A 56,865-nucleotide genomic window follows, 5' to 3' on the forward strand; every position below is an offset into this window, starting at 1 on the left:
GATTTCACTGGTGGCGCGACCATAGCAGGCATTCCTGCGACCGCTGCCGGCCGGGTGAAGATCGCCGAGGGCACCACCAGCGTCGAGATCGCCTCGGGCGACGCCACCGTTCGCGGCATCAAGACGGCGATTGCCGAACCGTCGGCTCTGACCATCGCCGACGGTACGGCCAAGATCGAGAAGCTGGTGCTCGATATTGGCGGCGGCAAGGTGGCGCTGTCGGGCAGCGCTGGCGAGACGCTCGATCTGGCGGCGCAGGTCTCCGCCTTGCCGGCAGCGCTTGCCAATGCGTTTTCGCCTGGCCTGGATGCCACGGGAACGCTTGACGGTATCGCTGAAGTGAGCGGAGCGCCGGCAACTCCCGATATCCGGTTCAACGCGAAACTGGCCGGTGCCGAGACCAGCCAGACCCGCCAGGCAGGGCTCGGACCGCTCGCCGTCGATGCGGCCGGCAGCTACACGATCGCCGGCGGCGTCGCCCTCGACCATGCAACCCTGTCCGGCGACAAGGTCTCTGGGCAGGCCACAGGCACCATCAATCCGAACGGGGCGAGCGATTTTGCGATCGATCTGACCTCGTCGGGTCCCAGCCTGCCGCTGACGGTCGGCAGCGCCGAGAGCCCCGTCAAGATCGAGGTCCGATCAGTATCGGCTAAAATCGCGGGCGAAAGCACGCATGCCCGACTGGACCTTTCCGTGATCCTGCCCTCGGTCGTTACCAGCCCGGCGAAGGTGGACGGACTGACCTTGGCACTGCACTCGGACGCATTCGATCTCCGGAATCGCGCCGGGCCGGTTTCCGGAACGGTATCGGTGGACAAGGTTGGGCTCGACAATCCAACGATCGCGCCGCTTATCGCCGGCAAGGTCACGGCCGCGCTCAGCGCCCGGCTGAGCGCCGACACTGTGGCTATCGACAGCGGCTCGCTGAAAAGCGATGCGCTGAGCAGCCAGGTGGCCGGTCACGTATCGCTGCGTGACGGTGCCATCGATCTCAACCTGAAGGCGGATGCGCCATCGTCGGCCTTGCCGGCGGCGGCGCGCGGCATGCTTGGCGACCGCGCCCAGATAAGCGCCATGCTGAAGCGCGAACCCAACGGCAATCTCCACATCGGTGGATTGAAGCTGACTTCCGGCGCGCTGAGCGCCGACGGACAGGCAAGCCTTGCCGACAACAAAGTGACCGCCGACATCAGGGGGGCGCTGAGCGACATCTCGCCATTGTCGAAGGATGCCACGGGCGCCATCGCCTTCGCGCTGAGCGCGCAAGGGCCGGCCATGGCGCCCGACCTGTCGCTTACCGTCAACAGCGACAGACTGTCGGTGGCATCGCGCGAGATCACCGGATTGAAGCTCACGGCTACCGGCAAGGCCGATGCCGCCAATCCGGCGGCCAATGTCCAACTCACCGGCAATGTCGCCGGGCAGGCGCTGCAGGGGAGTGCCGTGCTGGCAACGGCGAACGGCAAGAGCGCCGTCAACGGCCTGCTGCTGTCGCTGGGCAAGAACCGGATCTCGGGCGATCTGGCGCTGGACGACAAGTTCGTGCCTGAAGGCATCATTTCGCTCGACCTCCCCGACATCGGGCCGCTTGCCGCACTGGCACTGGAAAAGGCCGAAGGCGACGTTCGCGGCACGATCGCCTTCTCCAGGAATGGCGCGGCGCCGCAGGTCGCCATCAAGGCGACGAACGGCTCGATCATACGCGGCGACCTGCAGGCGAAGGCCGTCTCGGTCGATGCGCTGATCGCCAATTATCTCGCCGCTCCCGTGATTTCAGGCAAGATCCGCGCCGACACCGTCACCTCGGGCGGTACGGTGATCAGCGGCATCAATGTCGATTTGAAGCGCGATGGCGACTGGACCGGCTTTTCCGGTGGAGCGACGGTCAAGGGCATTCCGGCGCAGGCGGCAGGCCGGGTGAAGGTAGCCAACGGGACGACCACCATCGAGCTTGCTTCAGGCCAGGCGACCGTCCAGGGCATCAAGGCGGCCATCGCCCAGGCCTCGACCGTCAGCATCGCCAATGGCACGACGACGTTGGACAGGCTGGTGCTCAACCTTGGCGGCGGCACCGCGACGGTGACCGGCAAGGTCGGGCAGGCGCTCGACATCAATGCGGTGCTGGCACGCGTGCCGATGTCGCTCGCCAACAGTTTTTCGCCCGGGCTCGATGCCGCGGGTTCCATTTCCGGCACGGTGAAGGTGACGGGCGCACCGGCGAGCCCCGCGGTTGCCTTCAACATAGACGCGGCCGGCGTGCAGACATCGCAGACCCGTGGCGCGGGCGTCGGCGCGGTGAGCGTTTCTTCGTCCGGCACCTTTGCCGGCAACAAGCTGGCCTTCAACGCCAATATCAGCGACGGGGCCGGCCTTGGGCTCAAGGGCGGCGGCACGGTGACGACGGTGGGCACTCCGGCGCTGGCGCTCGACTTCAACGGTGCGGTGCCATTCGGCCTTCTCAGCGAGAAACTTGCCGCGCAGGGCTTGTCGCTGACCGGCAACGCCAACGTCAATGTCCAGGTGCGTGGTCCGGCGACATCTCCGGTGATCGGCGGCAGCGTCAAAACCTCCGGCGCGCGGCTGGTCGATGCACGCTCGGGCCTTGCCATCAACGATATCGCGGCCGATGTCTCGATCGGCAATGGCGTTGCCAGGGTCAATCGGTTGACCGGAACCCTGTCGACGCGCGGCAGCCTGTCGGCCAGTGGCACGGTCGGCATCAATCCGGCGCAAGGATTCCCGGCCGACCTGTCGATCAAGCTCACGGACGGTCGTTATACGGACGGTCGCGTGGTGACCGCCAACCTTGGCGGCGACCTGACGATCAAGGGGCCGCTGACTTCGGCACCGGCGATTGCCGGCACCGTCAACCTGGCCAAGACCGTCATCACGGTCCCGGACAAATTGCCGGGCTCACTCTCGGCGCTCGACGTCAAGCACAAGAATGCGCCGGGTCCGGTCAGGGCGCAGGACAAGGCGCTGCGCCCGGCCACGACCAGCGGCAAGAGCGGTGGCAGCGGCCTTGCACTCGACGTCACGGTCAACGCGCCGAACCAGATCTTCATCCAGGGCCGGGGTGTCGACGCCGAATTCGGTGGCTCGCTCAAGCTAACCGGCCCGGCCTCGTCGCCGCAAGCCGTCGGCACCTTCACCTTGCAGCGCGGCCGGCTGTCGATCCTTGGCAAGCGGCTGACCTTCACCGAAGGCACGGTCGGGTTCTCGGGTTCGCTGGTGCCTTACCTCAATCTGACGGCGACGACGACGACGACCGGCGCGACCGTCACCATCGTGGTGTCGGGCGAGGCGACCAATCCCAAATTCACCTTCAGTTCGGTGCCTGCGCTGCCGGAGGACGAGGTGCTGGCGCAGTTGATCTTCGGGCGGTCGATGTCGAACCTGTCGCCGCTGCAGATCGCGCAGCTGGCCGAGGCCGCCGGACAATTGGCCGGCGTCGGCGGTTCGACGTCGCTTCTGGAAAACCTGCGCAGCGCCATCGGCGTCGACGACCTCGACGTGACCACCGATGATAAGGGCGGCACGGCGGTCTCGGCCGGCAAGTACCTGAACGACCGCACCTATGTGACCATCCAGAAGGGCGACAAGCCGGGTTCCGGCAAGGCGACCATCGATCTCAATGTCGGGCGCGGCGTCAAATTGCGCGGCGAGGCGACGGACGCCGGCGAAGCCAAGGGCGGCATCTTCTACGAGAAGGAATATTGAGGGCCTGGCCTTCATCCTGGCCGCAACTGGCGCTGTCGTAACCAGTGCGAATGTGTCAATTTAATTGCCCGAAGAGATTTTGGCGAAATCTGGGCGCACTAGCAATTTTGCGCCAAGACTGTCGCTATCACGCGAACTGCCCCCCTTCCAAAGTTGCACATTCGCTAACATGTTCCCAATCCATGCCGTCTTTGACATCATGGCCCGGATGCGGAATGTTAATCGGCGGAAAGCCAACAATGGGAGTTAGTCATGACAATCTATAAGAGCAACGGCGACAGCGTTCCGGATCACATCCTGGCGATGGCCGAAGAAGCCAAGTCGGGCAAAGTCGATCGCCGCGAATTCCTCGCGCTCGCCAGCGTCTTCGGTGCCTCGACCGCTATGGCCTACGGCCTGCTCGGCCTTGCCGCTCCGACTCCGGCCAAGGCCGAGGACGTCCAGGGCAAGAAGGGCGGCGTGCTGAAAGTGGCGATGTCGGTCAAGGATCCCAAGGATCCGCGTACCGCCGACTGGTCTGAGATTTCCAACGCCGAGCGCCAGGCGCTCGAGCCGCTGGTGAAATACACCAAGGAGTACACATTCGCTCCATATCTGCTGGCAAGCTGGGACATCAACGACGACGCCACCGAGTACACGCTGCATGTGCGGCCTGGCGTCGAATGGAACAATGGCGACAAGTTCACCGCCGATGACGTGATCTACAATTTCACCCGCTGGGCCGACAAATCAGCCGAAGGCAACTCGATGCCTGGACGTCTCGGCAGCCTCGTCGACGAAAAGACCAAGAAGTTGCGCGAAGGGTCGATCGTTAAGGTCGACGACATGACCGTCAAACTGAAGCTGTCGAAGCCCGACATCGCCATCATCCCGAACCTGTGCGACTATCCCGGCCTCGTCGTCCACAAGAGCTTCGACGAGAAGGGCGCCAACTTCAAGAACTGCCCGATCGGCACTGGTCCGTTCGAGCTCGTCTCCTATGATGTCGGCCAGAAGGTGGTCTACAAGCGCCGCACGACCGGCAAGTGGTGGCAGGGCGAAGCCTTCCTCGACGGCGTCGAGTTCATCGACTACGGCACCGATCCGGCCGCGACCGTTTCGGCCTTCGAATCGGGCGAAGTGCAGACCAACCACGAAACGACCGCCGACTACGTCAAGATCATCGCGGACGTCGGCGCGCCGCCCTCGGAAGTGGTGACCGCGGCTACCGTGGTTTCGCGCTTCAACGTCAACGCCAAGCCTTATGGCGACCAGAAAGTGCGTCAGGCGATGTGCCTGGCCGTCGACAATTCGGTGGTCCTGCAGCTCGGCTACGGCAATGCCGGCACGCCGGCCGAAAACCACCATGTCGCGCCGATCCATCCGGAATATGTCGAACTGCCGAAGATCAAGCGCGACGTCGCCAAGGCCAAGCAGATGCTGACGGAAGCCGGCGTGATCGATTTCGAACACGAGCTGATCAGCAACGACGAGGACTACCACAAGAACACCACGGACGCGATCGCGGCCCAGCTGCGCGAGGCCGGCATCAAGGTGAAGCGCACCGTGCTGCCGAGCTCGACCTTCTGGAACGACTGGACGAAGTATCCATTCTCGGAGACCAACTGGAACATGCGTCCGCTTGGCATCCAGGTCATCGCCATCGCCTACCGCTCGGGCGAAGCCTGGAACGAGACGGCCTATGCCAATCCGGACTTCGACAAGAAGGTCAACGAGGCGCTCGGCATCGCCGATGCGGAGAAGCGCAAGGTGGTGATGAAGGACATCGAGCAGATGCTGCAGGATTCCGGCATCATCATCCAGCCTTACTGGCGCAAGCTCTACATCAACATCAAGCCCGAGGTGAAGAACCACTCGATGCACCCCACCTACGAGCACGATTTCGGCAAGGTCTGGCTCGATCAGGCGTGACCGCTGCTTGATGAATATGAGGGGCGCCTGCCCCTCATATTCGCAGGATCGTCGCCGTTGCATTGGATGCAGCGGCGGCGGGACGCTACAAGGTTTTCGTCACAGGGTTGACCATATCTGACCCCAACCCGGCCGGCAGGGGGGCACAATGTTCTCATTCATCATCAGACGCATCGGCACGATACTGCTCACGATGCTGTGCCTGACGCTGGTCGTCTTCTTCCTCGTCAATCTCGAACCCAATCTGAAAAAGCTGGCGATCAGCCAGACCGAAATGCACACATCGGCGGAGCAACTCGAAAGCTGGCTGGTCAATCACGGCTATCGCCAGAATTTCTTCGTTCGCTATGGCCAGTGGCTCGGCGTCGTGCCCAAGCAGCCGATCACGGATCCGGCGACCGGAAAGACCGCGCAGCGCTTCTCCTTCTGCAATGACCCGGCCGTGCCGACATTCTCCGGCGTGATCGAGGGTGATTTCGGCTGCTCGACCAAGTTCAAGACCACGGTCGCGGCCAAGCTGTTCCCTGCGCTGGGCGCTACCGGCATTCTGATGCTCTGCGTGCTGGGCGTAATGGTGCCGGTGTCGCTGCTGGTTGGCATCCTTGCCGGCATGCGGGAGGGGTCGCGCACCGATCGCGTGCTGTCGATCGCCTCGATCGCCTCGACGGCGACGCCTGAATATGTGTCGGGTGTCATCTTCACCGTCATCTTCGCTTCGTGGCTCGGCTGGCTGAACGGGTCGGCCGCGTCCGCGAGCCAGGGCATCACCTTTTACAATTTCACCCTGCCGGTGATCACGCTGGCGATCTACGGCATCGGCTATATCGCACGCATGACGCGCGCCTCGATGGTCGAGGTGATGACGCAGCAATATATCCGCACGGCACGCCTGAAGGGGCTTTCCTTCAAAAGCGTCGTGGTCAAGCACGCGCTGCGCAACGCCTTGATCGCACCGTTCACCGTCATCATGCTGCAGTTCCCCTGGCTGCTCACCGGCGTCGTCATCGTCGAGGTGATGTTCCGCTACCAGGGCTTCGGCTACACGCTGGTCGAGGCCGCCGGCAACAACGACATCGATCTTCTGCTCGGCTGTTCGCTGGTCTCGGTGTTCATCGTGCTGATCACCCAGCTCATTTCCGACGTCGGCTACGCATTCCTCAATCCGCGCATCCGCGTTCAGTAGGGAGAAGGCGCATGCAAGCTCAATATATCGGCGCCTCCACCATCATCCTCGAAGTGCTCTGGCGCTTCTGGCCGGTCTGGGCCGCGCTCGCCATCGTCATGGGTGCGAGCTTTCTCTACAAGAAGAAGCTGGCGCTCTACGGCCAGTTGTTCGACAGCGGCGTCGGCATAGCGGGCGTGTTCATCTGCCTGTTCTGGCTGTTCACGGCGATTTTCGCCTCGACCATCTCGCCTTTCGATCCGCTCGGCCAGATCCCGATCATGAAGGACACGCTGCCGGGCGCCATCGAACCGCAATCGGGGCTCGTCTACCTCTTCGGCGGCGACAAGCTCGCCCGCGACGTGTTCTCGCGCATGGTCTATGGCAGCCAGATCGTGTTGATCATCGCACCCGCCGCGACCGGTTTCGCGCTGATGGTCGGCATCACGCTTGGCCTGCCGGCCGGCTACTACGGCGGCAAGATCGATTCCATCCTGTCGTTCCTGGCCAACCTCGTGCTGGCCTTCCCGGTGATCCTCCTGTTCTACCTGCTGGTGACGCCGGGCATCATGGACACGCCGATCCCCTATGCGCTGGCCGGCGTCTTCTTCCTGTTTCCGATCATTTTCTTCAGCGTGCTGTTCTGGACACGCTACAAGAACCGGCCCGACCGGATTTATATCCTGCTCGGCCTGACACTGATCATCGGCGGCTGGATCTACCTCGGCCTTGTCTTCGACAGGGATCCGCTGCACATCGTCCACATCGATCCCAACCAGCTCAATATCTTCGTGGCGGTGGTGTTCGCCTCCAGCCCGGGCGTGTTCCGCATCGTGCGCGGCCTGGTGATGGACATCAAGACGCGCGACTATGTGGCGGCAGCGCAGACGCGCGGTGAATCGCCTTGGTACATCATGCTGTGGGAGATCCTGCCCAATGCGCGCGGGCCGCTGATTGTCGATGCCTGCCTGCGCATCGGCTACACCACCATACTGCTCGGCACGCTGGGTTACTTCGGCCTGGGCCTCGCGCCCGAGAGCCCGGACTGGGGTACGGCGATCAAGGATGCCAGCCGATTGCTGCGGTCCTTTATTCACCCGGCGCTGCCGCCGACGATCGCGTTGATGTCGTTCGTGCTGGGTCTCAACCTGCTCGCCGACTCACTGCGTGAGCAATCGATGAAGGATTGACGGCGGGGTCTCAGATCCCGCTTGGCCAAGAATAAGGATTGGAGCGACCCATGAACGAGGCAGTTCGAAATCCGGCACAGCCGATCATCGAGATCGAGAACCTTTCGATCTCCTTCTTCACCCGCAAGGGCGAGATACCGGCCGTCATGGACTTTTCCTGCACGGTCATGCCGGGCGAGGCGATGGGCATCGTCGGCGAATCCGGTTGCGGCAAGTCGACCGTGTCGCTCGGCATCATGCGCGACCTCTCCAACATCGGAAAGATCGTCGGCGGCAAGATCAAGTTCCAGGGCAAGGACATGGGCGAGCTCTCCGACGAGGAGCTGCGCGCCATCCGCGGCAATAAGATCGCCATGATCTACCAGGAGCCGATGGCCAGCCTCAATCCGGCGATGAAGATCGGCCAGCAGCTGATGGAAGTGCCGTTGATCCACGACAAGGTGTCGACGAAAGAGGCCTACTCCAGGGCGCTCGAAATGGTGCGCTCGGTCAAGCTTCCCGATCCCGAGCGCATGATGCGCTCCTATCCGCACCAGCTTTCCGGCGGCCAGCAGCAGCGCATCGTTATCGCCATGGCGCTGCTGTCGAAGCCGGCGCTGCTTCTGCTCGACGAGCCGACGACGGCGCTCGACGTAACCGTGGAAGCGGGCATTGTCGATCTGGTCAAGGGGTTGGGCGAGAAGTTCGGCACCTCGATGATCTTCGTGTCGCACAATCTCGGCCTCATCCTGGAAACCTGCGACCGCATCACGGTGATGTATTCGGGCGAGGCAGTCGAGACCGGCAAGATCAAGGACGTCTTCGACCGGATGCGCCACCCCTATACGCAGGGGCTGTTCCGTTCGATCCCGCTGCCTGGCGCCGACAAGAACTCGCGGCCGCTGATCTCGATCCCGGGGCAATTGCCACTGCCGCACGAACGGCCCAAAGGCTGCAATTTCGGCCCGCGCTGCCACCATTTCGTCGAGGGCGTCTGCAACGCCGCCGAAATCCCGATGATCGAAGTCGCCGGACACGAGGGCCATTTCTCGCGCTGCGTGCGCTTCAACGAGATCGATTGGGAGGCATTGCCGCCCGGCGCCAAGAAGGTGAATGAGCGCGTCGTGCCCGGTGCGCCAGTACTCAAGATCGAGGACCTGCGGAAATACTACAAGGTCGGCGGCAGCGAGGTGTTCGGCTCGAGCGAAGGCCGCGTCGTCAAGGCCAACGAGACGATCTCGTTCATGGCACGCGAATCCGAGACCGTGGCCATCGTCGGCGAATCCGGCTGCGGAAAGTCGACGCTTGCCAAGGTATTGCTCGGGCTGGAAACCGCCAGCTCCGGCAGCGTCACGCTCGGCAACAAGGAAATCCAGTCGACCGGCATCGAGAAGCGCAGCGTCGACACCGTGTCGTCGATCCAGATGGTGTTCCAGAACCCGTTCGACACGCTCAACCCCAGTCATTCGGTCGGGTCGCAGATCATCCGGACGCTGGAAAAATTCAATGTCGGCAAGACCGTTGCCGACCGGCGCAAGCGCATGCTGGAACTGCTCGACCTGGTGAAACTGCCGCGGGCGTTCGAAACCCGCAAGCCGCGCCAGCTTTCCGGCGGCCAGAAGCAGCGTATCGGCGTGGCGCGAGCCTTCGCCGGCGACGCCAAGGTGGTGGTGGCCGACGAGCCGGTTTCGGCGCTCGATGTCTCGGTGCAGGCGGCGGTGACGGAACTGCTGATGGATATCCAGCGCAAGAACAAGACGACGATGCTGTTCATCAGCCACGATCTCTCGGTCGTGCGCTACATCGCCGACCGCGTCGTCGTCATGTATCTCGGCTATATCGTCGAGCAAGGCACGACAGACCAGATCTTCGCGCCGCCCTATCATCCCTATACCGAGGCGCTGCTCTCGGCGATCCCGATTGCAGACACCAGCGTGGTCAAGAAGCACATCGTGCTGGAAGGTGACATCCCCTCGGCGATGAACCCGCCGTCCGGCTGTCCGTTCCAGACACGTTGTGGCTACAAGAAGCTGGTGCCTGACAATCTGTGCGAGACCAAGGTGCCGCCGGTCAAGAATCTCGGCGATGGCCATATGAGCCTGTGCTGGCTCTCCGACGACGTGCTCAAGACCATGGAGCCGGTGATCAAGTTCGACAGGGGACATGCTGCCCATGAAGGCGTGCCTGACGACGCGCCGCATGGCGAAGGTCCGGGCTTTGCCGGCGAACCGCCGAAGCGGCCACATGGCAAGGTAGCGGGTGCTGAGGCCGACGCGATCGGGGAGGCCGCCGAGGAGGCGGACGCCGTTTCGCGGGCCCGTCGCCACGAAGTCCGCGACGAGGTGTCGGAAACCGGTGATTCAAAACCGAAGGACACGACAAAGCCGCACTAGCGCGGACAGGACATCAGCTCCCGCATTGCTGCAGCTGAACAGCATAGTCGCGGGCCATCTTGTCGGTGGCCCGTGCGTAGCCCTGGACGCCCGCATCGCCACGATTGCCGCGGCCATAGGCGGTCCAGCCCAGGTAATAGGCGAGGTAGAGGTTGTAGGTGTCGTTGCGCGCGACGCCGTATGTGTCGGCTGTCTTGGAATGATACCAGCCGACGAAGTCGACGGCGTCGGCGAATCTCGTGCGCCGCGCCGCCCAGTTGCCGGTTTCGCGCTGATATTGCGACCAGGTGCCGTCCAGCGCCTGCGAGAAGCCGGTGGCCGAGGAGACATGTTTCCACGGAATGAAGCCGAGCAGTTTGGTGCGCGGCGGCCGGGCGTTGCTCTTGAAGCCGGATTCCTTGCGCACCGTTGCCATCAGCACCGGCACCGGCACGCCGTATTTCTGTGAAGCGCGCTCGGCACCCGACTGCCAATTGTCGAACCAGCCATCGTTCTGGTCGAAGACGGCGCAGACATTGTTGATGTGACTGGGTGCCGTCGCGCAGGCCGAAAGTGCCAGCAGCACGCCAACCGCTACAATTTTACTAAAACTCGACCTACGCATTGGATGAGCAATAGGCCGAAATCATAAAGGGAATCTTGCTGCCGCTGTTAACGCCTCGTCGGCACGGTCAGGTGAGAAAATGCCATAGCTGTATTCCGACGCCAATTGTCGCCTTTTATAAAGTCGTGCTGAGCATATGCCGCCTTGGCTAAAATCACGCCCGTAAACGGCGCATTTCTGACAGCTTGCGCGGTTTACCGAAGCTTTGATGCCGGCATGACCGAACCAAGACGCAAGCGCGGCGCCGAGCGTACCAGCAACCGGGGGCCAGCGCCCATCGCACAGCTGCGGCCCAGGCGGGTGATCAATCCCTATCCGCCGATGGCCTTGCTGTCACCAGACCAGATCGAGGCGATCCATCAGGCGTCGATGCACATATTGGAGAATTTCGGCATCGAGGTGATGAGCCCGCGTGCGCTGTCGCTGTTCGAGAAGGCCGGCGCCAAGGTCGATCACGCTTCGGCCAATGTGCGCGTCGATCGCGGCATGATCGACGAGGCGCTGAAGACGACGCGGTCCGGCTATACGCTGACCCCACGCAATCCGGCCAACACAATCCATCTCGGCGGCAACACCATCAATTTCACGCTGGTTGCGGGTCCTCCCAATGTGCATGACATGGAGCGGGGCCGCCGTGCCGGCAATCTGCGCGACTATGCTGATCTGACCAGGCTGGCGCAGCATTTCAACTGCGTCCACATGCTTGGCAACCAGGTCTGCGCACCGGTCGAACTGCCGGCCAACTCACGCCATCTCGATACGTACTTCACCAATCTGACGCTGACCGACAAGAGTTTTCATGTCTCGGCGATCGGCCGGGGCAGGGCGCTGGACGGCATCGAGATGATGGCGATCGCGCGTGGGATGACGCTGGATCAGATGGCTGATGATCCCGGCATTGCCACCATCATCTCTGTCAACTCGCCGCGTCGCTTCGACGAGATGATGGCCGAGGGGCTGATGACCATGGCCGAGTACGGGCAGTCGGTGGCGGTGACACCGTTCACGCTGATGGGGGCGATGAGCCCAGTGACGCTGGCCGGGGCGCTGGCGCAGCAGAATGCCGAGGCGCTGTTCGGCGTGGTGCTGACGCAGCTGGTGCGGCCAGGCGCGCCCGTGATGTACGGCGCCTTCACCTCCAATGTCGACATGAAGTCGGGCGCGCCGGCCTTCGGCACGCCTGAAAACACCAAGGCCAACATTGCTTCGGGTCAATTGGCGCGCCGCTATGGCCTGCCATACCGGACGACGCCCGGTTCGGCTTCCAACGCCGCCGACGCGCAAGGCGCCTATGAGACGCTGATGGCGTTGTGGGGCGCGGTGCTTGGCCATGGCAATCTCGTCTACCACGCCGCCGGCTGGCAGGAGGGCGGGCTGACGGCTTCGTTCGAGAAATTCATCATCGACGTCGAGATGATCCAGCACATGATGGAGTTTTTGCGCCCGATCGTGGTCGATGAGGCCGAACTTGCCGTCGAGGCGCTGGGCGCGGTGCCGACCGGCGGCCATTTCTTCGGCGAGCCGCACACGCTGGAGCGCTACGCCACCGCCTTCTACCAGCCGATGCTCTCCAACTGGCAGAATTACGAAGCCTGGCAGGAGGCCGGCGGCCTCGACGCGACCGCGCGCGCGACGCGGCTGTGGAAGAAGGCGCTGGAGGATTATGTCGAGCCGGTGATGGACATCGCCGTACGCGAAGCGCTCGAGGCCTACGTGGCCAAGCGCAAGGAAGCGATCGGACAGGGCGAGCCGTGATGCGCCACGAACGTCCCGTTTTGAATCATCCCACCCATCCAACTAACTGATATCAGAGAAGAACCATGAAATCGCATGCAAAGGTCGTGGTCATCGGCGGTGGCGTCGTCGGATGTTCGGTGCTGTTCCATCTCGCCCGTCATGGCTGGACCGACGTCGTGCTGCTGGAGCGCGACGAGCTGACCTCGGGCTCGACCTGGCACGCGGCCGGCGGCATGCACACGATCAATGGCGATCCCAACGTCGCCAAGCTGCAGAAATACACCATCAACCTCTACAAGGAGATCGAGGAGCTGTCGGGCCAGGCAACCGGCGTCCACCTGACCGGCGGCGTGCTTCTGGCGGCCACCGAGGCGCGGCTCGACTGGCTGCGCGGGGTGGTCGCCAAGGGCCGTTATCTCGGCATCGAGCTGGAGGAAATCTCCCCGAAAGAGGCGGCCGAACTGATGCCGCTGCTCGATCCCAAGCAGTTCGTCGGCGCCGTCCGCAACAAGGAGGACGGCCACCTCGATCCCTCCGGTGTCACCCACGCCTATGCCAAGGCGGCACGAAAACTCGGCGCCGAGGTGGAGCGCTTCACCAAGGTCGAGGATATCGTGCGCCGTCCCGACGGGCTGTGGCGCGTCATCACCAACAAGGGCGAGGTGGTGGCCGAGCATGTCGTCAATGCCGGCGGCCTGTGGGCGCGCGAGGTCGGCCGCATGGTTGGGCTCGAACTGCCAGTACTGGCGATGGAGCACATGTACCTGATCACCGAGGACATGCCGGAGGTTGCCGCCTGGAACCAGAAAACCGGCACCGAAATCATCCATGCGGTCGATTTCGACGGCGAACTCTATCTGCGCCAGGAACGCGGCGGCATGCTGATGGGCACCTATGAGAAAGCCAACAGACCATGGTCAGAATACCAGACGCCGTGGAATTTCGGCCATGAATTGCTGGCGCCGGATATCGACCGCATCGCGCCGTCGCTCGAGGTCGGTTTCCGGCATTTCCCGGCTTTCCAGAACACCGGCATCAAGCAGATCATCAATGGGCCCTTCACTTTCGCGCCCGACGGCAACCCGCTGGTCGGGCCGGTGCGCGGCCTGCCGGGCTTCTGGGTCGCCTGCGGCGTCATGGCCGGCTTCAGCCAGGGCGGTGGCGTTGGTCTGGCGCTATCCAACTGGATGATCGAGGGCGATCCCGGCGCCGATATCTGGGCGATGGATGTTGCGCGCTACGGCGACTGGGCGACGATGGCCTACACCAACGCCAAGGTGCGCGAAAACTATTCCCGGCGTTTTTCGATCCGCTTCCCCAACGAGGAACTGCCGGCCGGGCGGCCGCTAAAGACGACGCCCGTCTATGACCTGTTGTCGGCCAAGGGTGCGCAGTGGGGCGTCGCCTACGGGCTGGAAGTGCCGCTCTGGTACGCGCCGGAAGGCGTCAAGGACGAGTTCTCATGGCGGCGCTCGAGCGACTTCAGCCATGTCGCCGCCGAAGTCGCGACGGTTCGCGCAGGCGTCGGCTTGTCGGAGATATCGAGCTTCGCCAAATACAAGGTGACGGGCGAGGGGGCCGCGGCCTGGCTCGACCGGATGCTCGCCTGCAAGCTGCCGAAGCCCGGCCGGATGACGCTCGCCCCGATGCTGAAGGACGACGGCAGGCTGATCGGCGATTTCACGCTGGCCAATCTCAGCCCCCAAGGTCGGGAAGAAGCGGGCTGGTTCCTGGCCGGCTCCGGCATTGCCGAGCAATATCACATGCGCTGGTTCGAGCAGCATCTGCCCGACGATGGCTCGGTCCATATCGAAGCGCTGGGACAAAAGCTTACCGGCCTGTCGATTGCCGGCCCCAAGGCCAGGGACGTGCTGGCGAAAGCCACGCGCTCCGACATCTCGAACGCGGCATTTCCCTTCATGGCCGTCGGCAAGATGGATGTCGGCATGGCGCCGTGCCTGGTCGGCCGCGTCAGCTACACCGGCGATCTCGGCTACGAGATCTGGGTGGCGCCGGAATATCAGCGTGCCGCCTATCAGGCGCTGATGGCGGCGGGGGCGGAATTCGGCATCGGTCTGTTCGGCTCGCGCGCGCTCAACGCGCTGCGGCTGGAGAAGAACTACGGCTCATGGGGGCGCGAATACCGGCCGATCTATGGGCCGCTGGAAGCCGGCATCGATCGTTTCGTCGCCTACGGCAAGGACGCAGATTTCATCGGCAAGGCGGCGGCTCTGGCCGAGCGCAAACAGGGCGGCAAGTTGCGGCTGCGCGCCTTCATCGTCGATGCCGACGATGCCGATGTCATCGGCGACGAACCGATCTGGTTCGGTGGCGCGGTGCGCGGCTGGGTGACGTCGGGCGGCTATGCCCATCATTCGAAGAAGTCGGTCGCTGTCGGCTATGTGCCGAAGGAGATCGCAGAGGAGAGCGACGGCTTCGAAATCGAGTTGCTCGGCAAACGGCATGCGGCGCGAATCCAGGCGGCGCCGCTGTTCGATGCGAATTTCGAACGGATGCGGGGGTGAACCACCCCCGCATGGGGTTCACGCGCTACGGCGGTTGTCCAGCGCGAAGGCGCCGGCGCCGGCAAAGACCAGATAGAGGAAGATGAAGCAGAACGAGATCGCCGAATCGCCGCTGTTGTTGACGGGGAAGAAGTCGCGCGGCATGTGAGCCATGAAATAGGCGATCGCCATTTCGCCGGCCAGAAGGAATGCGACCGGGCGGGTGAAAAGGCCCAGCGCCAGCAGAATGCCACCGACGAATTCGAGGATGCCGGCTGCTAGCGGCAGTCCGCTCAACGCGCTGGCTACGTGGTCGCTGGCGGGGAAATTGAACAGTTTCTGCGTGCCGTGCTCGATGAACTGCAGCGCGGTCATGATGCGCAGAACGCCAAGCGCCTGCGGCTGGTATCTGGCAAGGCCATCGAAAAGCTTCATCCAAAACTCCGTTTGGCTTCTCGGACCGGCCATAGGTTATTGCCCGGCAGTGGACCATTCACATCTCATGGCCAGCCATCAACAATTGGTGATTGGAAATGTTCCCCGCCTTTCATATTGTTCTCGTAAAGGTTGCATTTTTGCCTGTTTGGTTGTATTGGTTGTAGGCGTCGATTTGGATGCTCTTCACATGTGGGTCCCCTTGCCATGAAAAAAGTCGCCATCAGCCTGTTCGCAATCCTTGTGAGTACCAGTTTAGCCATGGCCGAGGACGCCGGCTGCGAGGCCTTCAGATGGCCGGTGACGCGCGAACAGGCGCTGTTTGCAACGGCACCCTCAACGCCGTCCGGAGCGATACTGGCAGTAGGGGCGGCCGCGGATCTGGCGCTGGTGCCGGCCGAGAAGGCCGGCTTTGCGGTGCCGCCCGAACGCGCACCTGCGGAAGGCACATTCGGCGCTGTCGCCAGTGTGGCGGTGCCGCCGGAGGGGACCATCCAGATCAGCCTGTCGGGCGAGGCCTGGGTCGATGTTATCCAGGACGGCAAAGCCGTGAAATCGTCCGGCTATAGCGGCGTCAAGACGTGTCCCGGCATCCGCAAAAGCGTGCGCTTCAAGCTCGCGGCCGGCCAAGCCACCGTCCAGTTCAGCGGTGCCAAGAAAGAGACCCTCAAGGTCGCGGTGCTGGCACCGGAATAAGTCGACGCCAGCAAGCGTGATATCAGCGGTTGACGCGGGCGCTTATCGCACCGGCGCCATCAAAGCGAAGTGCGCGCCTTGCGGATCCTGGCATTGCACGACCCAGCTGCCTCCGGGGACCTCCATCGGTCCCATCAGGATCTTGCCGCCATTGTCGGTGACGCGTTTTGCGGCCGCGTCGATGCCGGTGACGTTAAAATAGAACTGCCAGACCGGCACCGGAATCTGCTCGGGCTTGTTCATGATGCCACCGCCGGATTCGGGGCCGGCGGTAAAGGTCTGGTAAGTGCCCATCGGCCCCATGTCGAATTCGCCGGCATTGGCCCAGCCGAACTGGCTGGAATAGAAGTCAAACGCGGCCTTCCAGTCGCTCGTATAAAGCTCATGCCAGCCGATATGGCCCGGCGTGCTGGCCGGCACGACGGGCTGGTCGGGGCCGTTCGGCTGCAGGAGCATGAAGGTCGCGCCTTGCGGATCGGCCACGACGGCAAAGCGGCCGACGCCTGGAATGTCGTCGGGCTGGCGGTGAACGGCGCCCCCCGCCTTTTCCAGCGACGCTGTTGCCGCGTCGACATCCCTGGCGTGGATGTAGCCCAGCCAGGCGGGCGGCATGCCCATCTTGGCGGCATCCTGAGGCATCGTCATCAGGCCGCCGACGCCACGCTCGCCGGCATTCATGACGACATAGCGCGGCATGCCTGGAGCCTTATCGAAGGGCTCGGCCTTCCAGCCCACCACGGCGGGGTAGAAAGCCTCGGCGGCGTCGAGGTCTGATGTCATCAGTTCGTACCAGAAGAAGGGCATCGGGGATTGTGGCATGGTCGGTCTCCTCACCTTTGTGCGCCGATCGTCGTTCGATCCATCCTAGGACGATCTTGACGACGGAAATCCGACATCTGGGCTGGAAATCGGGAACGGCAAGGCGCACCCTCTTGGCAATCTTGCGTGTCTTGCGATTTTCGCCTTTGCTTGGCCTCGAGGAGGAGGTCGTCGTTCCATGCGGCAGATGTCACTTACAGCCGAGCTTGTCGCACTGTGCCATCGCGACGAGGCCGATCCCGGGCCCAGCGGCGGCTGGACGCAACTGAGCGACGAGGATTTCCGGGTCCTTTCCGCGCGGCTCGCCGATGAAGCAGATGCGGGGCCGCTATGGGTGTTCGCCTATGGCTCGCTGATCTGGAAGCCGGCTTTCGAGTCCGTCGAACGCCAGCGTGCCACCGCCCATGGCTGGCACCGCTCGTTCTGCATCGACATGGTTCGCTGGCGCGGCAGCGTCGCGCAGCCTGGGCTGATGATGGCCCTCGAACGCGGCGGGCGGTGCGATGGTGTGATCTACCGTTTGCCGGAAGGGGAGAAGACTGCTCAGATCGAAAGGCTGTTGCGGCGCGAGATCGACGATCATGAGAGCGTCGCTTCGGTCAGGTGGGTCTCGGTGCGTACGGCGCAAGGGCATCTTCGGGCGCTGGGTTTCTGGGTCGGGGTGACGGGCAGGGGCACTTCGCTCGGGCAGCCGCTGGACCGGGTGGCGCGGGTGCTGGCGCGGGCCTGTGGCCATGTCGGATCGGGCGCCGAATATCTCTACAACACCGTCAGCCACCTCGAGGAATTCGGCATTCGCGACCGCAATCTGTGGCGCCTGCAGCAATTGGTCGCCGACGAAATCAGGTCTATCCATGGCAATGGCAGGGGTGGCGGCCTTATCCCAGTGTCACCGTCATCATAACATGAATACCACTATCATGTTTTCTTCCAGTCTTTTCAACGGTTTGTGCCAAAAATTGACCAATTGATAAAAAAATAAAACGTGCTAGCCTTCCCCAAAACGAAAACATGGGGAACTGAGAATGCCAGAAGGCCAGTTCAAAGAGGGTATTGTCGGCGGCCGGCTTCTGCCCGACCAATACGCGGATAATTTTTCCGACCTGCATCCCCCGCTCGATCATCACGAGGCGCTGGTCGAATCCGACCGCTGCTATTTCTGCTACGACGCGCCGTGCATGAACGCATGCCCGACCTCGATCGACATTCCGCTGTTCATCCGCCAGATCTCGACCGGTAACCCGATCGGCTCGGCCAAGACCATCTTCGACCAGAACATTTTGGGCGGCATGTGCGCCCGCGTCTGCCCCACCGAGACGCTGTGCGAGGAGGTTTGCGTGCGCGAGGTTGCGGAAGGCAAGCCGGTCCAGATCGGTCGTCTGCAGCGCTACGCCACCGATGTCGCGATGAGCGAGAGCAGGCAATTTTATCCGCGCGCCGAGCCGACAGGAAAAACCGTAGCCGTCGTCGGCGCCGGCCCGGCTGGTCTTGCCGCGGCGCACCGGCTCGCCCGCCATGGCCATGACGTGACCATCCTGGAGGCGCGCCCGAAGGCGGGCGGCCTCAACGAATATGGCATCGCCGCATATAAGAGCGTCGACAACTTTGCCCAGGCCGAGGTCGACTATGTCACCGCGATCGGCGGCATCGACATCCAGAATGGCAAGGCGCTCGGCCGCGATTACCAGCTCTCCGACCTGATCCGCAATTACGACGCCGTTTTCCTTGGCATGGGGCTTGGCGGTGTCAACGCGCTGCGCGCCGATGGCGAGGATGCCGCCGGCGTCACCAACGCGGTCGAATTCATTGCCGAACTGCGCCAGGCCAGCGACCTCTCCGGATTGCCGGTCGGCCGCCGCGTCGTCGTCATCGGCGGCGGCATGACGGCGATCGACGCCGCCGTGCAGTCGAAGCTGCTTGGCGCCGAGGAGGTGACGATCTGCTACCGGCGCGGCCAGGAGCATATGAACGCCTCCGAATTCGAACAGGACCTGGCCGCCGCCAATGGCGTCACCATCCGTCACTGGCTGCAGCCGAAGCGGGTGATTGCCGAAGGCGGCAAGGTCAGTGCCATCGAACTCGAATACACGGCACTCGACGGCGACCGGCTTGCCGGCACCGGCGAGACGCTGACGCTGGTTGCCGACCAGGTGTTCAAGGCCATCGGCCAGAGTTTCGTGCCGGCTGCACTCAACGGCAGCGGGGCGTCGATCGATCTCGAAGCCGGCCGTATCAAGGTCGACGCGGAAGGGCGCACATCGCTGGCCAAGGTCTGGGCCGGCGGCGACTGCATTTTTGGTGGCGACGACCTGACCGTTTCGGCTGTGGCGCAAGGCCGCGACGCGGCGGAAAGCATCCACAGGAGCCTGACCCAGGGATAAGGACCATGGCCACGGTGGAACCGGGCATTGCCCGTCACTACGAGATTTCAGGCCTGGAGGAGCGGATTCTTGCCGCGCTTGCCGACACCGGCGTGGAAATTGACCATCTGAGCGCTGACGATCTCGCAGCGGTCGACGAATTCCACATTGGCGGCGTGGCCGCCACCAGGGAACTCATCGACCAGATGGGGCTGAAGCCTGGAGCCCGGCTTCTCGACATCGGTTCAGGCATCGGCGGCCCGGCCCGTTTTGCCGCGAACAATGCCGGCGCCGATGTCACCGGCATCGACCTGACCCAAAGCTATGTCGATATCGCGACCAGCCTGTCGAAACGGGTGGGAATGGCCGGCAAGACGCGCTTCGTGCAAGGCAGCGCGCTGGACATGCCGTTCGCCAAGGCCAGCTTCGATGCGGCAATGATCCTGCATGTCGGCATGAACCTTCCCGACAAGGCCAAGCTGATGAGCGAGGCCGCCCGCGTGCTGAAGCCCGGCGGTGTCTTTGCCGTCTATGACGTGATGCGGCTCAAGGATGGAGCACTGACCTATCCGCTGCCATGGGCCTCCGACGCGACCATGTCGTTCGTCGCCACGCCTGCTGATTATCGAGCCGCCGCCACCGTCTGCGGCTTTTCAGTAATCGCCGAGCGCCCGCGCGGCGCTTTCGCCATCGAATTCTTCGCCACCATGCGTGCCCGCATGGCCGCCGCGCAGGCCGAGGGCAAAAAGCCGCCGCCCGGCGTCGGCCTGATCATGGGCGAGGATGCCCGCACCAAGATCGCCAATCTCACCGCCGCGCTTGAAGGCGGCATTCTTGCACCCGTGGAAATGCTCCTTCGTCTCGGTTGAAAGGGACCTGTCATGGCTGACATCAGAAATAATTTCGTCGGCATCAAATCGCCCAATCCGTTCTGGCTGGCCTCGGCGCCGCCGACCGACAAGGCCTACAACGTCATCCGCGCTTTCAAGGCGGGTTGGGGCGGTGTCGTCTGGAAGACGCTGGGCGAAGAGGGGCCGCCGGTGGTCAACGTCAACGGCCCGCGCTACGGCGCGATCTGGGGCGCCGACCGGCGCCTGCTCGGCCTCAACAACATCGAACTGATCACCGACCGCGATTTGCAGACCAATCTGCGCGAGATGAAGCAGGTCAAGATGGATTGGCCCGACCGTGCGCTGATCGCCTCCATCATGGTGCCCTGCGTCGAGGAGAGCTGGAAATCGATCCTGCCGCTGGTCGAGGAGACCGGCGCCGACGGCATCGAGCTCAATTTCGGTTGTCCGCACGGCATGTCGGAACGCGGCATGGGCGCGGCCGTCGGCCAGGTGCCGGAATATATCGAAATGGTGGTGCGCTGGTGCAAGCAATATACGCGCATGCCCGTCATCACCAAGCTGACGCCCAACATCGCCGATATCCGCAAGCCGGCGCGGGCAGCGCATGCCGGCGGCACTGACGCGGTGTCGCTGATCAACACCATCAATTCGATCACCGGCGTCGACCTCGACAGTTTCGCGCCGATGCCGACCATCGATGGCAAGGGTTCGCATGGCGGCTATTGCGGCCCGGCGGTGAAGCCGATCGCCATGAACATGGTGGCCGAGATCGCCCGCGATCCCGAAACCCGCGGCCTGCCGATCTCCGGCATTGGCGGCATCACCACGTGGCGGGACGCCGCCGAATTCATGGCGCTAGGCGCCGGCAATGTGCAGGTCTGCACGGCGGCGATGACCTACGGCTTCAAGATCGTGCAGGAGATGATCGCCGGCCTCGAAAACTGGATGGACGAGAAGGGCCACCGCTCGCTCGACGACATTATCGGCCGCGCCACGCCCAACGTCACCGACTGGCAGTATCTCAACCTCAACTATGTCGCCAAGGCGCATATCGACCAGGATGCCTGCATCAAATGCGGCCGCTGCCACATCGCCTGCGAGGACACCTCGCACCAGGCGATCACCAGCATGGTCAACGGCGTCAGGCATTTCGAGGTGATCGAGGCCGAATGCGTCGGCTGCAATCTGTGCGTCAATGTCTGCCCGGTGGACAATTGCATCACCATGGAGCCGCTTGCGGCCGGCGCGTTGGACCAGCGCACCGGCAGACCTGTGTCGCCGGTCTATGCCAACTGGACCACGCACCCGAACAACCCGATGGCCAAGGTGGCGGCGGAGTAGGGCAACCTTTCAAAAGCGGCGTCTCCGGGCGTCGCCTTTTCATTTTCTTATTGCAGATAAATTTTATCCAGGATATGATGTATCTACGAATTGGAGACTAGCATTATGAAGCTGGGCGAGGGCGTTGAGGCGGCCATCCACTGCGCGGCGACACTGGCGAGCGTCGACGGCAACAGTACCATGCCGGGCGCGGCGCTGGCGGAATCCTTCGGCCTGTCGCCGAGCTATTTGCTGAAGCACCTCAACATGCTGACGGCGTCCGGCATTCTGGAATCGGTGCCGGGTCCCGCCGGCGGCTACCGGCTGGCGCGGGCTGCCGAACGCATCACGCTGCTCGACATCGTGCTGGCCATCGAAGGGCGCGAGCCGGCTTTTCGCTGCGGCGAGATCCGCCGCAACGGTCCGGTCAAGATCGATGCCTCCGCCTATGTGAAACCTTGCGGCATCAATGCCGCGATGCTCAAGGCGGAGCGCGCCTACCGGGCAGCGCTCGCCGAGGTGAAGTTGTCCGACATCGTGGCGGATTACGCTGCGGAAGGCGACCCCAGATCGTTTGCCGCGAGCTGCGCCTTTGTCGAGCGCCATCAACGGCGGCAGAAACCCAGTTCAACCAACCAAGCCTAAATTAACCTCCCCAAGGATGTGAAAGGAAAGACGATGAAACAGAGGCTGCAGTTCTTCGCCAAGGCGCCCGAGATCATGAAGGCCGTGTCGGCACTCAACAAGGCGGTCGACGAATGTGGACTGGAGGTGAGCCTGCTGCACCTGGTCAAGCTCAGGGCCTCGCAGATCAATGGCTGTTCCTTCTGCGTGGAGATGCACAGCCGCGAAGCCAGGCGCGACGGCGAGACCGAGCAGCGGCTCTATCTCGTCGCCGCCTGGAAGGAATCGCCGCTGTTCTCCGAGCGCGAACGCGCCGGACTGGCCTGGACCGAGGCGGTGACGCTGGTCGCCAACAACGGCGTGCCGGACGAACTCTATGCGCGCACGCTGGAGCATTTCTCGGAAGAAGAGTTGGTCAAGCTCTCCGTCGCGATCGGCATGATCAACACATGGAACCGACTTTGCATTCCGTTCCACGCCATCCATCCGATGCCGGCCGCCAAGGCGGCCTGACAGTCCGGACATCTGTTGGGGCGCAGCCGGGGAAAGGCGGCGCCCCTACTGTTTCAAAGGGGGAGTTCAATGCCTGTCGATTTGCCTTCGACCTTGCTGTTTCTCGGTCGCCTGCTGCTCGGCGGTGCCTTTGTCTTCGCCGGCCTGCGCAACATCCAGAACGCGGATTTCCTGACCAGGTTGGTGGCCGCGCGTGGCGTGCCCCAGGCCCGGCTGGCGTTGTGGGCTGGCATTGTCGCGCAGATCATCGCGGGAGTGCTGGTGATGGTCGGCCTCTGGACCGCGATTGCCTGCGTGGTGCTGGTGCTGTTCCTGATCGTGGCGACGCCGATGTTCCACAATTTCTGGGATCATCAGGTCCGGAGCGTGCATCCCGCATCAATGGCTTCGTCGGCAATGTCGCACTGAGCGGAGGTTTTTGTCGCTGATCGCGCAGTCGCTTTAACTCTTCAACGTTTTACGCCGCGAACCGTAGGCCGCCGTCGCAGGTCAGCACCTGGCCGGTCATGAAGCCGTTGGAGACGAGGAAGGCTATCGCCGAGGCGACGTCCTCGGCGCGGCCGATGCGGCCGACCGGCGTTTTCCCCGCATAGTCGGCAAAGACCGCCTGCCGCTGCTCTGCGGGCAAAAAGTCCCACCATGGCGTGTCGATGACACCCGGCGCCACGACGTTGACGCGCAGCGGCTTCAGCTCGATGGCCAGGATCGGCGCCACGGTCAGGAGCATGCCATTGATGGCGCCGATGCCGGCGACGCCCGGCGTGGCGAGCTGGGCCGATACCGCCGAGATGAAGGTGACCGACCCTGATTTGTTCAGCGTCGGCAAGGCGGCCTGCAGGCAGGAGAGTTGAGGCCGCACTTTCTCGTCGACGCCCCCGGCGATATCGGTGAGGTCGAGGGTTTCGAACGGACCGAGGCCCTTGCCGCCGCTCGCCGCCAGAACGAGGTGGTCGAACGAGCCGAGGCGCTCGAAAAATTGGCGGACTTCATCCGGTTCCGAAGCGTCGAAGGCCGCCTTGTCGGCCGCTCCGCCAAGGCTTTTCCAGGCGCTGATGAGCCTGTCCTGGTTGCGCCCGGTGATCGTGACCTTCATGCCCGGGCCGAGCAGTTTGCGCGCCGTCGCCAGGCCGATGCCGGATGAGCCGCCGATGATCACCGTGTGTTCGATGTTGCTGGTCATGAATGCTGTTCCTTCGTTTCAGGGAAAGCCAGCCCGACGAGGTCGAGGCTCAGGCTTCGCAATTGTTGTCTTGCCTTGGCATCGTAAGCCTGGGCGTCGGCGCGGGATTCGCGCAGGCCGTCGAAATAGAGGCCGCTGCGCCCTTCCAGCGCGGGCGAGGTGGCGAGATTCAAGATAGCCTCGGCGCCGGTCTCGACCGAACTCCATGGCGTGACGCCCGCCTGGCGGACCATGGTGGTGTTCATGTAGCTCGCCGGATGCAGCGCGTTGACGGTGACGCCGCTGCCTTCCAACTGCCCCGCCAGATCGACGGTGAACAGGATCTGCGCCAGCTTGCTCTGGCAATAGGCGCGCACGCCGCTGTAGCCGCGGGTCAGCATGACGTCGTCGAAATCGATCGCCTGCTGGCCGGCGGACGCGACGTTGACGATGCGTGCCGGCGCGCTCGCCTTCAGCAGCGGCAGAAGCTCCGAAGTCAGCAGGAAGCCGGCGAGATAATTGACGGCAAAGCGCAACTCGTGGCCATCGGCGCTTGTCTGTCGTTTGTCGCCAGCGGTGCCGACGCCGGCGTTGTTGATGAGGATGTCGAGGCGGCTCGTGCTGGCGCGAACGGCTTCGGCGAGGCGTCGTACCTCCGCCAGCGAAGCGAGATCGGCCGCGAAAAATTCGGCCTTGCCGCCGGCCGCTTCGATGGCGGCGATAGTGGCGTCGCCGCGTGTGGAATCGCGGCCATGCACCAGCACCCGTGCGCCGGCGGCACCCAGCCTTTGCGCCAGCACGCGGCCGACGCCGTCGGTCGAGCCGGTGATGAGGATGGTCTTGTCTTTCAATTCCATGTTCAGAGCCTCCTGTTGTTGCTCTGAACGCAAGATGGGGCGCTTCGCCCATGTCAAACAGTTCAAACTTTATCCTGGTATCAATACTGCTATAATAGCCGGTATGAACGCTCCCGTTGCCTCCACCCGATCAGCCGACGAGAGCCGCCGGCGCGAACTCGGCGCCTTCCTGCGGTCGCGCCGGGAAAGGCTGGCGCCATCGGCCACCGGCATCGCGACAGGTCCGCGACGGCGCACGCCGGGTCTGCGGCGGGAGGAAGTGGCGATGATCGCCGGTGTCGGCACCACTTGGTACACCTGGCTCGAGCAGGGCAGGGACGTGCGGCCCTCGGTGGAAGTGCTGGCGGCGCTCTGCGAGGCTTTGCGCCTCGACGCTGTCGAGAAGCGGCATCTGTTCATCCTGGCCGGCCGCCAGCAGCCGGAGCGTCGTGTGGCGGCGCCTGAAAAGGTCGACGCTACGCTGTTGCACATGCTGCAAAGCCTGGTGCTGCAGCCCGCCTATGTCGTCGGCCGCCGTTGGGACGTTCTTGCCTGGAACGACGCGGCCGTGGCGGTGTTCGGCGACTATGGCTTGCTCGAGGGCGATAGCAGAAACATCGTCCACATGGTGTTCACCAACCCGCACCATCGCCGCCTGCTGGTCGACTGGGAAGAACTTGCCCGCGTGGTGCTTGCGTCGTTTCGTGCCGAAAGCGCCAAATATGTCGGCGATCCGGATTTCGAACGGCTGATCGCGCTGATGATGAGTTCAAGTCCCGAGTTCAGTGACTGGTGGCCCCGGCGCGACGTGGCGCGCAGGCTGACTGGCGTGAAGCATGTCCGGCATCCCACAGTGGGCCTGATGGCCTTCGAGCATATGAGCCTGTCGATCGACGACGGCTCCGATATGCGGCTGATCGTCTACACGCCGCTCGCCGAGCAGAACTCGATCTCCAAACTTCAAAGATTGCTGGAGGCGATGCCGGCCGAACGGCGCAGCGCGTGAAGTTATCTGCCGGCGCGCTCTCAACTTCGTCATCCACGGGCGGAGCGGAAGCGAAGCGGACGCGCAGACCCGAGGATCCATGCCGTTACCTTGACAGTATAGTGCAGCGGAGCAGAATTCTGGACCGTAGCGGCGCTCATGTGTCGCGGCATGGATTCTAGGGTCTGCGCCGCGTCGCTTCGCTCCTTGCTTCGCCCTAGAATGACGAAGCCAATGTGCGCTTCGGCCAATCTAGACATGATTTCGCCTGTTACCCTTTCGGCTTCAGCCCATCGAGGAACAATTGCTCCAGGAAGCGGGCAGCGTCCTCGAAGCGGCCGTCGCCGCCACGGTTTGGCCCCAGCACGGCGCGGACCTGGACATCGAAATCGGCGTAATGCTGCGTCGTCGCCCAGATCGAGAAGATCAGATGCCAGGGATCGGTCCGGGCGATCTTGCCGGCGCGCATCCAGCCCTTGATGACGGCGGCTTTCTCGTCGACCAGCGTCTTCAACTCGCCCGCCAGCAGCGGCATGATGCGCGGCGCGCCTTGCAGGATCTCGTTGGCGAACAGGCGGCTCTCGCGCGGAAAGTCGCGCGCCATTTCCAGCTTGCGCCTGATGTAACTCCTGAGTTCAGTCATCGGATCGCCGATGTCGTCGAGTTCCCGCAGCGGCGCCAGCCAGGTTTCGAGCAGCCGTTCCATCAATGTCTCGTGAATGTCTTCCTTGCGGCGGAAATAGTAGAGCAGGTTCGGCTTCGACATGCCGGCGGCTTCGGCGATCTGGTCGATGGTCGAACCGCGGAAGCCGTTGGTGGAAAACACTTCGAGCGCGGCCTCCAGGATCAGTTCGCGCTTTTCCTGCTGGATGCGGGTGCGGCGAGGGGCTTGCGTGCTCGCGGTCACCGTTGCGGACCCTCGTATTGCCAAATCTCGCATTCAAGGTCATCTGGACCAATTCTCTGGACCAGTTTTTCCCCAGGCTGTGGAACGCACTTCAGGAGCCGCATTTCCGCTAGTAATCCATTGACCGCCGACATGGCGGTGCTAAACGTTTGTCCAATCGGTCAAAATTTGCGTAGCATGAAAGCGCGGCAAAGACCAAGCGTTGGACGCAGCGAAACAGGTTACAAGGGGAAGTCTTGGTCATGTCCAACCGGCTGAAAGTCACGCCGAACGATCTCAGCGCATTCTGGATGCCGTTCACGGCAAACCGGCAGTTCAAGCAGGCGCCGCGCATGTTCGTGTCCGCCAAGGACATGCATTACACGACCAGCGATGGCCGCAAGGTATTGGACGGCACCGCCGGCCTGTGGTGCGTCAACGCCGGCCATTGCCGTCCCAAGATCACCGAGGCGATCCAGCACCAGGCCGCCGAGCTGGATTACGCACCCGCCTTCCAGATGGGCCATCCGATCGTGTTCGAGCTCGCGAACCGCCTGGTCGACCTCGCGCCCAAGGGCATGGACCATGTCTTCTTCACCAATTCCGGTTCGGAATCGGTGGAAACGGCGCTGAAGATGGCGATCGCCTATCATCGCGTGAAGGGCGAGGGGTCGCGCACCCGCCTTATCGGCCGCGAGCGCGGTTATCACGGCGTCAATTTCGGCGGCATCTCGGTCGGCGGCATCGTCACCAACCGCAAGATGTTCGGCACGTTGCTGGGCGGCGTCGACCACATGCCGCACACGCATCTGCCGGAGAAGAACGCCTTCTCCAAAGGCGTGCCGGAGTATGGCGCGGAGCTCGCCAACGAGCTTGAGCGTATCGTCGCCCTGCATGACGCCTCGACCATCGCCGCCGTCATCGTCGAGCCGGTCGCGGGTTCCACGGGCGTCATTCTGCCGCCGAAGGGCTATCTCGAGAAGCTGCGCGAAATCTGCACCAAGCACGGCATCCTGTTGATCTTCGACGAGGTCATCACCGGTTTCGGCCGTCTCGGTGCGCCGTTCGCGGCCGACTATTTCGGCGTCACGCCCGACATCATGACCACCGCGAAGGGCGTCTCCAACGGCGTCATCCCGATGGGCGCGGTGTTCGTGAAGAAGGAAATCCACGACGCCTTCATGACCGGCCCCGAGCACATGATCGAGTTCTTCCACGGCTACACCTATTCGGGCAACCCGATCGCCTGTGCGGCTGCACTCGGCACGCTCGACACCTACAAGGAAGAGGGCCTGCTGACGCGCGGCGACGAACTGGCGCCTTACTGGGAAGATGCACTGCATTCGCTGAAGGGCGAACCGCATGTCATCGACATCAGGAACATCGGCCTGATCGGTGCGATCGAACTGGCGCCGATCGCCGGCAGTCCGACAAAGCGGGCCTTCTCGGCGTTCGTCAAGGCGTTCGAGCGCGGCGCGCTGATCCGCACCACCGGCGACATCATCGCACTGTCGCCGCCGCTGATCATCACCAAGGGCCAGATCAACGAACTGATCGACCATGTGCGTGAAGTGCTTAGGATGATCGATTGAAGAACTGGGCGCCGATATCCCTCCCCCTCGAGGGGAGGGTGGCCGCCCCGCAATTGATGAGGTTTTGAATGGCCGCACCCGGCGAGAATCTGCGAATCAATTCAGACCGTTTGTGGGATTCGCTGATGGAGATGGCGAAGATCGGCCCCGGCATTGCCGGCGGCAACAATCGCCAGACCGTGACCGACGAGGATGGCGAGGGACGGCACCTGTTCAAGCGCTGGTGCGATGCCGCGGGGCTCGAAATGGGCGTCGACGAGATGGGCACCATGTTTGCCCGCCGCGAAGGCACCGACCCCAGCCTGCCGCCGGTCTATGTCGGCAGCCATCTCGATACGCAGCCGACCGGCGGCAAATATGACGGCGTTCTCGGCGTTCTTGGCGGCCTGGAGATCGTGCGCTCGCTCAATGATCTCGACATCAAGACCAAACATCCGATCGTCGTCACCAACTGGACCAACGAGGAGGGCGCGCGCTTCGCGCCGGCCATGATGGCGTCCGGTGTGTTCGCTGGCGTGCTCGACCAGGCCGATGTCTACGAGCACACGGACAAGAACGGCAAGAAATTCGGCGAGGAACTGGAGCGCATCGGCTGGAAGGGCACCGAGAAGGTTGGTGATCGCAAGATCCACGCCTTCTTCGAACTGCATATCGAACAGGGGCCGATCCTCGAGGACGAGGACATCGACATCGGTGTCGTCACCCATGGCCAGGGCCTGAAATGGCTGCAGGTGACGCTGGCCGGCAAGGAGGCGCATACCGGCTCGACGCCGATGCCCAAGCGCCGCAATGCCGGGCTCGGGATGGCGCGGGTGATCGAATTGGTCCACGAGATCGCCATGGACTACCAGCCCGACGCCGTCGGCGCGGTCGGCCACATGGAGGTCTATCCCAACTCGCGCAACATCATCGCCGGGCGCACCGTCTTCACCATCGACATACGCTCGCCGGAAAAGGAAGTGCTTGACGCCATGGATGGCCGCATCCGCGAAGGCATCGACACGATCTGCGACGCGCTCGACATCCAGTACAAGATCGAGCAGGTCGGCGCTTTCGATCCGGTCACTTTCGACAAGGGCTGCGTCAAGGCGATCCGCGATGCGGCCGAGCGGCTTGGCTACACGCACCGCAACATCGTCTCGGGTGCCGGCCACGACGCCTGCTGGATCAACCGCGTCGCGCCGACCGCCATGGTGATGTGCCCTTGCGTGGATGGGTTAAGCCACAATGAGGCGGAAGAGATCACCAAGGAATGGGCAGCGGCCGGCGCCGACGTTCTGTTCCATGCGGTGGTGGAGACGGCCGTTATCGTTGAGTGAACTTAGAGATTTACCTTCAAACGCCGCTCACCAAGAAGCGGGAAGAGAAGAACAAGGGAACAGCAAAATGACCAAAGTCATCAAGAACGGCTCCATCGTCACCGCCGACCGAACCTGGAAGGCCGACGTGCTGATGCAGCACGGCAAGATCGTCGCCATCGGCTCGGACCTGCATGGCGACCATGAGTACGACGCCACCGGCTGCTATGTGATGCCGGGCGGCATCGACCCGCACACCCATCTCGAAATGCCGTTCATGGGCACCTATTCGGCCGATGATTTCGAATCCGGCACGCGTGCGGCGTTGGCCGGCGGCACCACCATGGTGGTCGACTTCTGCCTGCCGGCGCCGCAGCAATCGCTGCTCGAAGCCCTGCAGATGTGGGACAACAAGACCTCGAGGGCCTCCTGCGATTATTCGTTCCACATGGCGATCACCTGGTGGGGCAAGCAGGTGTTCGACGAGATGGCCACCGTGGTCGATAAGGGCATCACCTCGTTCAAGCACTTCATGGCGTACAAGGGCGCGCTGATGGTCGACGACGACGAGATGTACGCGTCGTTCCAGCGCTGCGCCGACCTCGGCGCGCTGCCGCTGGTGCATGCCGAGAATGGCGACGTGGTCGCGGCCCTGTCGCAGAAGCTGCTTGCCGCCGGCAATAATGGCCCCGAGGGACATGCCTATTCGCGCCCGCCGGAAGTGGAGGGTGAGGCGACCAACCGCGCCATCATGATCGCCGACATGGCGGGCGTGCCGCTCTATGTCGTGCATGTCTCGTGCGAACAGAGCCACGAGGCGATCCGCCGGGCACGCCAGAAAGGCATGCGGGTGTTCGGCGAGCCGCTGATCCAGCACCTGACGCTGGACGAGAGCGAGTATTTCGACAAGGACTGGGACCATGCGGCGCGCCGCGTGATGAGCCCGCCCTTCCGCAACAAACTGCACCAGGACTCGCTATGGGCCGGCCTGCAGGCCGGTTCGCTGCAAGTGGTGGCGACCGACCATTGCGCCTTCACCACCGACCAGAAGCGCTTCGGCGTCGGCAATTTCACCAAGATCCCCAACGGCACGGGTGGCCTTGAGGACCGGTTGCCGGTGCTGTGGACCAAAGGCGTCAATACCGGCCGGCTGACGATGAACGAGTTTGTCGCCGTGACCTCGACCAACATCGCCAAGATCCTCAACATGTATCCGAAGAAGGGCGCGATCGTCGAAGGCGCGGATGCCGACATCATCGTCTGGGACCCCCAGCGCAAGAAGAAGATTTCCGCCAAGAAGCAGCAATCCGTCATCGACTACAACGTCTTCGAAGGGGTCGAAGTGACCGGCCTGCCGCGCTTCGTGTTCTCGCGCGGCGAGCTGTCGGTCGAGGAGGCCGAGGTCAAGGCGAAGCCTGGCCATGGTGAGTTCGTCGGCCGCGAACCGAACGCGGCCGTCAACCGGGCGCTGTCGACCTGGAAGGAGATCACCGCGCCGCGCAAGGTCGAGCGGACAGGCATTCCGGCGACGGGTGTTTGAGGTGAGGTGCGCGGGGCTCTATCTCACCGCCGTTGTTGTTCTGGCAGCCGGCTCCGCCTCTGCGGCCGGCATCGACCTGTCCAAGCCTTATGGCAATAGGTCCGGCTGCATCAACAAGAACGGCCAGAAGGTCTATGCCGAAGACATGCTGCTGCTGACCGACACCGATTTTATCACCGCGACCAGCGCCTGCGCCTTCACCGGCAAACACGGTGAGGCCGATGGTTCGCTGACGGTCAAGGCTGAGTGCGAAGCCGAAGGCGAGGAGGGAAAGTCGCCGGCCACCTTCACGATCAAGCACAGCGCCAAGAATGCCAAGAAATTGGTGATCGCCGACGAGGACGGCAGCGTATACGGGGAAGTGTCTCGGTGCAGATGATTGCCGAGGTCGGCGCCGCCCCTCATCTGCCTGCCGGCATCTTCTCCCCGTATAGTGACGGGGAGAAGGGGGCCGAGTGCGATCTCGGTGCTCTTTCTGGCGACGCAGGCGATTGGCGGAATCCTTCGCGATGGCGTCCTTCTCCCCGTCACTCTACGGTGAGAAGTGCCCGGCAGGGCGATGAGGGGCAGCGCGGACCTGGAGCTATTGAGCCTCGGCCGGCCAACCCGCCAATACCGCCCTCAGGCGACGAGCGCGTCCAGTTCCGGCAGCAGGACGACGCTTTCCTGTTCGTTGGGATCGGTGCGGGCGATGACGGCCGAGGACGGCGCATTGCTCAGATTGGCCGGCAAATGCGGCACGCCTGCGGGAATGTAGAAAAGGTCGCCGGCCTTGACGACGATGTGATGCTCCAGCCGGTCGCCATACCAGGTATGGACCTCGCCGGAGAGCACGTAGATCGCCGTTTCATGGTTCTCGTGCAGATGCGCCTTGGCGCGGGCACCGGGCGGCATGGTGAGCACGTGCATGCAGATGCCGGAGGAGCCGACCGACTCGGTGGCTATGCCGGCGAAGTAGGTCAGGCCCTGCTTGCCTTCATAAGTGCTTTCAGGGCGGATAAGATGACAAGTCGGTTTAGGCGACATCGGGGAAACTCCGGGCGTCGACCGAGCGGGACAAACTCAGCAGGACTGGGGCCAATGGGACGGGTCGAGTGGAAAACAACATCACGATAAAAGCAATCGGTTTCGTGCGGCGGAAGGCAGGCAGCAACCGATGACGGGACCTTCGCCAGCCGTCGTTTCGGCAAGCAAACTGGGCCTCACCTTCCAGACCAATGACGGGCCGGTACAGGCGCTGTCCAATGTCGACCTGACCATCGGCAAGGGTGAGTTCGTCTCCTTCATCGGGCCTTCAGGTTGCGGCAAGACTACTTTGCTGCGCGTCATCGCCGATCTGGAAAAGCCCACTTCGGGGACGATCTCGGTCAATGGCATGACGCCGGAACAGGCGCGCGAGAGGCGTGCCTACGGCTATGTCTTCCAGGCCGCCGCCCTGTTTCCCTGGCGCACCATCGAGCGCAATGTCGGGCTGCCGCTGGAAATCATGGGCCTGTCCAAGACCGAGCAAGCGGAGCGGATCAAGCGCACGCTCGACCTCGTCAACCTCAGTGGCTTCGAGAAGAAATACCCCTGGCAGCTTTCCGGCGGCATGCAGCAGCGCGCCTCGATCGCGCGTGCGCTGGCCTTCGATGCCGACCTGTTGCTGATGGACGAGCCGTTCGGCGCGCTGGATGAGATCGTGCGCGACCACCTCAACGAGCAATTGCTGCAACTATGGGGACGGACGAACAAGACCATCTGCTTCGTTACCCATTCCATTCCGGAAGCCGTCTACCTGTCGACGCGCATCGTCGTCATGTCGCCGCGCCCGGGCCGGGTCAGCGACATCATCGAATCGACGCTGCCGAAAGAGCGGCCGCTCGACATCCGCGAGACGCCGGAGTTTCTGGCGATCGCGGCGCGGGTGCGCGATGGGTTGAGGGCAGGGCATAGTTATGATGATTGAGGGGAGCGACAAGCGCGCGGTCCATCGCGACTTCGTCATCCTAGGGCGGAGCAAGGAGCGAAGCGACGCGGCGCAGACCCTAGGATCCATGCCGTTACCTCAACGTTCCGCAGCGGTGCAGACCGATGCACCTTACGCTGTGCGTTCGAAGGCGAACACTCTCGACCGCTTATACCCCCCGGCCAACGTCACGGAATGGATCCTAGGGTCTGCGCGACGCTTCGCGTTGCTCCGCCCTAGGATGACGAAGGCGAAGGTGGTCGGCCTTCGCTTCGCTCCGGCCATCCTCTCCCCGTGGGGGAGAGGAGGAGGCCCCGCCCATGGATAGCTTCCGCTCCAAGATCATCCCCGTAACCTCCATCCTTCTGGGCGTGGTCGTGCTCTGGTACATCTTCGCCGTCATCCTCAACGCGCCCTTCCAGCGCGATCTCGACCGGCGTGCCAACGAAACCTCCACGTTCGGCGAACTCATCGGCAAGACGCTGTCGCAGCCCAAGCCGACGCTGCCGGCGCCGCATCAGGTGGCGGTGAATTTCTTCGAGAACACTTTTCTGCGGCCCATCACCTCAAACCGCAGTCTCGTCTACAACGCCTGGGTTACGCTGTCCTCGACGCTGCTCGGCTTCGCCTTCGGCACCGCACTCGGCATCGTCATCGCCGTCGGCATCGTCCATGTCGCGACGCTCGACCGCAGCCTGATGCCGTGGATCATCGCCTCGCAGACCATTCCGATCCTGGCGGTGGCGCCGATGATCATCGTCGTTCTGGCGGCAATCGGCATTACCGGACTGATCCCGAAGGCGATGATCTCGACCTATCTGTCGTTCTTCCCGGTAACCGTAGGCATGGTGAAGGGCCTGCGCTCGCCCGAGATCATGCATCTCGACCTGATGCACACCTACAATGCCAGCCGCGCGCAGACCTTCTGGAAACTGCGTGTGCCAGCCTCGGTGCCATTCCTGTTCACCTCGATGAAGGTCGCGGTGGCGGCAAGCCTGGTGGGCGCAATCGTCGGCGAACTGCCGACCGGCGCGGTCGCCGGTATCGGCGCCAAGCTGTTGGCCGGCGCCTATTACAGCCAGTCGATCGACATCTGGTCGGCGCTGGTCGCGGGCTCCATCGTGGCGGCACTGCTGGTGATGGTGGTTGGCATCGCCGGCCGCGTCGTCGACCGCGCCATGGGCGGGAGGCCGGCATGAACTGGCTGAAACCTTCCTGGCAGGCCGTGCTGGCGATCGTGCTGTGCCTGATCGCGATTGCGCTCGGCGCCATGTCGAAGCCGGAAGCGGCAGCGCTTGCCGATCCGACGGCCAGTATCGGCTACCCCTATCTCGGAATGAAGGGCTTGATGCTTGGCGTGGCCGTGCTGGCGGCGCTGATCTCAATGGTCAGGATTCCGCCCCTGGCGGAGGCCGTGGTGCTCTTCATAGGGGCCCATCTCGTCGCCTGGCTGCTGATATCGGGCATCGCAGGTTTCGAAGGGACGGCGCTGGCGCCGTATTTTCTTCTGCTCGCGGCTGCCTGGCTGCTTGGCTGGCGTTGTGTGGCGGTGCTTTCGGGGTTGCGGCCGACGGCAGGATGGGTCCGGACCGCACTGCGTCTGGTCATCCCCGCTATCTTCGGCGCCTGGATCCTGATCATCTGGGAAGCCGTCACACGCGGCGCCGGCATTCCTTTCATCCTGCTGCCGCCGCCGAGCGCCATCGGCGCGCGCATCGTCAGCTCGCTGCCGGTGCTCGGCGCCGATGTCCGGCAAACCATCTTCAAGGCGGTGCTCTTCGGCTATGTGGTGGGCAGCGGCGCTGGCTTCATCACCGCTGTTCTCGCCGACCGCGTACCGTTTCTGCGGCGTGGACTTCTGCCGATCGGCAATATGGTCTCGGCGCTGCCGATCATCGGCGTGGCGCCGATCATGGTCATGTGGTTCGGCTTCGACTGGCAATCCAAGGCGGCGGTGGTCATCATCATGACCTTCTTCCCGATGCTGGTGAATACGGTCGCCGGGCTCGCCGCGTCCGGCCATATGGAGCGCGACCTGATGCGCACCTATGCGTCGGGCTACTGGCCGACGCTCGTCAAGCTCAGGCTGCCGGCCGCCGCTCCCTTCATCTTCAACGCGCTGAAGATCAATTCGACGCTGGCGCTGATCGGCGCCATCGTCGCCGAGTTCTTCGGCACGCCCGTCGTCGGCATGGGATTCCGCATTTCGACCGAGGTCGGGCGGATGAACATCGACATGGTGTGGGCCGAAATCGCAGTTGCAGCACTTGCGGGTTCGGTCTTTTATGGCGTGGTCGCCCTTGTCGAAAGGGCCGTCACGTTTTGGCATCCCTCTGTCCGTGGTGGATAGGGGCGGTGGGTTTGGGCACTAACTTCAGAGGGTAAAAAAATGAAAAGACTTATTATTCCAGTTCTGGCCGGCGCGATGTCGCTGGCCGCGTTCCAGGCGATGGCCGCCGACAAGGTGACCTTGCAGCTGAAATGGGTCACGCAGGCGCAGTTTGCCGGCTACTATGTCGCCAAGGCCAAGGGTTTCTATGAGGCTGAAGGCCTCGACGTCGACATCAAGCCAGGCGGCCCCGACATCGCCCCCGAGCAAGTGATCGCCGGCGGCGGCGCCGACGTCATCGTCGACTGGATGGGCGGCGCGCTCGCCGCGCGCGAGAAGGGCGTGCCGCTGGTCAACATCGCCCAGCCGTTCAAGAAGGCCGGCATGGAGCTGGTCTGCCCGAAGGACGGCCCGATCAAGACCGAAGCCGACTTCAAGGGTCATACGCTCGGCGTCTGGTTCTTCGGCAACGAATATCCGTTCTACGCGTGGATGAACAAGCTTGGCCTCAAGACGGAGGGCGGCCCCGATGGCGTCACCGTGCTGAAGCAGAGCTTTGACGTGCAGCCGCTGATCCAGAAGCAGGCCGATTGCATCTCGGTCATGACCTACAATGAGTACTGGCAGCTGATCGACGCCGGCTACAAGCCCGAACAGCTGACCGTGTTCAACTACTCGGCCATGGGCAACGACCTGCTCGAGGACGGCCTCTATGCCTCGGAAGACAAGCTCAAGGATCCGGCTTTCGAGGACAAGATGGTGCGGTTCGTGCGCGCTTCGATGAAGGGATGGAAATACGCGGTCGACAACAATGACGAAGCCGCAAGCATCGTCATGGACGGCGGCGGCCAGGACGAGAACCACCAGAAGCGGATGATGAGCGAAGTCGCCAAGCTGATCGACAATGCCGACGGCAAGCTCGACCCGGCGACCTACGAACGCACCGCCAAGGCGCTGCTCGACCAGAAGATCATCACCAAGGAGCCGAAAGGCGCCTATACCACCGCCATCACCGACAAGGCGGTCAAGTAGGCCTCGCAGGCGCGATCAACAGCGCCTGAGACCGGGTCTGACTATCAAAGGGGCGGGCGACCGCCCCTTTTCCATGCGCTCCAATCACAAAACCGTGTGCGGGGATACATTGCGCCGTCCAGCCGTTGCATTGAAGCATGCGCGCGTCGGGGAGCCGCGACGCACGCTCTATCAATCGGAGGTCCTTCATGCGCGCTTACTCCTTCCTGCCGGCGCTATCGGCGCTCGCCATTTCCACCGCTTTCCTGTTCGCATCACCGGCCATGGCCGAGATGGTAAAATATAAGGCGACCCTCGATGGCGGCCAGCAGAGCCCAGCCGTCACCACGAAGGGCAAGGGGACGGCCACTCTCACCTTCGATACCACCAAGAAGAAGCTCAGCTGGAACGTGAAGTATTCCGGCCTCACCGGCCCGGCGACAGCGGCGCACATTCACGGCCCGGCGGCGGCGGGCGAGAATGCGCCTCCGGTGATCCCGTTCAAAGGCAAGCTCAAGAGCCCGATCAAGGGGTCGGCGACGCTGACCGATGCGCAGGCCGCTGACCTCGAGGCCGGCAAGTATTATGTCAATGTGCACACGGCGGCCAACAAGGACGGCGAGATTCGCGGCCAGATCGAAAAGGCGATGTAGAGCCGGAAGCGCGGCTAACGCTTGAAGGCCGGCGGGACAGCCCGCCCTTTGTCCTGCCGGTCCTTAAGCCCTGTCGCGTATCTGTGTCATCGTCCGGGTCGGGGTGATCGCTTCGGGATCGAGCCTGATCTCGACGATCGCCGGCTTGCCGCTGGTTCGCGCGCGCTCGAAGGCAGGCGCGAAATCAGCTGTCTTCTCCACCGTCTCGCCATGGCCGCCATAGGCGCGGGCAAGTGCTGCAAAATCAGGGTTCTTCAGATCGGTGCCGACGACGCGGCCGGGATATTCGCGTTCCTGGTGCATGCGGATGGTGCCGTAAATACCGTTGTTGACGAGAATGACGACGATCGGCAGGTCGTACTGCACGGCGGTGGCGAATTCCTGGCCGTTCATCAGGAAGCAGCCGTCGCCGGCGAAGGCGACCACGGTGCGCTCCGGATACAGCGCCTTGGCGGCGACCGCCGCCGGCGTGCCGTAGCCCATCGAGCCCGACGTCGGCGCTCCTTGCGTGGCGAAGCGGCGGAAGCGATGGAAGCGGTGTACCCAGGTTGCGTAATTTCCGGCGCCATTGGTGAGGATGGCATCGTCCGGCAGCACGTTTTCCAGGTAGTTCATGATAGGTCCCATCTGGACCGGGCCGGGACCGTTTTCAGGCGGAGTCGACCAGTCGAGATAGGCGGCATGCAGCTTGGCTGTTTCGGCCGCCCATGATGGCGTTCCGGCCGGCATGCGCTTGGTGAAAGCCTCGACGAAAGCCGCTGGCGAAGCATTGATCGCCAGGGTCGGACGGTAGACGCGGCCGAGTTCGCCGGCATCGGCATGGACATGCACCAGAGCTTGGTCGGGATAGGGGCTCTTCAGCAGCGTGTAGTCGGAAGAGGGCATCTCGCCCATGCGCCCGCCGATCAAGAGAACGACGTCGGCCTGCTTGATAGCCGTCGCCAGCTTCGGATTGATGCCGATGCCGACATCGCCGGCATAGTTTGGATGAAGATGGTCGAACAGCATCTGGCGGCGGAAGGAACAGCCGACAGGAAGCGACCAGGCCTCGGCGATCTCATGCATCCGCGCCACCGCGTCCGCGTTCCAGCGCGTGCCGCCAAGAATGACGAAGGGACGCTTCGCGCCGGCAAGCAGCATTTCCAGTGCGTCGAGTTCGGCCTCGCCGGGATAGGTTTCGACCGGCGTGTGCGGAAGTGCTTCCGGCGCGTCGACGACGCTGGTCAGCATATCCTCAGGCAGCGATATGACGACCGGGCCGGGGCGGCCCGACGTCGCCACGGCAAAGGCGCGCGTGACGAATTCGGGGATGCGCGAGGCGTCGTCGATCTCGACCACCCATTTGGCGATGTCGCCGAAGAACCTGACATAGTCCACTTCCTGGAACGCCTCGCGCTCCTTGGCGTGGCTGGCGACCTGGCCGATGAACAGGATGAGGGGAACCGAATCCTGCATGGCGATGTGGATGCCGGCCGAAGCGTTGGTGGCGCCGGGTCCGCGGGTGACGAAGCAGATGCCGGGCTTGCCGGTCAGCCGGCCCTGGCAGTCGGCCATCATGGCAGCACCGCCTTCCTGGCGGCAGACGATGGTGCGGATCGAGGAATCATGCAGCGCGTCAAGCACCGCAAGGTAGGATTCGCCCGGCACGCAGAACATACGGTCGGTGCCATTGGCTTCGAGGGCGTCGACGATCAGTTGTCCACCGGTCTTCATTTCCCAGACTTCTCCAGTTCGGCAAGGATTTCGTCAGTGTGCTCGCCAAGGCGCGGCGAGGGGCGTTCATAAGTAAGCGGTGTGCCCGACATCACCATCGGCGCGCGCACCGATGGCAGGCGGTTGCCATGGCCGTCGTCGAGGTCGAGCCGCATGCCGCGGGCAATGGTCTGCGGGTCGTCGAACATCTGGCCGATCGTGTTGATCGGGCTTGCCGGCACGCTGGCGGCTTCGAGCTTCGCCAGCAGCGGATCGCGATCAAAAATCTTCAGCGCCTCGATGATGCGTGCGCGAAGTTCCACGCGATTGGCGACGCGGGCCGGATTGGTGGTGAAATCGGGATTGGCCGGCAAATCGCCCAGCCCGACCGCGGCGCAGAATTTGGCGAACTGGCCGTCATTGCCGACAGCCAGGATGATGTGGCCGTCCCTGACCGGAAGCACTTCGTAGGGGGCAATGTTCATATGGGCATTGCCCATCTGCACCGGCGACTTGCCGGAAACGAGATAATTGAGGTTCTGGTTGCCGAGCGCCGAGATCTGGGTGTCGAACAGCGCCATGTCGATGTGCTGGCCTTCGCCGGTCTGTTCGGCATGGCGAAGTGCTGCCTGGATGGCGATGACCGAATAGAGGCCGGTGAAGATATCCGAGATGGCGACGCCGGCTTTCTGCGGCTCGCGGCCGGGCTCGCCGGTAATCGACATCATGCCGGCCATGGCCTGGATGATGAAATCGTAGCCCGCGCGAGGCGCATAAGGCCCATCCTGACCGAAACCGGTGATCGAGCAGTAGACGAGGCGAGGGTTGATTTCCTTCAGGCTGCCATGGTCGAGCCCGTATTTCTTCAGGCCGCCGAGCTTGAAGTTCTCGATCAGGACATCCGCCGTCGCGACCAGCCGGCGCACCGTCTCGGCGCCTTCGGGCGTCGAGAAATCGATGGCGATGGAGCGCTTGCCGCGATTGCAGGAATGGTAATAGGCGGCCGACAGGTTCTCGCCGTCGTGGCTCATGACGAAGGGCGGACCCCACTTGCGGGTGTCGTCGCCGCCGTCGGGGCTCTCGACCTTGATGACATCGGCGCCGAGATCGGCAAGCAACTGCCCGGCCCAGGGCCCGGCAAGAATGCGGGCGAGTTCGACGACGCGGACGCCTTTCAGCGGGGGTTCGGCCATAAATCACCGTGGTTGCTGCAATCATCCTGATCGCTGCGAAAGCAGAGCCTCTATCAAGCCCGGCGGCGGCTGTCACGGTTCTTGCGATGGGCCAAACCGTCAGGCTTTCAGGACAGCGTGCGCCCAGTTGGCGAAATCGTCCATGACGATGTCCCGGTTCACCTCGTTCAGGCTCTCGTGGCGGGTGTCGGCGTAAACCTTCGAAACCAGATTAGAAAAGCCCATCTTGCGCATGAGGTTCGCGAGGTGGGTGATGCCCTTGCCGTAGTCGGAAGCTGGGTCTTTCTCGCCGCCAACGATGGCGACGGGAAGGTCGCGCCGGATGCCGGCAAAGGCCGCATCCTTGCCGCCGTTCAGCGCCATCGCGACCACATCGCGCCACATCGATATGGAGGCATCCCAGCCGCAGAGCGGATCGGCGATGTATTTCGCGACCTCCGCCTCGTCGCGCGAAAGCCAGTCGAACAAGGTGCGATGGTCGGGGACCGCCTTGCCCCAGGCCTGGAAGGTGAGTTTCGGCAGCAGGCGCGACGGGACATCGGAGCCCAGCCGCATCCGTTCCCAGGCCAGGATGCCGAGCGCCACCTGGCCGAGCAAGCCTTGCGAGAAATTGCCGTTCCAGATGGCTGCGGCATGGATCCGATTCGAGTGCCGTAACAAGTAGTTCAGCGCCACGGACGCGCCCATCGAGTGGCCGAAAAGGATCACCGGCAGGTCAGGCTGCTCGCGGGCGATAAGATCGCGGATGGCGTCGACATCGGCGATCACCTTGGCCGGGCCGTCCTTGTCGGCGAATCTGCCGAGCGGCGCGTCGGGCGCCCTGGTCGTCCCATGGCCACGGTGATCATGGACATAGACATGGAAACCCCGAGCGGACAGGAAACCGGCGAAGCGGTCGTAGCGCCCGGCATGCTCGGCCAGGCCATGATTGATCTGGACCACCGCACGCGGAGAGCTGTCGGCCTGCCGGACGAACAGATTGAGGTCGGCGCCGGTCGGCGAGCGGACCACGCGCTGCTGGCTGAATGGCATGCCGGCTGGCCTCCCCCTGGTTCCGCCCTTGCAATGTCCAACGTGTGCGCCGGCGCCTGATTTGCGTCAATCGGGCCTGCCGGCTTTTCCGCGACGATCTTTCTTGCCACGAGCCCGCAAAATATCGCAATTCTGACATGGAGACAGTTTCAGTCTGTCGCCCACTTTCCAGCAGGGGAATCTCCATGCGCATTGCTGTTGTTTTCGGATTGGCCTTGCTGGCGGGGTCGCTGGCAGGCGCGGCGCATGCCGACGTCAAGATGAGCGGCACCTTCGTGGCCGACGCTGCCTGTCCCGCGACGCAGGCGATCAAGAACGCCAAGAACCCCGGCAATGTCTCGACCGATGCGGGCAAGACCTATCAATTGCTGGCCGGCAACAAGGACGCTCCGACCCACTACCTCATCCTGGTGCCGGGCGCCGATCCCGAGCGCCGTTGGGTGAAGGTCAGCTGCGGCCATCTCTCGGGCAGCAGTGCGGTGACCGCGCCGGCGGCACCGGGCGGGCAAGGCAAGCCGGCGGCCTCGGGAAAACCCGAATATGTTTTCGCGCTGAGCTGGCAGCCGGCCTTCTGCGAGACCAAGTCGAACAAGACCGAATGCAAGGCGCAAAGCCCTGGCGAATTCGACGCCACCAATTTCACGCTGCACGGCCTGTGGCCGCAGCCGAACGGCAATTTCTATTGCCAGGCTACTGCCAGCGACAAGGCCAATGACAATCCGGCTCACTGGCAGGACCTGCCACCGGTCAACCTCGATGCCGAGACCCGCGCCGAACTCGACAGGGTGATGCCGGGCACCGCCTCGAAGCTGGAACGGCATGAATGGATCAAGCACGGCACCTGCTATGGCAAAAGCCAGCAGGAGTATTTTTCCGACGCCCTTCATTTGATGCGTGAGGTCAACAGCTCGCCCGTGCGCGACCTCTTCGCCAAAAATATCGGCGGCAAGCTGACCGCGGACCAGATCCGCAGCGCCTTCGACCAGTCCTTCGGCGCGGGAGCAGGGGACCGGGTGCGTGTGTCCTGCCTTATCGATCCGTCGAGCGGCCGGCGGCTGATCGGGGAACTGACGCTTGGCCTTGCCGGCCCGATCGGTCCGAACAGCTCGCTCAAGGATCTGCTGCTGGCCTCCGTGCCGACCAACAAGGCCGGTTGCCCGACCGGCACGGTCGACGCGATCGGGTTCCAGTAACGCACGGGCACGGATTAGGCAGCCAGCCGGGCTTTCGCTTGCCGTGCCTGCTGTTATGTTGGCATGGCGGTGTTCATTCAGCGGGGGTTGCATGAGTGGCATGACGAGCAGCGCGCCGGCACGGCAGGGGAAATCGTAGCGACAAGGTTGGGTCTGGACTGACTTTGGCTAGATCTGCGCGGACCTGGTCCAGGCGATATCGGCGTCGGCTTCATGCCCGCCGGGTTCACCGACGACGCGGTCGCGTCCGGTCGATTTCGCCTTGTAAAGACGCTGGTCGGCGAGCGCGAACAGGTCGGCCAGGCACTGCGTCGTTTCGCTGACGGTGGAAACGCCGGCGCTGACGGTCAAATCGAACCGGCTGGTGGCGGCCGATGCCTTGAGCGCGGTGCGGACGCTTTCGCCGAAGAGCCTGGCGACGGAATGCGGACGCGAACTCAGGATCGCGAATTCCTCGCCGCCGATCCGGAACACCTGGTCCTCGACGCCTGCCGCCTCGCAAAGTACGGTTGCGACCGCCTTCAGCACCTTGTCGCCTTCGGCATGGCCGAAACGATCGTTGATCGACTTGAAGTGGTCGACGTCGACGATGAGCAGGCTGAGCGGCCTCGCCGTGCGCAGGCTGGACTGGACGGCGGCCTCGCCATCGGCATCGAAGCGTCCCCTGTGCAGCAGTCCGGTCAGGCCATCGCGGCCGACATGTTCGACCAGCGCCTCGTAGCGTTCGCGATAGGTCAAGGTCTCGAAGATGTCGGTCAGCCCACGCGGCATCTGGACATCCCGGACCTCGAACCATTTGAGATAGGCGACCAGCATGGCGCTGAAGGTCAGTGCTGCCGCCATCTTGGCGAACCAGCCGCCGAAGAAGACCGCGATCGGCGCGCCGGCAACGAAATGCAGCGCGGTGAAGAACCCCGCCTGATCGAAAGTCAGCACGCAGGCGACGCAAATCAGGATGCGTGCGAACCGCGCCTTGCGCAGGACGCGTCCAAGTTTCTCATAGAGCAGGATGATCAGGATGGCATCGACGAACAGCAGCGTCGTGCCCCAAACCATCAGCCAGCCCATCTCGTCGATGAAGCCGATATCGGGGAGCCGGCCATCGGGAAGCGGAGCGATGGCGTGCAGGCGCAGGAGCAGGACCAGACCGATCATCAGCGCATTGCCGAGCAGCAGGCCATAGATCGGCTGCCGCACTGTGGCGGCATCCTCCTTCATGTAGAGCAGAAGGAGCATCACCAGCTTGCCCGAAAACAGCACCGCCGAGCCCGGCGAGACCATGCCGAACGGCAGCGCGACGTAGAAGACGCTGGCGAGATAGGTTTCCAGGAAATGCATGACGCCGAGTGCGCAGATGAAGACGCCCAGGCCGATGCGCTTGCGGAAGCGGAAAAGCGTCACCATGACGCTGAAGTAGACGATCGCTTCGGCAAGGAGCAGGAAACTGTTCAGCAATGCCGTCGATCCGCTCTCTGTTCGAAATCGCGGCCAGCCAGCGATTCCACTCCGATCCTGTTTTGACGTGGAAGGGTTAACCGGAGATTTCCGCGCGCCATCGACCGGTTGAAAACCTGGCTGTCGGTGCACACTTGTCCGTGTGGTTGGCCTGATATGGCAAAAGCGATTGCCGTTCGGCGCCGCATCGCCTACATAGCGGCCAACCTCCATTCAATTCGACAAATCCAGTCATTTTTCAGGGAAAGCGCGCGTGGCACGCCAGTTCATCTATCACATGGCCGGCCTCAACAAGGCCTATGGCACCAAGAAGGTGCTCGAGAACGTTCATCTGTCCTTCTACCCGGACGCCAAGATCGGCATCCTGGGCCCAAACGGCGCCGGCAAGTCGACGATCCTCAAGATCATGGCCGGCATCGACAAGGACTGGAGCGGTGAGGCGTGGCTCGCCGAAGGCGCCACTGTCGGCTACCTGGCGCAGGAGCCGGCGCTCGATCCGGACAAGACCGTGTTCGAGAACATCATGGAAGGTGTCGCGGCCAAGACCGCCATCATCGAGCGTTACAACGAATTGATGATGAACTATTCCGACGAGACGGCCGACGAGTCGGCCAAGCTCCAGGACGAAATGGACCGGCTGAACCTGTGGGATCTCGAACAGCAGGTCGAGATGGCAATGGAAGCGCTGGGCTGCCCGCCAAAGGATGCCAACGTCACCAAGCTGTCGGGTGGCGAGCGCCGCCGCGTCGCGCTCTGCCAGCTGCTGCTGCGCCAGCCTGATCTTCTGCTGCTCGACGAACCGACCAACCATCTCGATGCCGAGACGACGGCATGGCTGGAAAAGCATCTGCGCGCCTATCCGGGCGCCGTGATGATCATCACCCACGACCGCTACTTCCTCGACAATGTCACCGGCTGGATTCTCGAACTCGATCGCGGACGCGGCATTCCTTATGAGGGCAACTACACCAAGTACCTCGAAGCCAAGGCCAAGCGCCTCAAGCAGGAAGGCCGCGAGGACGACGCCCGCCAGCGCGCCATCGGCCGCGAGCGCGAGTGGATCCAGTCGAGCCCGAAGGCTCGCCAGACCAAGTCCAAGGCGCGTATCCAGGCGTTCCAGGATCTGCTCGATGCAGCTGATAAGCGGCGGCCGACGGATACGCAGATCGTCATCCCGCATGGCGAGCGGCTCGGCAACGTGGTCATCGAGGTCGAGGGCCTGTCGAAAGGCTTCGGCGACACGCTGTTGATCGAAGGCCTCGAATTCAAGCTGCCGCCGGGTGGCATTGTCGGCGTCATCGGCCCGAACGGCGCCGGCAAGACGACATTGTTCCGCATGATCACCGGCCAGGAAAAGCCGGATGCGGGTTCTGTCCGCGTCGGCGAGACGGTCAAGCTCGGCTATGTCGACCAGAGCCGCGACGCGCTCGATCCGTCAAAGACCGTGTGGGAAGAAATCTCGGGCGGCGCCGAAGTGGTCAAGCTCGGCAAGTTCGAGGCCAACACCCGCGCTTATTGCGCGTCCTTCAACTTCCGCGGCGGCGACCAGCAGCAGAAGGTCGGCAACCTCTCCGGTGGTCAGCGCAACCGCGTGCACCTGGCCAAGATGCTGAAGACCGGCGGCAATGTTCTGCTGCTCGACGAACCGACCAACGATCTCGATACGGAAACGCTGGCGGCACTCGAAGACGCGCTGGAAAATTTCGGCGGCTGCGCGGTCATCATCTCGCACGATCGCATGTTCCTCGACCGTCTGGCGACGCACATCCTCGCCTTCGAGGGCGACAGCCACGTCGAATGGTTCGAGGGCAATTTCGAGGATTACGAGCAGGACAAGATCCGCCGGCTCGGGCCTGAAGCCGTCAACCCGCACCGCATGACCTACAAGAGGCTGACGCGGTAGGGGGGCACCGGGCGGCGAATTCTCAAGCTGACATGAGGAGCCCGGATGGCTGATTGGTCCGCCGCCCAGTATCTGAAATTCGAGGACGAGCGCACGCGGCCCGCGCGCGACTTGGCGGCACAGGTTCCGGTCGACTTTCCGCGCCGGGTTGTCGATATCGGCTGCGGGCCGGGCAATTCGACCGAACTTCTGGTCGAGCGCTGGCCGGATGCGCAAGTGAGCGGCTTCGACACGTCTCCCGACATGATCGAGAAGGCGAGGGCGCGGCTGCCCAATGTCAGCTTCGACCTCGCCGATGCGTCGACATGGCATTCGGTCGAGCCGGTCAACGTGATCTTCGCCAACGCCGTCTTCCAGTGGCTGCCGGAGCATCCGGCGGTGTTCCAGCGCCTGATGGGTTTTCTGGCCCCCGGCGGCGCGCTAGCCGTCCAGATGCCCGACAATATGGCCGAGGATTCGCATCGCCTGATGCGGGAGACCGCCGCCGAAGCGCCTTTCGCGGCAAAGATCAGGGATGCGGCCCGTGCGCCGCTGCCGCCGGTGTCGTTCTACTACGACCTGCTGTCGCCGCTCTCGGCTCGGCTCGACATCTGGCACACCATCTACAACCATCCGCTGGCCGATGCCGAGGCGATCGTCGAGTGGGTGAAGTCGACAGGGCTGAAGCCCTTCCTCGATCCGCTGGACGCGGATGAGCGCAAGCTGTTCCTCGACAGCTACACGGCCAAGATCGCCAAGGCCTATCCGAAGACCGCCGATGGCAAGGTGCTGCTGCGTTTCCCCCGCATTTTCATCGTCGCCAAGGGGGCGGGATAGGCTGGCGAGAACCTTGGTTTAAGCCGGCCTAAACCTTGGTTTAAGCCGGCGTAAACCGGCCGAGTGAGAAAAGTGTTGCGCCGAAACGTTTCGGCGCCCACATCAAGCCGCAACGCCCGCGGATGGACGGACTTAAACATGCATCGCGTCATCATCAGCGGCATCGGCGCTGAAATTCCCAAGCCTGTCATCACGAATGAGGAACTGGTCGCCAGCTTCAATGCCTGGGTCGACACCGAGAACGCGCGGCGCCAGGATACCGGCGAGACGCTGCTGCAGAAATCCGATGCCGACTTCATCGTTCATGCTTCAGGTGTGAAGTCCCGCCACGTGGTCGAGCGTGAAGGCATTCTCGACCCGACCCGCATGGCGCCGCGCATTCCGGCGCGTCCGGACGACGCGCTCTCGCTGCAGGCGGAATTCGGCATCGCTTCGGCTGGGAAGGCGATCGAGCACGCCGGGGTCGATGCGTCGGATGTCGATCTGGTGATCTGCTCGTCCTCGCATCAGCAGAGGCCATATCCGGCGATCGCCATCGAAATGCAGGAGGCGCTGGGCACGAGGGGCGCGGGTTTCGACATGGGGCTTGGCTGTTCATCGGCCGCGGCTGCGCTGCACATGGCGGTCAATCTGGTGCGCTCGGGCGCGCACAAGCGCATCCTGGTGACGACGCCGGAAATCATCACCGGCCATCTCAATTTCCGCGACCGGCAGACGCATTTCATCTTCGGGGACGCTTCGGTGTCGATGGTGGTGGAGGGGCTTGCCCAGGGTGAGAGGCGGCCGGGCCGCTTCGAGGTGCTGGACACGCGAATCTGGACGCAGATGTCGAACAACATCCGCACCAATCTCGGCTATCATACCCGCACCGCTCAGGACGATCCCTACAGGATCGACCTGGAAGGCAACCTCATCAAGCAGGTCGGCAACAAGGTGTTCAAGGAAGTCACCGTCGCCGGGCACAAATTCATCGTCGAATTCCTCGCCGAACACGGGCTGACGCCGCAGGCGGTGCGGCGCTTCTGGCTGCACCAGGCCAATGCGCGCATGAATGCGATGATCCTGAAACTGGCGTTCGGCCACGATGTCGGCCATGACCGCGCGCCGATGGTGCTGGAACGACTGGGCAACACCGCCGGCGCGGGAGCCATCATCGCGCTGTCGGAGAACCATGCCGACATGAAACCGGGCGATCACGGCCTGATCTGCGCCTTCGGTGCGGGATATTCGATCGGTGGCGCGCTGCTGAGAATGCTCTGAGGTGATGCCGCGCTAGGCCGGCGTGAAGGGAACCAGCATCGGCACCCGCCTGGCGTAATCGTCATAGGCGGGTCCGAGTTCGTCGCGCAGGAAACGCTCCTCCAGCCTCGCCTTGATGACGACGCCGATGATGAGCAGGGCCGTACCTGCAATGCCCCAGACCGTGCCCTTTGCCGTCATGGTGGCAAGCACAGCCAGCAGCAGCCCGGTATAGATTGGATGCCGCACCAGGCGATAGGGGCCGGTGTCGACCACGCGATGATCCGCCTTGGCTGTGACCGTGGCGGACCACAACCGCCCGAGATGGATGCGCGCCCACCACGCGAAGCCGATGCCAACCGCGATCAGGGCAACGCAGGCCCAGGCTTCGGCAAGGGTCGGCGTCCATAATCTCAGCCTGCCTTCATAGCCGTGCGCTGGAACGAACAGCAGGACGGTGCCGGCCAGCCAGAAGACGCGATAGCGGGCCTCCGCCCCGATGGTGGCGCGCTTTTGGGCTGGATCGGCCCAGGATGCAGCGACGATCCAGGATACCACCCAGAACAGCCAGAGCGCTGCGATGGCCTGTCCAACCTGCATGCGAACCTCCTCCTCCCGACTGGCGCCGAATATATATAGGCGGCGCGGCGGCAATGGGACGCGCTCGCTGCAACATGACGGCATTTCCGGTAATAACGTCGTGATCGGCATCAAACGCAGTGATCGGATCATCAGCGCTTTAAACTGGACCGTATTGTCCGAGGCCTCTAGACCAGCAGCATGCAGGAAACAAACCTAGAACTTTTTCCAACTGCCGAGCCCACGATCGACATCGTCCCGGGCCGCAAGCTGACGGCAAAGGCAGTGGCGCTCTATGCCGCTCCGTCCGATCATTTCGAGACGAAAGCCGTCGAGGAATTGCATCTTGGCTTCGACGGAATCGCGAATGACTTCCATTCCGGAACGACGCGGCGTTCCGGTGGGCGCGAGCCTTGGTATCCGCGCGGCACGGAGATGCGCAACGAGCGGCAATTGTCGCTGGTCGCCGCGGACGAGCTTTCGATCGTCGCCGAGCGCATGGGCCTGGAGGAGATCAAGCCGGAATGGATCGGCGCCAATATGCTGATCGGGGGCGTGCCACGTCTGTCGATGCTGCCGGCCGGCTCACTGATGTTCTTCCAAGGGGGCGTGACGATCAAAATCGACGCGCAGAACAAGCCGTGCCGGGTCGCCGGGCAATCCATCGCCACGCATGCCCATGCATCGGATCGCGATGCAGCCGCGCTGCTCTTCCCGCAGACGGCGAAGCGGCTGCGTGGCCTTGTCGCCTGGGTTGAAAAACCCGGCGTGGTCAGGGTCGGCGAAGAGATTTCGGTGCGTGTGCCGGAGCAATGGATTTACAAGGCATAGCTACGCCGCCCGTAGGCGGCGCAGCTACTACGTTGGGCGTCAGCCCTTGCGGTTCTTGTTGACGCCTTGCGCCATGACGGAGACGTGGTCCCACTTGTCCCAGGTGGCGAGGCGGTTGGCGTATTCCTGGCGTATCATCGGCAGGCCGCCATCGCCGAAGAACACCCTCAGCGGCGGCTCTGCCGCATCGACGATGGCCAGCATCGCCGGCCCGGTCGCCTCGGGATCGCCAGCAACCGAGTTGGCGCGGCGCTCGGCCATCTTGGCGCGGGCGGGCGCATAGGCCTCGATCGGCTTGGAGACCTTGGCCGATGCTCCCGACCAGTCGGTGGAGAAGCCGCCCGGCTCGACCAGCGTGACATGGATGCCGAATTCCGCGACCTCGATGCTGAGCGACTGGCTGAAGGCTTCCAGCGCCCATTTCGAGGCATGGTAGAGGCCGAGCGAGGCAAAGGCATTGACGCCGCCGATCGACGAGATCTGGATGATGTGGCCGGAGCGCTGCGCCCGCATGATCGGCAGGACAGCCTGGGTAACCCACAGTGCGCCGAACACATTGGTCTCGATCTGGTCGCGGGCTTCCTGTTCGCTGACTTCCTCGATGGCGCCGAAATGGCCGTAGCCGGCATTGTTGATGACGACGTCGAGCCGGCCAAAGCGCTTGTGCGCCTCGGCGACAGCGGCATCGACGGCTTTCTTGTCGGTGACGTCGAGCTTTATGGCGGCGATGTTGTCGCCGTATCTATCGACGAGATCGGCGAGCGTGCCGGCGTCGCGAGCGGTCGCTGCAACGCGGTCGCCACGCGCCAGTGCGGCCTCGGCCCAGACGCGGCCAAAGCCCTTCGACGATCCGGTGATGAACCAAACCTTAGATGTCATGATGTGGAATCCTTGCCCCTGCGGGCGCAATTTCTGGATGGAAGCGGAGGCTTCTCCGCTTTCGGGCATATACGGCCTGTTCCGTGATTTTCCAGAGGCGAGGGGGAATCTTTTTGAACAAGACGCAGAGCGCCATCTCCCCGGCAGTGGCGTCATTCCTCCTCGTCGTCGGCGTCGAGCAGGCGCGTGGCGCGCCAGCGCGTGAGCATGGTGTTGGTTTGCTCGATGACGAAGAAACGGGCGGAGTCGCGGTCATACCCCTCGGCCAGCAGCTTTTCGTAATCGGTGTGCATGTGGCGGATGTGGGCGATTGTCGCCAGCCATACCGCGATCGTCGGCGGCAAGGTTTTCATATGGACCGAGCCGGCGTCGGTGCGGATCTTCTCCATGTCGGCATAGGGCGCCAGCGGCAGAAGTGCTGTCAAAGCCTTGGCTATGGCGCGGCGGCGGCCGGTGGGCGCGGTCATTGCTCCCCGCGCCCCTCAACGGTCGCCTCGGCAAAGGCATCGGTCGAGGCGAAATATGGTTTGATGTCGATGACCGGCGTGCCGTCGAGCACGTCGATGGCGTCGAGGCCGATGCGCCCGGTGCCGATGTCCAATCCGACGAGTTTGGCCATGTGCAGGCCGACCGGGTTCGGCCGGGCAGGGGAGCGCAGGCCGAACACGCCTTTCGCTTCAGCCGCATGGCGGGGTTTTTGCACAATCAGATTCCGCGGCGCGTGGTGCAGCCAGGACAGAATGATGACGTGGCTGGCGCGCTCCAGCCCGCGCAGGCCCGCACGATAGGGCGCATCGATGGTCAGCACCGCGGACCGTCCTGCCTCGCGCGCCGCGCGCATGTTCTTCGGGCAGCTATCCCGGGTGGTCCACGGCGAGGCAATGCGGCCGATGAAGACGATGCCGGCGTCCGGCGGCATCAAGGCCGGATCCTGGTCCAGTCTCTGCTCGCCTTCGCGAGCTTCGAACATCTCACGCGGTTCGGTCATTGCCTGTCTCTGTGCTGGTGCATGCCATTGTCTCAAAACCGCTAGACGTTTCGGGCTGACCCGGACCGGGAAATTACGCATGCGGCATTTTCTGGTCCGGAAGCGACATAGCGCTTGCAAGGTCGCCGAATTCGACATAAACATATGTTTATATCTTTTTCAAAGAGAATACGCTGATGCATGTCTCGCTCGACACCATGGTGGATACGCTGAAGGCGGCGGCCGAATCCAGCCGCCTGCGGATATTGGCATTGTTGTCGCGTGGCGACCTCACCGTTTCCGACCTTACCGAAATTCTCGGCCAGTCGCAGCCGCGTGTCTCGCGCCACCTGAAGCTGCTGCTCGAGGCGGGGCTGATTGGCCGCTACCAGGAAGGGTCGTGGGCCTTCTTCCGCCTGTCGGACGCCGATTCGGCGCGAGACTTCGTGATGAGGCTGGTTGCCGGCATTCGCGGCGCCGATCCGCAGGTCGAGCGCGATCTGGAGCGACTGACCTCGGTCAAGCGCAAGCGCCAGGACCGCGCCACCGCGTATTTTTCGCAGAACGCCGCAAGCTGGGATCATATCCGCTCGCTGCATGTGCCCGACCGTGCGGTGGAGGCCGCGGTGCTGAAGCTGGTCGGCAAGCGGCCGTTCCAGTCCATGCTCGACCTTGGAACCGGCACCGGGCGGCTGCTCGAAATCTTCTCGCCGCTCTACCGGCGGGGGATCGGCATCGACATGTCGCGAGAGATGCTGACCGTGGCGCGCGCCAATCTCGACAAGGCCGGCGTTTCGAATGCGCAGGTGCGGCAGGGCGATATCTTTTCGCCGCCTGTCGAGCGCGATGCCTTCGATCTCGTCACCATCCACCAGGTGCTGCACTATCTCGACGATCCAGCCCGCGCCATCCATGAGGCGGCGCGGCTGCTTCGCCCGGCCGGCCGTCTCGTCATCGTCGATTTCGCGCCGCACACACTGGAATTCCTGCGCGACGAGCACGCGCATATGCGGCTGGGCTTTTCCGACCGGCAGATCGGAGAATGGTTCTCCGAAGCCGGCCTCGATCTCGAGGATGCCCAGGAGTTCGAACCGCGCGGCGGCAACGAGGCCAGGCTCACCGTCAAGCTTTGGCTTGGCCGCGACCGGCGCCTGTTGATCGCCGATCCTGCCAATGCCAGCCAGCAGACCAGAGTGAGCTCGATAGGGGAAATCGCCTGATGAACCAGTTTCGTTTTTCCCGCCGGCCCGATATCGGCGACAAGGTCAGGGTTTCGTTCGAGTTCTTCCCGCCGAAGAACGACGAGATGGAGGCAAGACTGTGGGATACGGTCACAAGGCTCGAGCCGCTGCAGCCGAAATTCGTCTCGGTGACCTATGGCGCCGGCGGTTCGACGCGTGAGCGCACGGCGCGCACCATCGGCCGTATCCTGAAGGAGACCAGCCTGACGCCGGCCGCGCACATGACTTGCGTCGACGCCGCTCGCCATCAGGTCGACGCCGTGATCCAGGAATTCACCGACATGGGCGTGAAGCGCTTCGTCGCCTTGCGCGGCGATCCGGCGGAAGGCGTCGGCGCCGCCTACCGGCCGCATCCGGACGGCTACGCCAACGGCGCCGAGCTGGTCGGGGCGCTGAAGGACGCCGGCGATTTCGACATCTCGGTTTCGGCCTATCCGGAAAAGCATCCGGAAAGCCCTGACTTCGCCACCGACATCGACATGCTGAAGCGCAAGGTCGACAACGGCGCGACGCGGGCGATCACCCAGTTCTTCTTCGACAACGATCTCTACGAACGTTACGTCGAGCGCGCGCGCCGCGCCGGCATCTACATCCCGATCGTTCCGGGCATCCTGCCGGTGCACAATTTCACCCAGGTCGCCAATTTCTCGGCGCGCTGCGGCGCGCTGGTGCCGGCATGGCTGGCCGAGCGTTTCGACGGCCTGCAGAACGACCCTCAGACGCATGCGCTGGTGGCATCCGCCGTGGCCGCCGAGCAGGTTCTGGACCTGGTCGAGCGCGGCGTGGGCGATTTCCACTTCTACACAATGAACCGGGCCGACCTCGTCTTCGCGGTCTGCCATATGATCGGCATCCGCTCGCATGAGGTGGCGGGCTCCGCTGCTGCCTGAGGGTCAGTCAGGTAAGCAAAAGGCCGGGTAAAAACCCGGCCTTTCGAATCGGTTGGACTATTTGCTGCTGGTCTTCCCCGTCTTGGCGGGTTCAGGGAAGGACGCCCATAATGAGGGCGCCGATGAAAGCAAACGCAGCACAAATCATCAATGCGTTGATTGGCCTCGTAAGTCCCATGACATAGCCTCCTCTTAAAGAGCTATGCCCTGGAGTCTAGGTTCATTTGTGCCACAGGCAAGCGGAAAATGTGCTGCATTGCGACGTGATTGTGGATTTTGCGACTTCGGTTTCGCCGTTAGCCGTTGAAACTCCTTGGCAAAACCCGCTTCATGCCTGTGAATAAATTATGGCGGTGGCGTGTCGATGCTGTGTCATGGCAGCGCTACCCTCGCAAAAGTCGCCTTCGACTTTCGCGATTGCACATGCCGAGCTCTAACGCCGTCCGAACACTCGCCCGTCGATTGTCAGAAGACCAAGTCCGATCAGCACCACACCGCCGATCTCAAACGATTCCAGCCGCTCGCCAAGGAAAAGAAAGCCGAGCAGCATGGCACTGGCCGGCACGATCAGCGTGACCAGCGAGGCGTTGGTGGCCCCGGCCGAGGCGACAAGGTTGAAGTAGAGGATGTAGGCGAAGGCCGTGGACAGAAGCGCCAGCGCCAGCACCGCCGCCCAAACCGGCGGCGAGGCGGAGAACAGGCCGGCCGGGCCATGGGCGAAGAGCACGATCGGGATCATGATGATGGTCGAAGCCGTCAACTGCCCGGTGGCGACGACCGGCGAGGGCACGCCCTTGAAACGGCGGGCGACCATCAGCGCGATGCCATAGGAAAGCGAGGCGCCGATCAGCGCGAATTTGGCCCAGACAGGGCCGCCGAGCCCCGCCAGCAGGCCGGGACCGATCATCACGGCCGTGCCGGCGACACCGAGCCCGATGCCGGCGAGCTTGTTCCAGGACAGCTTTTCATCTGATGTCAACGCGTTGGCCAGGATCAGCGTCCAGAACGGCGTCGTGGCGTTGAGGACGGAGGCGACGCCGGCCCCCAATTGGGTTTGACCGGCAAAGATCAGCGAGAAGGGGATGACATTGTTGGTGAAGGCCAGCAGGAAGAACAGGCCGGCATGCGGCAGAGCGAGGCGGAAGGACGGTCCGCGCAAGCCGAGATAGAGCTGCAGGGCTATCGCCGCGATGGCGACGCGAAACAGCACCAGCACCAGCGGTTGGAGTTCCGCCACCGCGATGCGGGCGAAGAAGAACGAGCCGCCCCAGATGGCGCCGAGCAACAGCAACTGCCCCCAGTCCCTGAGCGTCATCGGTCCGCGTGGCGCAGATGCGGCGGTCACTGCCATATAAATCCTCCCCCAGACAGCCGGAATGCCAGCCGACAGGCGGAAGCCATATCTGGTTCGGCGGCAAGGGCCACCCGAAACCCGACCGGCAGCCAAGCCTTTCGGCAAAAGCCAGTGCTGTGCCGCAGGAGCACGAGACACAGAATTGTTTTCGTTGCAGCACCGCGCGCCTCCAGAGATGCGCAAAGGACGCTTGCAAGGCTCATCCCTGGCGCATGATCCCTTCCGAAGTCGAAATTAACTTTCGGGGTCATGCGCTAGCCGCTAGCTTGGATTAATTGTGCGAGCTGAAGTCGAGGATTCGTCCATGCAGCGATTCGAGAATGCAAGCGAGGCTGCACTGGCGCTTCGCCCGGACGACCCGGTCTACTGCTTCCGCCCGCAGGTCTTGAAGGCGGATGCGAAGCAGTTCATGGGCATGTTCCCCGGCAAGACCGCCTACGCGGTCAAGACCAATGGCGAGCAGATCGTGCTGAAGACGCTGGTCGAGGCCGGCGTCACCGCCTTCGACGTCGCTTCACCAGGCGAGTTCGCCGCCGTGCGCGCCGTCTCGCCCGATGCGGAGATGCTCTACATGCATCCGGTCAAGGCGCAGTCGGACATCAAGCTGGCTTTGGAGAAATACGGCATCCGCGTCATCTCGCTCGACCATGAGGACGAGATCACCAAGCTGACCCGCGTGGTGCGGGCGCTCGATATCGACCCGGGCGCGGTCAGCGTCTTCGTTCGTGTGCAGACAAAGGGCCATGCCGCCTACGAGCTGTCCAAGAAATTCGGCGCCGGGCCTGCCTATGCGGTCGAACTCGCCGAGCGGCTGAACCGCACCGGCTACAAGGTCGGCCTGTGTTTCCATGTCGGCAGCCAGATCGAGGATCCCGACACCTATGAGCGGGCGCTGGCCTCGGCCGACTGGGTGCGCAACCGGCTGACCTTTGACATTGCCGGGCTCGACGTCGGCGGCGGCTTTCCGGCCGAATACGGACATGATCCCAACCGCAAGCAGATCGAGATGCCGTCGCTCGGCCAGATCATGTCGCGGCTCTCCGGCGACCTGAAGGAATATCAGTTCGACCAGATGCCGCTGGTGGCGGAGCCGGGCCGGGTGATCGTGGCGCGCTGCCTGTCGCTGATCGTGCGCGTGCTGTTGCGCAAGGGCAAGCGGCTCTACATCAATGACGGCATCTGGGCCTCGCTGTCGGATTCCTGGACCGGCAAGATCACGCTGCCGGCGCGGTTCATTCCCGATCCGGCGATCCGTACGCGCAATGGCGATGAGAAGAACATCGTGCCGTTCAAGGTCTGCGGCGCGACCTGCGATTCCGTCGACATCCTGTCGCGGCCGTTCTGGCTGCCGGAAACCGTCGACACCGGCGACTGGATCGAGATCGGCCATATCGGCGCTTACTCGCTGTCGCTCAGGACCCGCTTCAACGGCTTCTATCCCGACACCTTCGTCGAGGTCACGACGCCCTTCGACGAGGGCGACGCGCCGGTGGGGTTCGCGAGTTTGGAGACGATGGCGGATTAGGAAAAAAGGGGTGAGTAGTCAGTAGTCATGAGTAGTCAGTAGTCAGCAGGGAATCTCTATATCTCACTACCCACTACCCACTACCCACTACTCGCTCTCTTCACAATTTTCCCAACAGCTCCGGCGTCGGCCAGCCATCGACCGGCATGCCGAGGCGCATCTGCTCCTTGCGGATGGCTTCACGGGTGTTGGTGCCCAAAATGCCGTCGACGGTGCCGACGTCGTAGCCCCTGGCTTCGAGCTTGGTCTGCAGTTCTTTCATCTGCTCATTGTTGAGGCCGGGCTCGGGATTGCGCGGGTCAAGCGGCGGCGCGCCCGCCAGCCGCGCGGCGAGATTGGCCGCGGTCAGCGCGTAGTTGAAGGACTGGTTCCATTCGAGATAGACGTCGAAATTCTCGTAGGTGAGGAAGGCCGGGCCCTTGCGGCCCATGGGCAGCGCCAGGCCGGCCTTCAGCCCCTTGTCGGCCAGCGGCGAGCCGTCGGGGTTGGTGACGCCCCACTGCGCCCACTGTGTCAGCGGCAATTTGTTGGTGCGCCCGGTCTGGTCCCACGGCATCTCCTCGGGCACACGCACTTCCTGGATCCAGGGTTCGTCCCGCTTCCAGCCGCGCGACAGCACCTTGTTGCCCGTGGTCATGATCACGTCGGGCACGGAGCCGCGCAGATCGATTTTGCCGTCGCCGTCGCCATCGATGCCCCGCGCGAGATAGTCGGATGGCAGGATCTGCGTCTGGCCGATCTCGCCGGCCCAGGCGCCGGTGACGTCGGTCGGCAGCACGCCGCGATCGATCAGTTCCAGGAGCGGCACCAGTTGCTGGCGGAAAAGCTGCGGGCGGCGGCAGTCATGCGACAGCGTCACCAATGCGCTCAGCGTATGGAAATCGCCCTGCACGGCGCCGAAATCCGTTTCAAGCGCCCAGAAGGCGGTGATGACCGGGGCCTGGACGCCGAACTGCTGGTCGGCGCGGGCGAAGATGTCGGCGTATTTCTTCATGTTCGCCGCACCTTGCTTCAG

Annotated in this window: 49 protein-coding genes and 1 pseudogene (2 of these 50 running past the window's edge); 33 read left to right on the forward strand and 17 right to left on the reverse strand. The window is 63.3% G+C overall.

Going from position 1 to position 56,865, the window contains the following annotated elements:
* The 5 genes from FJW04_RS12835 to FJW04_RS12855 all read left to right on the forward strand — a co-directional run.
* Positions 1 to 3,723, forward strand: partial view of a translocation/assembly module TamB domain-containing protein gene (locus FJW04_RS12835; protein ID WP_140714507.1) — the 3' portion only. 2,331 nt of this gene lie to the left of the window's left edge; 3,723 of the gene's 6,054 nt are visible here — the last part of the coding sequence; the start codon falls outside the window, past its left edge; its stop codon occupies positions 3,721 to 3,723.
* A 252-nt stretch (positions 3,724 to 3,975) separates the two neighbouring features.
* Complete coding sequence (locus FJW04_RS12840) at positions 3,976 to 5,634, forward strand: ABC transporter substrate-binding protein (RefSeq protein WP_015317134.1); 1,659 nt, start codon at positions 3,976 to 3,978, stop codon at positions 5,632 to 5,634.
* 148 nt (positions 5,635 to 5,782) lie between these two features.
* On the forward strand, positions 5,783 to 6,817 hold the full coding sequence (locus FJW04_RS12845; RefSeq protein ID WP_140714509.1) for an ABC transporter permease: 1,035 nt from the start codon (positions 5,783 to 5,785) through the stop codon (positions 6,815 to 6,817).
* A gap of 11 nt (positions 6,818 to 6,828) precedes the next feature.
* Positions 6,829 to 7,986, forward strand: coding sequence for an ABC transporter permease (locus FJW04_RS12850; RefSeq protein ID WP_015317136.1), 1,158 nt, complete (start codon positions 6,829 to 6,831; stop codon positions 7,984 to 7,986).
* Positions 7,987 to 8,036: 50 nt separating this feature from the next.
* Positions 8,037 to 10,358 carry an ABC transporter ATP-binding protein gene (locus tag FJW04_RS12855; RefSeq protein ID WP_140714511.1) on the forward strand — a complete coding sequence of 774 codons (2,322 nt, stop codon included), beginning with the start codon at positions 8,037 to 8,039 and terminating at the stop codon, positions 10,356 to 10,358.
* A 13-nt stretch (positions 10,359 to 10,371) separates the two neighbouring features.
* On the opposite strand, the gene FJW04_RS12860 is transcribed toward FJW04_RS12855, so the two are convergent.
* Complete coding sequence (locus tag FJW04_RS12860) at positions 10,372 to 10,962, reverse strand: transglycosylase SLT domain-containing protein (protein ID WP_015317138.1); 591 nt, start codon at positions 10,960 to 10,962, stop codon at positions 10,372 to 10,374.
* 216 nt (positions 10,963 to 11,178) lie between these two features.
* On the opposite strand from FJW04_RS12860, the gene FJW04_RS12865 reads away from it, so the two are divergent.
* Entirely contained in the window at positions 11,179 to 12,717 is a 1,539-nt protein-coding gene (locus FJW04_RS12865) for a trimethylamine methyltransferase family protein (RefSeq protein WP_140714513.1), read from the forward strand.
* 65 nt (positions 12,718 to 12,782) lie between these two features.
* On the forward strand, positions 12,783 to 15,224 hold the full coding sequence (locus tag FJW04_RS12870; RefSeq protein WP_140714515.1) for an FAD-dependent oxidoreductase: 2,442 nt from the start codon (positions 12,783 to 12,785) through the stop codon (positions 15,222 to 15,224).
* Positions 15,225 to 15,242: 18 nt separating this feature from the next.
* Here the strand turns inward: FJW04_RS12870 and FJW04_RS12875 are convergent, their stop codons facing one another.
* Positions 15,243 to 15,638 carry a DoxX family protein gene (locus FJW04_RS12875; protein ID WP_140615534.1) on the reverse strand — a complete coding sequence of 132 codons (396 nt, stop codon included), beginning with the start codon at positions 15,636 to 15,638 and terminating at the stop codon, positions 15,243 to 15,245.
* Between the two features lie 207 nt (positions 15,639 to 15,845).
* Between FJW04_RS12875 and FJW04_RS12880 the strand changes: the two genes are divergently transcribed.
* Entirely contained in the window at positions 15,846 to 16,334 is a 489-nt protein-coding gene (locus FJW04_RS12880) for a hypothetical protein (protein WP_140714517.1), read from the forward strand.
* Between the two features lie 42 nt (positions 16,335 to 16,376).
* On the opposite strand, the gene FJW04_RS12885 is transcribed toward FJW04_RS12880, so the two are convergent.
* Positions 16,377 to 17,153 (reverse strand): VOC family protein, encoded by a 777-nt coding sequence (locus FJW04_RS12885; RefSeq protein ID WP_015317143.1) that lies wholly within the window; start codon positions 17,151 to 17,153, stop codon positions 16,377 to 16,379.
* A gap of 178 nt (positions 17,154 to 17,331) precedes the next feature.
* Here FJW04_RS12885 and FJW04_RS12890 point away from each other — a divergent pair, with 178 nt between their 5' ends.
* The 7 genes and pseudogenes from FJW04_RS12890 (at position 17,332) to FJW04_RS12920 (ending at position 23,269) form a co-directional block, all read left to right on the forward strand.
* The gene (locus FJW04_RS12890) at positions 17,332 to 18,057 is read left to right on the forward strand and encodes a gamma-glutamylcyclotransferase (RefSeq protein ID WP_015317144.1); all 726 of its coding nucleotides are present in this window, start codon (positions 17,332 to 17,334) and stop codon (positions 18,055 to 18,057) included.
* A gap of 121 nt (positions 18,058 to 18,178) precedes the next feature.
* Positions 18,179 to 19,534, forward strand: a complete 1,356-nt coding sequence (locus FJW04_RS12895; protein ID WP_015317145.1) for an NAD(P)-dependent oxidoreductase — start codon at positions 18,179 to 18,181, stop codon at positions 19,532 to 19,534.
* A gap of 5 nt (positions 19,535 to 19,539) precedes the next feature.
* The gene (locus tag FJW04_RS12900) at positions 19,540 to 20,382 is read left to right on the forward strand and encodes a methyltransferase domain-containing protein (RefSeq protein WP_140714519.1); all 843 of its coding nucleotides are present in this window, start codon (positions 19,540 to 19,542) and stop codon (positions 20,380 to 20,382) included.
* A 12-nt stretch (positions 20,383 to 20,394) separates the two neighbouring features.
* Entirely contained in the window at positions 20,395 to 21,708 is a 1,314-nt protein-coding gene (gene preA / locus FJW04_RS12905) for an NAD-dependent dihydropyrimidine dehydrogenase subunit PreA (protein WP_140615544.1), read from the forward strand.
* Between the two features lie 105 nt (positions 21,709 to 21,813).
* Positions 21,814 to 22,332, forward strand: coding sequence for an Rrf2 family transcriptional regulator (locus tag FJW04_RS12910; protein ID WP_015317148.1), 519 nt, complete (start codon positions 21,814 to 21,816; stop codon positions 22,330 to 22,332).
* 33 nt (positions 22,333 to 22,365) lie between these two features.
* The gene (locus tag FJW04_RS12915; protein WP_140714521.1) at positions 22,366 to 22,824 is read left to right on the forward strand and encodes a carboxymuconolactone decarboxylase family protein; all 459 of its coding nucleotides are present in this window, start codon (positions 22,366 to 22,368) and stop codon (positions 22,822 to 22,824) included.
* A gap of 69 nt (positions 22,825 to 22,893) precedes the next feature.
* Positions 22,894 to 23,269: pseudogene (locus FJW04_RS12920) on the forward strand (DoxX family protein).
* 12 nt (positions 23,270 to 23,281) lie between these two features.
* On the opposite strand, the gene FJW04_RS12925 reads toward FJW04_RS12920, so the two are convergent.
* Together FJW04_RS12925 and FJW04_RS12930 are read right to left on the reverse strand one after the other, a co-directional pair.
* Positions 23,282 to 24,004, reverse strand: a complete 723-nt coding sequence (locus FJW04_RS12925; RefSeq protein ID WP_140714523.1) for an SDR family oxidoreductase — start codon at positions 24,002 to 24,004, stop codon at positions 23,282 to 23,284.
* On the reverse strand, positions 24,001 to 24,840 hold the full coding sequence (locus FJW04_RS12930) for an SDR family NAD(P)-dependent oxidoreductase (protein ID WP_140714525.1): 840 nt from the start codon (positions 24,838 to 24,840) through the stop codon (positions 24,001 to 24,003). The genes FJW04_RS12925 and FJW04_RS12930 overlap by 4 nt, the downstream gene beginning before the upstream one ends.
* Before the next feature lie 103 nt (positions 24,841 to 24,943).
* Between FJW04_RS12930 and FJW04_RS12935 the strand changes: the two genes are divergently transcribed.
* Positions 24,944 to 25,825 carry a helix-turn-helix transcriptional regulator gene (locus tag FJW04_RS12935; RefSeq protein WP_140714527.1) on the forward strand — a complete coding sequence of 294 codons (882 nt, stop codon included), beginning with the start codon at positions 24,944 to 24,946 and terminating at the stop codon, positions 25,823 to 25,825.
* A gap of 250 nt (positions 25,826 to 26,075) precedes the next feature.
* On the opposite strand, the gene FJW04_RS12940 is transcribed toward FJW04_RS12935, so the two are convergent.
* The gene (locus FJW04_RS12940; protein WP_140615558.1) at positions 26,076 to 26,711 is read right to left on the reverse strand and encodes a TetR family transcriptional regulator C-terminal domain-containing protein; all 636 of its coding nucleotides are present in this window, start codon (positions 26,709 to 26,711) and stop codon (positions 26,076 to 26,078) included.
* A 242-nt stretch (positions 26,712 to 26,953) separates the two neighbouring features.
* Between FJW04_RS12940 and FJW04_RS12945 the strand changes: the two genes are divergently transcribed.
* The 4 genes from FJW04_RS12945 to FJW04_RS12960 all read left to right on the forward strand — a co-directional run bounded on the left by FJW04_RS12945 (position 26,954) and on the right by FJW04_RS12960 (position 31,499).
* Positions 26,954 to 28,282: an aspartate aminotransferase family protein gene (locus FJW04_RS12945; RefSeq protein WP_015317155.1), complete on the forward strand. Its 1,329-nt coding sequence runs from the start codon at positions 26,954 to 26,956 to the stop codon at positions 28,280 to 28,282.
* A gap of 68 nt (positions 28,283 to 28,350) precedes the next feature.
* Positions 28,351 to 29,601: a Zn-dependent hydrolase gene (locus FJW04_RS12950; RefSeq protein ID WP_015317157.1), complete on the forward strand. Its 1,251-nt coding sequence runs from the start codon at positions 28,351 to 28,353 to the stop codon at positions 29,599 to 29,601.
* A gap of 67 nt (positions 29,602 to 29,668) precedes the next feature.
* Positions 29,669 to 31,120 (forward strand): dihydropyrimidinase, encoded by a 1,452-nt coding sequence (gene hydA / locus FJW04_RS12955; RefSeq protein WP_140714529.1) that lies wholly within the window; start codon positions 29,669 to 29,671, stop codon positions 31,118 to 31,120.
* Positions 31,113 to 31,499, forward strand: a complete 387-nt coding sequence (locus FJW04_RS12960; protein ID WP_246673815.1) for a hypothetical protein — start codon at positions 31,113 to 31,115, stop codon at positions 31,497 to 31,499. The genes hydA and FJW04_RS12960 overlap by 8 nt, the downstream gene beginning before the upstream one ends.
* 242 nt (positions 31,500 to 31,741) lie before the next feature.
* Here the strand turns inward: FJW04_RS12960 and FJW04_RS12970 are convergent, their stop codons facing one another.
* On the reverse strand, positions 31,742 to 32,146 hold the full coding sequence (locus FJW04_RS12970) for a cupin domain-containing protein (RefSeq protein WP_015317160.1): 405 nt from the start codon (positions 32,144 to 32,146) through the stop codon (positions 31,742 to 31,744).
* Positions 32,147 to 32,276: 130 nt separating this feature from the next.
* Here FJW04_RS12970 and FJW04_RS12975 point away from each other — a divergent pair, with 130 nt between their 5' ends.
* The 5 genes from FJW04_RS12975 to FJW04_RS12995 all read left to right on the forward strand — a co-directional run bounded on the left by FJW04_RS12975 (position 32,277) and on the right by FJW04_RS12995 (position 37,061).
* Positions 32,277 to 33,068, forward strand: coding sequence for an ABC transporter ATP-binding protein (locus FJW04_RS12975; RefSeq protein WP_015317161.1), 792 nt, complete (start codon positions 32,277 to 32,279; stop codon positions 33,066 to 33,068).
* Between the two features lie 320 nt (positions 33,069 to 33,388).
* Positions 33,389 to 34,267, forward strand: coding sequence for an ABC transporter permease (locus FJW04_RS12980; protein ID WP_015317163.1), 879 nt, complete (start codon positions 33,389 to 33,391; stop codon positions 34,265 to 34,267).
* Positions 34,264 to 35,418: an ABC transporter permease gene (locus FJW04_RS12985; protein ID WP_015317164.1), complete on the forward strand. Its 1,155-nt coding sequence runs from the start codon at positions 34,264 to 34,266 to the stop codon at positions 35,416 to 35,418. Before FJW04_RS12980 ends, FJW04_RS12985 begins: the two co-directional genes overlap by 4 nt.
* Positions 35,419 to 35,457: 39 nt before the next feature.
* Positions 35,458 to 36,429, forward strand: coding sequence for an ABC transporter substrate-binding protein (locus FJW04_RS12990; protein WP_015317165.1), 972 nt, complete (start codon positions 35,458 to 35,460; stop codon positions 36,427 to 36,429).
* Positions 36,430 to 36,617: 188 nt separating this feature from the next.
* On the forward strand, positions 36,618 to 37,061 hold the full coding sequence (locus tag FJW04_RS12995; RefSeq protein ID WP_140714531.1) for a CHRD domain-containing protein: 444 nt from the start codon (positions 36,618 to 36,620) through the stop codon (positions 37,059 to 37,061).
* 63 nt (positions 37,062 to 37,124) lie between these two features.
* Here FJW04_RS12995 and FJW04_RS13000 read toward each other — a convergent pair whose 3' ends face one another.
* The 3 genes from FJW04_RS13000 to FJW04_RS13010 all read right to left on the reverse strand — a co-directional run bounded on the left by FJW04_RS13000 (position 37,125) and on the right by FJW04_RS13010 (position 40,978).
* Positions 37,125 to 38,774 carry a thiamine pyrophosphate-binding protein gene (locus tag FJW04_RS13000; RefSeq protein WP_140714533.1) on the reverse strand — a complete coding sequence of 550 codons (1,650 nt, stop codon included), beginning with the start codon at positions 38,772 to 38,774 and terminating at the stop codon, positions 37,125 to 37,127.
* Positions 38,771 to 39,946, reverse strand: a complete 1,176-nt coding sequence (locus FJW04_RS13005) for a CaiB/BaiF CoA-transferase family protein (protein ID WP_015317168.1) — start codon at positions 39,944 to 39,946, stop codon at positions 38,771 to 38,773. The genes FJW04_RS13000 and FJW04_RS13005 overlap by 4 nt, the downstream gene beginning before the upstream one ends.
* A gap of 99 nt (positions 39,947 to 40,045) precedes the next feature.
* Positions 40,046 to 40,978 (reverse strand): alpha/beta hydrolase, encoded by a 933-nt coding sequence (locus FJW04_RS13010; RefSeq protein ID WP_140714535.1) that lies wholly within the window; start codon positions 40,976 to 40,978, stop codon positions 40,046 to 40,048.
* A gap of 185 nt (positions 40,979 to 41,163) precedes the next feature.
* On the opposite strand from FJW04_RS13010, the gene FJW04_RS13015 reads away from it, so the two are divergent.
* Complete coding sequence (locus FJW04_RS13015) at positions 41,164 to 42,171, forward strand: ribonuclease (RefSeq protein WP_140615578.1); 1,008 nt, start codon at positions 41,164 to 41,166, stop codon at positions 42,169 to 42,171.
* Positions 42,172 to 42,339: 168 nt separating this feature from the next.
* On the opposite strand, the gene FJW04_RS13020 is transcribed toward FJW04_RS13015, so the two are convergent.
* Positions 42,340 to 43,626, reverse strand: a complete 1,287-nt coding sequence (locus FJW04_RS13020) for a GGDEF domain-containing protein (protein WP_140615580.1) — start codon at positions 43,624 to 43,626, stop codon at positions 42,340 to 42,342.
* Positions 43,627 to 43,879: 253 nt separating this feature from the next.
* Between FJW04_RS13020 and ettA the strand changes: the two genes are divergently transcribed.
* The 3 genes from ettA to FJW04_RS13035 all read left to right on the forward strand — a co-directional run bounded on the left by ettA (position 43,880) and on the right by FJW04_RS13035 (position 47,605).
* Positions 43,880 to 45,529, forward strand: a complete 1,650-nt coding sequence (gene ettA / locus FJW04_RS13025; RefSeq protein WP_015317172.1) for an energy-dependent translational throttle protein EttA — start codon at positions 43,880 to 43,882, stop codon at positions 45,527 to 45,529.
* A 45-nt stretch (positions 45,530 to 45,574) separates the two neighbouring features.
* Complete coding sequence (gene tam, locus FJW04_RS13030; RefSeq protein ID WP_140714537.1) at positions 45,575 to 46,345, forward strand: trans-aconitate 2-methyltransferase; 771 nt, start codon at positions 45,575 to 45,577, stop codon at positions 46,343 to 46,345.
* A gap of 138 nt (positions 46,346 to 46,483) precedes the next feature.
* On the forward strand, positions 46,484 to 47,605 hold the full coding sequence (locus FJW04_RS13035) for a beta-ketoacyl-ACP synthase III (RefSeq protein WP_140714539.1): 1,122 nt from the start codon (positions 46,484 to 46,486) through the stop codon (positions 47,603 to 47,605).
* 12 nt (positions 47,606 to 47,617) lie between these two features.
* Here the strand turns inward: FJW04_RS13035 and FJW04_RS13040 are convergent, their stop codons facing one another.
* On the reverse strand, positions 47,618 to 48,184 hold the full coding sequence (locus FJW04_RS13040; RefSeq protein ID WP_140714541.1) for an isoprenylcysteine carboxylmethyltransferase family protein: 567 nt from the start codon (positions 48,182 to 48,184) through the stop codon (positions 47,618 to 47,620).
* Positions 48,185 to 48,364: 180 nt separating this feature from the next.
* Here FJW04_RS13040 and FJW04_RS13045 point away from each other — a divergent pair, with 180 nt between their 5' ends.
* Positions 48,365 to 48,994, forward strand: a complete 630-nt coding sequence (locus FJW04_RS13045) for an MOSC domain-containing protein (protein ID WP_140714543.1) — start codon at positions 48,365 to 48,367, stop codon at positions 48,992 to 48,994.
* 39 nt (positions 48,995 to 49,033) lie between these two features.
* Here FJW04_RS13045 and FJW04_RS13050 read toward each other — a convergent pair whose 3' ends face one another.
* From FJW04_RS13050 to tsaA, 3 genes are all read right to left on the reverse strand, one after another.
* Positions 49,034 to 49,873, reverse strand: coding sequence for an SDR family oxidoreductase (locus FJW04_RS13050; protein ID WP_140714545.1), 840 nt, complete (start codon positions 49,871 to 49,873; stop codon positions 49,034 to 49,036).
* A 152-nt stretch (positions 49,874 to 50,025) separates the two neighbouring features.
* A complete protein-coding gene (locus FJW04_RS13055; protein WP_140714547.1) occupies positions 50,026 to 50,340 on the reverse strand; it encodes a DUF2293 domain-containing protein in 315 nt (104 codons plus the stop codon).
* Positions 50,337 to 50,861: a tRNA (N6-threonylcarbamoyladenosine(37)-N6)-methyltransferase TrmO gene (tsaA, locus tag FJW04_RS13060; protein ID WP_140714549.1), complete on the reverse strand. Its 525-nt coding sequence runs from the start codon at positions 50,859 to 50,861 to the stop codon at positions 50,337 to 50,339. The genes FJW04_RS13055 and tsaA overlap by 4 nt, the downstream gene beginning before the upstream one ends.
* Positions 50,862 to 51,037: 176 nt before the next feature.
* Between tsaA and FJW04_RS13065 the strand changes: the two genes are divergently transcribed.
* Together FJW04_RS13065 and metF are read left to right on the forward strand one after the other, a co-directional pair.
* Positions 51,038 to 52,060 (forward strand): metalloregulator ArsR/SmtB family transcription factor, encoded by a 1,023-nt coding sequence (locus FJW04_RS13065; protein WP_140714551.1) that lies wholly within the window; start codon positions 51,038 to 51,040, stop codon positions 52,058 to 52,060.
* Positions 52,060 to 52,971, forward strand: coding sequence for a methylenetetrahydrofolate reductase [NAD(P)H] (gene metF / locus FJW04_RS13070; RefSeq protein ID WP_023769638.1), 912 nt, complete (start codon positions 52,060 to 52,062; stop codon positions 52,969 to 52,971). The genes FJW04_RS13065 and metF overlap by 1 nt, the downstream gene beginning before the upstream one ends.
* Before the next feature lie 433 nt (positions 52,972 to 53,404).
* Here the strand turns inward: metF and FJW04_RS13075 are convergent, their stop codons facing one another.
* Complete coding sequence (locus FJW04_RS13075; protein ID WP_140714553.1) at positions 53,405 to 54,322, reverse strand: DMT family transporter; 918 nt, start codon at positions 54,320 to 54,322, stop codon at positions 53,405 to 53,407.
* A gap of 307 nt (positions 54,323 to 54,629) precedes the next feature.
* Between FJW04_RS13075 and FJW04_RS13080 the strand changes: the two genes are divergently transcribed.
* Positions 54,630 to 55,850, forward strand: coding sequence for an alanine racemase (locus FJW04_RS13080; RefSeq protein WP_140615602.1), 1,221 nt, complete (start codon positions 54,630 to 54,632; stop codon positions 55,848 to 55,850).
* Between the two features lie 100 nt (positions 55,851 to 55,950).
* Here FJW04_RS13080 and FJW04_RS13085 read toward each other — a convergent pair whose 3' ends face one another.
* On the reverse strand, positions 55,951 to 56,865 hold the 3' portion of the coding sequence (locus tag FJW04_RS13085; protein WP_140714555.1) for a lytic murein transglycosylase. The gene runs 264 nt beyond the window's last position; only the last 915 of its 1,179 coding nucleotides appear in the window; the start codon falls outside the window, past its right edge; its stop codon occupies positions 55,951 to 55,953.

The sequence above is a fragment of the Mesorhizobium sp. B2-7-3 genome (genome assembly GCF_006440715.1).
Lineage (GTDB): Bacteria > Pseudomonadota > Alphaproteobacteria > Rhizobiales > Rhizobiaceae > Mesorhizobium > Mesorhizobium australicum.

Excerpts from the sequence above, each read along its gene's own strand:
- FJW04_RS12890 (WP_015317144.1), top strand. The coding sequence starts at position 17,332 with ATGCGGCAGATGTCACTTACAGCCGAGCTTGTCGCACTGTGCCATCGC.
- FJW04_RS12900 (WP_140714519.1), top strand. The coding sequence starts at position 19,540 with ATGGCCACGGTGGAACCGGGCATTGCCCGTCACTACGAGATTTCAGGC.
- FJW04_RS12990 (WP_015317165.1), top strand. The coding sequence starts at position 35,458 with ATGAAAAGACTTATTATTCCAGTTCTGGCCGGCGCGATGTCGCTGGCC.
- FJW04_RS12840 (WP_015317134.1), top strand. The coding sequence starts at position 3,976 with ATGACAATCTATAAGAGCAACGGCGACAGCGTTCCGGATCACATCCTG.
- FJW04_RS12970 (WP_015317160.1), bottom strand. The coding sequence starts at position 32,146 with ATGTCGCCTAAACCGACTTGTCATCTTATCCGCCCTGAAAGCACTTAT.
- tam (WP_140714537.1), top strand. The coding sequence starts at position 45,575 with ATGGCTGATTGGTCCGCCGCCCAGTATCTGAAATTCGAGGACGAGCGC.
- FJW04_RS12845 (WP_140714509.1), top strand. The coding sequence starts at position 5,783 with ATGTTCTCATTCATCATCAGACGCATCGGCACGATACTGCTCACGATG.
- hydA (WP_140714529.1), top strand. The coding sequence starts at position 29,669 with ATGACCAAAGTCATCAAGAACGGCTCCATCGTCACCGCCGACCGAACC.
- FJW04_RS13010 (WP_140714535.1), bottom strand. The coding sequence starts at position 40,978 with ATGCCATTCAGCCAGCAGCGCGTGGTCCGCTCGCCGACCGGCGCCGAC.
- FJW04_RS13055 (WP_140714547.1), bottom strand. The coding sequence starts at position 50,340 with ATGACCGCGCCCACCGGCCGCCGCCGCGCCATAGCCAAGGCTTTGACA.
- tsaA (WP_140714549.1), bottom strand. The coding sequence starts at position 50,861 with ATGACCGAACCGCGTGAGATGTTCGAAGCTCGCGAAGGCGAGCAGAGA.
- FJW04_RS12855 (WP_140714511.1), top strand. The coding sequence starts at position 8,037 with ATGAACGAGGCAGTTCGAAATCCGGCACAGCCGATCATCGAGATCGAG.
- FJW04_RS13040 (WP_140714541.1), bottom strand. The coding sequence starts at position 48,184 with ATGCAGGTTGGACAGGCCATCGCAGCGCTCTGGCTGTTCTGGGTGGTA.
- FJW04_RS13035 (WP_140714539.1), top strand. The coding sequence starts at position 46,484 with ATGCATCGCGTCATCATCAGCGGCATCGGCGCTGAAATTCCCAAGCCT.
- metF (WP_023769638.1), top strand. The coding sequence starts at position 52,060 with ATGAACCAGTTTCGTTTTTCCCGCCGGCCCGATATCGGCGACAAGGTC.
- FJW04_RS12850 (WP_015317136.1), top strand. The coding sequence starts at position 6,829 with ATGCAAGCTCAATATATCGGCGCCTCCACCATCATCCTCGAAGTGCTC.
- FJW04_RS13045 (WP_140714543.1), top strand. The coding sequence starts at position 48,365 with ATGCAGGAAACAAACCTAGAACTTTTTCCAACTGCCGAGCCCACGATC.
- FJW04_RS13065 (WP_140714551.1), top strand. The coding sequence starts at position 51,038 with ATGCATGTCTCGCTCGACACCATGGTGGATACGCTGAAGGCGGCGGCC.
- FJW04_RS12865 (WP_140714513.1), top strand. The coding sequence starts at position 11,179 with ATGACCGAACCAAGACGCAAGCGCGGCGCCGAGCGTACCAGCAACCGG.
- FJW04_RS12995 (WP_140714531.1), top strand. The coding sequence starts at position 36,618 with ATGCGCGCTTACTCCTTCCTGCCGGCGCTATCGGCGCTCGCCATTTCC.
- FJW04_RS12880 (WP_140714517.1), top strand. The coding sequence starts at position 15,846 with ATGAAAAAAGTCGCCATCAGCCTGTTCGCAATCCTTGTGAGTACCAGT.
- FJW04_RS13075 (WP_140714553.1), bottom strand. The coding sequence starts at position 54,322 with ATGGCAGTGACCGCCGCATCTGCGCCACGCGGACCGATGACGCTCAGG.
- FJW04_RS13050 (WP_140714545.1), bottom strand. The coding sequence starts at position 49,873 with ATGACATCTAAGGTTTGGTTCATCACCGGATCGTCGAAGGGCTTTGGC.
- FJW04_RS12945 (WP_015317155.1), top strand. The coding sequence starts at position 26,954 with ATGTCCAACCGGCTGAAAGTCACGCCGAACGATCTCAGCGCATTCTGG.
- FJW04_RS12930 (WP_140714525.1), bottom strand. The coding sequence starts at position 24,840 with ATGGAATTGAAAGACAAGACCATCCTCATCACCGGCTCGACCGACGGC.
- FJW04_RS12910 (WP_015317148.1), top strand. The coding sequence starts at position 21,814 with ATGAAGCTGGGCGAGGGCGTTGAGGCGGCCATCCACTGCGCGGCGACA.
- preA (WP_140615544.1), top strand. The coding sequence starts at position 20,395 with ATGGCTGACATCAGAAATAATTTCGTCGGCATCAAATCGCCCAATCCG.
- FJW04_RS13000 (WP_140714533.1), bottom strand. The coding sequence starts at position 38,774 with ATGAAGACCGGTGGACAACTGATCGTCGACGCCCTCGAAGCCAATGGC.
- FJW04_RS12950 (WP_015317157.1), top strand. The coding sequence starts at position 28,351 with ATGGCCGCACCCGGCGAGAATCTGCGAATCAATTCAGACCGTTTGTGG.
- FJW04_RS12925 (WP_140714523.1), bottom strand. The coding sequence starts at position 24,004 with ATGACCAGCAACATCGAACACACGGTGATCATCGGCGGCTCATCCGGC.
- FJW04_RS13015 (WP_140615578.1), top strand. The coding sequence starts at position 41,164 with ATGCGCATTGCTGTTGTTTTCGGATTGGCCTTGCTGGCGGGGTCGCTG.
- FJW04_RS12980 (WP_015317163.1), top strand. The coding sequence starts at position 33,389 with ATGGATAGCTTCCGCTCCAAGATCATCCCCGTAACCTCCATCCTTCTG.
- FJW04_RS12885 (WP_015317143.1), bottom strand. The coding sequence starts at position 17,153 with ATGCCACAATCCCCGATGCCCTTCTTCTGGTACGAACTGATGACATCA.
- FJW04_RS12975 (WP_015317161.1), top strand. The coding sequence starts at position 32,277 with ATGACGGGACCTTCGCCAGCCGTCGTTTCGGCAAGCAAACTGGGCCTC.
- FJW04_RS12895 (WP_015317145.1), top strand. The coding sequence starts at position 18,179 with ATGCCAGAAGGCCAGTTCAAAGAGGGTATTGTCGGCGGCCGGCTTCTG.
- FJW04_RS12875 (WP_140615534.1), bottom strand. The coding sequence starts at position 15,638 with ATGAAGCTTTTCGATGGCCTTGCCAGATACCAGCCGCAGGCGCTTGGC.
- FJW04_RS13080 (WP_140615602.1), top strand. The coding sequence starts at position 54,630 with ATGCAGCGATTCGAGAATGCAAGCGAGGCTGCACTGGCGCTTCGCCCG.
- FJW04_RS12870 (WP_140714515.1), top strand. The coding sequence starts at position 12,783 with ATGAAATCGCATGCAAAGGTCGTGGTCATCGGCGGTGGCGTCGTCGGA.
- FJW04_RS12985 (WP_015317164.1), top strand. The coding sequence starts at position 34,264 with ATGAACTGGCTGAAACCTTCCTGGCAGGCCGTGCTGGCGATCGTGCTG.
- FJW04_RS12860 (WP_015317138.1), bottom strand. The coding sequence starts at position 10,962 with ATGCGTAGGTCGAGTTTTAGTAAAATTGTAGCGGTTGGCGTGCTGCTG.
- FJW04_RS12935 (WP_140714527.1), top strand. The coding sequence starts at position 24,944 with ATGAACGCTCCCGTTGCCTCCACCCGATCAGCCGACGAGAGCCGCCGG.
- FJW04_RS12915 (WP_140714521.1), top strand. The coding sequence starts at position 22,366 with ATGAAACAGAGGCTGCAGTTCTTCGCCAAGGCGCCCGAGATCATGAAG.
- FJW04_RS13005 (WP_015317168.1), bottom strand. The coding sequence starts at position 39,946 with ATGGCCGAACCCCCGCTGAAAGGCGTCCGCGTCGTCGAACTCGCCCGC.